Below are 57,101 nucleotides of genomic sequence, written 5' to 3' on the forward strand. Positions count from 1 at the left end.
GACAGGCGCACACGGCGTTGACTTGTACCAATTGATTGAGATGCAAGGTTTGCCAATGGCCAAAATGGTCGAGCAAGGCAAACTGCCGCATCCTGCTGATACCCAAATGAAAGCGACCATGTTTGAAATGGGCGTGAATTTCATGGCGAAACACCATCAAAAACGTTTGAGCGTGAACCATTGGGCATCAGACAACCGCGAACGCAGTATCTATAACTCATTGGCTAAAACCACTGCTGAAATCATGCCGTTAGGCGCAGGGGCTGGCGGCAATGTGAACGGGTACCAGATGATGCAAACCCGTGATATGGAGACCTACATCACGGCGATTAACGAGAACCGTTACCCTGTCACTATGATGACCATGGCACCCGCGAACAAAGCGGTTGCTGCTGAAGTGAAATCTGCCTTTGATGCAGGTGTCGTGGCGGAGCACAAGCTTGATAAGGTTGCCGGCAAAGGCACCTTTAGCGCACTGATCCCACTGTTTGAAGCATGGGAACAAAATGGCTTGGTCTACCTTGAAAGAAGCGATGCCGAGTTCGCACATCGTGGCTACGTGAAGCTAACACTGGCGGGACAATTCTGGGCTGTCACGCTTGCACAAAACCTGATTGAAGTGATTCAAGGCAGTGCACCAAAAGCCTCTGACGCGATGGCACCCAAAATCATGGGCGGTATGGCGATGCCAAAAATGGGCATGCCGGGCACGTCCTCGATGCCTAGCGACGCAAAGAAAACAACGTCAGAAGACCAAAAAGAATTAGAAAGTAAAGCGGCTCACGTCGCTGCATAGGAGTAGTAACACAATGCAACAAGCGATTATCGTCACCTCTGAAACCAAACAGCGCGTTGCTGAATACCTTGAGCAAGATGTTCATACCCCTGTTTCGAACATGGTAGACAGTCTGAAATTGACGGAAGGCGAAATCACGCTGGCACTGCCAGAAGAAATGATCGCGCGCGCTGATGGCGCATTGGCACAAAGCATTCTTGAAGTGATGCCAACGTGGGGCAAAGTGACCACCATCGTGCATTCCGGTGGTTCAGTATTTGAATTTAAAGCGGCATTCCCGAAAGGCAAACTGGCTCACGGTTACTACAACCTGATGGGCCGCGAAGGCCAACTGCACGGCCATCTGCGTCTTGAGCTTGTGTCTGACATCGTATTCGTCAGCAAACCATTCCGTGGCACTGAAAGCCATTACATTGGTTTCTTCGACAGCACAGGTCATTGTGTATTCAAGATTTACCTGGGTCGCGACAAAAAACGTCAGCTATTCCCAGAACAAATTGAACTGTTTAATGCCATGAAACAGGAGTTGGCAAAATGATTGATAAGGCAGAACGTCTACAAAACCGTCTAGGTCCAGAAATCCAAGAATTCCGCGATGCACGTAAGACGTTGCAATTGGGTACTGTTGATAAAGATGGCAAACCGCATACCAGTTATGCACCGTTCGCGTTTTCAGAACAGGGTTACTACATCCTTGTGAGTGACCTTGCTACCCATGGTCAAAACCTGAAACACAGCAAAGCCGTATCGATCATGATGATCGAAGACGAAAACGAAGCACGCTCTATCTTTGCGCGCCGCCGTTTGTCGTTCGACACCAATGCAGAGCTTATCGAGCGTGAATCTGCGCTTTGGCAGCAGGGCATCGACGTGATGCAAACACGCCTTGGCGAGATGATCGACAACCTTAGCCAACTAGGTGATTTCCGCCTATACCGCTTAAACCCAGTGATGGGTCGTTATGTGAAAGGCTTCGGTCAAGCCTTCGACGTAACAGGCGAAGACCTGCTTTCTATCGTGCACCTGAATGAAGGTCACGTTCAGAAAATGAAAGAAGGCATGTAACGCTTTCAACTAGGGCTCTGGGTCCTTCAGAGCCTTTCATTATAAAAATAATAATTTTTTCGTGCTGAATTCAGCGTGAGCGGCCTTTTATTGCCTAAAGAAAGAGTGAAGGTTATGACAATTAAGAAAAACAAGCTGGCACTTCTCGTCAGTCTTTTCTGCGCGGGAAGTGCTGCCGCACAGGAAGTGTACACGTTTGATGAAGTGGTTGTTTCAGCAACCCGTAGTGAACAAAACATCAGTGATGTTGCGGCGTCCGTTGATGTTGTTGATAGCAAAAACATCGAAGAAGACCTCGCGCAAGATCTAGAACAAGCCATTGCCAATGAGCCGGGCGTTTCTATGCCGGGTACAGGTCGCTTTGGTAACTCAGGCTTTAATATTCGTGGCTTGAGCGAGAACTACGTAAAAACCATGGTTGATGGCGTCGAACAGCCTACCTCTTTCGACCCAGGCGCAGATGTCATGCGCAAATATAACAACAACGTAGAAACCGACACGCTTCAGCGCATTGAAATCAACAAAGGCCCATCATCAAGCCTTTACGGGAGTGATGCCTTAGCGGGTGCCGTGATTATTCGCACCAAAAACCCTGAAGATCTGCTGACTGACGCAGGCGACGATACCTACGTCGCAGTGAAAACGGGCTACTACAGCGTTGATGAAAGCTACAAAGCAACCGCAACGATTGCTAACCGCACGGGTGATTTGGAAACCTTACTGATTTTCACACACCGTGATGGACATGAAACCGCGACGCATGGAAGTGGCGCAGACATTGAAAACCGCGATCGCGGGCAAGCTGACCCATTCGACATCAATTCTGATAACTTGCTTGCGAAGGCGTTCTACCAACTGAATGAAGATCACCGCATCGGCATTACCGGCGAAATCTTCAATCGCGAAGCAGATGGCTTGATTCTGTCGAATGAAGGCTATGAAATCATGCCGGGCTTTGTGTATACCCGTAACAGTGCCAGCGATGAAGATCGCCGCAAACGTTTGACGTTCGAGCACGATTGGCAAGCCAACCTGATTGCGTTTGATCGCTTGAAATGGCACCTAACAGGGCTAGAAAGCGAAAGCCTGCACAACACATACGACGAAACACCAGCGCACGGCTACCGTAATCGCATGCGTAAGGGTGAAGACAAGAGCGTTCAGCTTGATGCACAGTTCGATAAGGCGTTTGAGCTAGATACCAGCTACCACGAAATCAGCTACGGGTTTAACTACATTACGAATGAGTTCAACCTTGATTACCGTGACATGTACTTGGAAGGACACAAAGCGGGCACGTTTCAAAACAAAGACGGTGATGTGCCCAATGCGGAGTCTGTAAAGTGGGGCATCTTCATTCAAGATCAGGCTTTCTTCTTAGAAGAGCGCTTGGTGCTTAATGCCGGCCTTCGTTACGATAATTTTTCTGCAGAACCAAAAGGTACATCGGATTATGCCAAATCAGACAGTGACGCTGTAACGGCGAAATTAGGTGCGGTATACCATTGGAATCAGAGCCTTAGCTCTTATGCCAACGTCAGCCAAGGCTTTAAAGCGCCAACGCTGCAAGACTTGTACTACTTCTATGAAACAGACGCGGCTTACGGCGCTGTTTACGAAGCTAACCCAGATTTGAAGCCTGAAGAGAGTGTTGGCTACGAAACAGGCCTGCGTATTACACAAGACTATGGCCGCTTTGATTTTGCCGTGTACTACAACGATTACAAAAACTTTATCGAAGGCACTAAGTTGGCCGACGACAATGGTGAAGGTAAAGAGTTGTGGTCTAAGCAGAACATCAGCAAAGCGGAAATCTACGGTGCTGAGTTCAAAGCACAATTGGCGTTGGATGTACTGATGGATGCGCCGACAGGCTTATACTCAGATTTCAGCGTGGCCTACACCCAAGGTAAAGACAAAGAAAACGGCGAAGCGTTAGATACCGTGTCTCCACTTTCTGCTTACTTCGCATTGGGTTATGCCGACGTAGAAGGCACTTATGGCGGTAAAGTGGCGGTAAAAGCGGTCGCCGGTAAGTCAGACGCTGATTGGAGTAACGCAAACGGCAACGATAACGTCACCGCACCTGGTTACGCTGTCACAGACGTAACCGCGTTCTACCGCCCAATGACAAACTTAACGCTTCGTGCAGGCCTGTTTAATGCCTTCGACAAGAAGTATTGGGAATACACCAACCTGATTGGCTCGGAAGCAATAGACCAAGGACTTGATCGTCGCACGCAGCCAGGACGTAATTGGGGTATAGAAGCCGAATACGTCTTCTAACGCGATAAACAGAAAACCTCTGTAACGTGTTAGTGATAAACACCCCGGTTCAGCCGGGGTGTTTTTGGTTTCAGCTAAACGTGTTTCAAGTGGCAGAAAGCCTGCCGTATTTATTAATCCCGCAACAAGGTGCGTTACACTGTCTGAGTAGGCTTCATTCAACAGCGACAATGCCCCTCTATAACGATAAGAAAAATTGGAGACTCAGTGAGTAAAGGTGTTTTAACCGAGCTATCAACAGGATGGCTTATTCAACAGGCGAAAAAGCAAAAGAAACGCCTGATTATCGCTAACATCATTGCCGTATTCGCCACCTTAATCAGTGTGCCAATTCCTTTGCTTATGCCGCTGATGGTTGATGAAGTGTTATTGAATCAACCAGACAAAGGCATCGAATTATTTAACCATCTTTTGCCAGAATCTCTCCAACAGCCAGCCAGTTACATTGTGTTGGTGCTACTGATGGTGATCGTCATGCGTGTGGCGAGCCAGGCATTAAACATTTGGCAGAGCCGACAGTTCACGCTGGTATCCAAAAACATCACCTGTTTCATCCGTCAGCAGCTTCTCGATAAGCTCGGACGCGTGAGCATGAAAGAGTTCGAGCAGCGCGGCAGCGGCGGTGTGAGCTCGCACCTTGTGACAGACATTGAAACCCTCGACAACTTCATTGGTAACAGTCTGAGCCGGTTTGTGGTGGGTGTGCTGACCGTCTTTGGTACCGCGATCATTCTTTTGTGGCTGGATTGGATGCTCGGTTTGTTCATCTTGTTGGTGAACCCATTGGTGATTTTCCTTTCCCGTAAAATGGGTCAGCGTGTTAAGCACCTCAAGAAAGCAGAGAACCAATCCTTTGAGCGCTTCCAACAGCGTTTGGTGGAAACCCTTGATGGTATTTATCAACTGCGTGCAGCAAACCGCGAGAAAGCCTACCTCGATGTATTGAAGCAAGATGCTGATGCTATCCGTCATGATGCAGACAAATACGCGTGGCAATCAGAAGCAGCAGGGCGCATTTCCTTCCTCATGTTCCTCATTGGCTTTGAGCTGTTCCGTGGTGCAGCCATGTTGATGGTGTTGTTCAGTGATTTAAGTATCGGTCAGATCTTTGCTGTGTTTGGTTACTTGTGGTTCATGCTGAGCCCGATCCAAGAGCTGCTTGGCATTCAGTATGCGTGGTTCAGTGCATCTGCTGCCATGAAACGCTTGAATGGCCTGCTTGCGCTAGAAGAAGAACACGTTATCGACACCAAAAGCGAAGACCCTCTGGCGAAGTGCGATACCTTTGGCGTTGAAGTAAAAGATGTCACGTTCGCTTACGACGACGAGAGAACCGTACTTAATGGCTTGTCACTGTCATTGCCAGCAGGGAAGCGCGTTGCCTTGGTGGGTGCATCAGGTGGCGGTAAATCGACGCTAATCCAACTTCTACTTGGCCTTTACCGTAAATCTGATGGCGACATTCTGATTGATGGTGAATCCGTTGATACGCTGGGTTATGAGACCCTTCGCCAGCATACTGCCGTGGTGTTGCAGCAACCGGTTATTTTTAACGACACGCTTCGTGCAAACCTCACGCTCGGCCGAACCGACTTTACCGATGAGCAATTATGGCAATCGCTTGAAATTGCACAATTGGGCGAAGTGGTAGAGAAGCTTGAAAGCGGATTGGAATCGCAGCTGGGTCGTCAAGGCTTGAAGCTGTCGGGTGGTCAGCGTCAACGTCTTGCCATTGCTCGCATGATCCTCACCAATCCTAAACTGGTGATTCTGGATGAAGCCACATCAGCACTGGACACAGCAACAGAAGCGGCACTGCACGAAGCGCTAAATAACTTCCTGCAAGGGCGCACCACATTGATCGTGGCGCACCGTTTGTCTGCGGTAAAACAAGCCGACCTGATTTACGTGCTAGAAGATGGCAAAGTGGCGCAATGCGGAAGTCACCAAGACCTGGTGAATGCAGATGGCCTTTACCAAACCTTGTACGGCAACCTTCAAGCGGGTTAACGCCTCGTTTGAACCATTGATTGAACGCCTCGCAAATGCGAGGCTTTTTTGTATTGGTTGTCCCGTCCTAAATAAGGTTGGCATGATAGATACGCAATTTGTTCCATGTACATAAGTGAGAACAAGGAATAAAAACGCATCAAAACGTAAGGGTAAATTGTCAGGTCGTGATGTAAAGCCGAGGTTCTTAAATCCAAATTGGAAAGTGCGTGAAGTCTGTTCCACCATTAACAGACTCTAATGAGTCACCAGTAATTTACTTTTCTAGATGCAGTGAGAGCCAATGAAAGTCATTTTGAAGTCGGACGTAACGTGTCCCAATTGCGGACACACGAAAACAGAGCTCATGCCCATCGGGGAGTCGCAGCAGCATTACGAATGCGAAAACTGCCATGAGGTATTGTTAGTTACCGAAGGCGGGTGCTGTGTCTTTTGTTCTTATGGCAGTGTGTGCTGTCCACCTGTTCAAGTGAATGGCACCTGTACGAAAAAACTGCACTAAACGCGTCTATCAAACAGTGTTACTGACTCACTGCTATCTCTTTGCTGACACCATTCATTCTTTATCGCGATAAAACACCGCTAACCAGACGGTTTCTTGGTCTGGATCTGTCCAGCTAACACGGTGTTTTGTATGGGCAGGTAGCGTTACCTGATCGCCTTTGCGCATTGTTAGCCGCGAACCATCCTCGAAGGCCAACTCCGCGTGTCCTTCCAAAACCATCACCCACTCGTGCTCATCTTGGTCATACCAATCTGTATCAGGGGTTGTTTGTCCCCGCGACACTATTCTCTCAATTCGGACAAACGGGTGTTTAACTATTTCATCAAAAACCTCGGCATTTCGGGCGTTTGGAAGGTTTTCTAATAGGTTGTTTTGTTTAAACATGCTTTCACACTCACTGCTACGCAACTCATTGATTAAAAGTAATAAACATCTTAGCTGTATGTCGTCAAAGGTTAGAAAGAAGAGGGGGCATAAGGGAAATTTATGCTCATAACACACGGCATAATTACAAAAACACAACAATTTCGCTTTCGTCTCATAAATGCATCACAAATCGAAAGTGATATGAAATTACACTCAGCGCGTTAGAGGTCAATTTATACCAAGGAGATAACGATGAGTGTACATATGTGGTATTGCGATAGCTGTAAAGCTGAAACTGGTCACGAAGTGCGTGAGCAAGGCCATCACGATCCCGCCGTTCGTGCGAAGGCAACTCCGCCTGCAGGCACACATTCAGATTCAACAGAGTGTACTTGTACGGCATGTGCCAATGTCCAATGGGTAGATCCTGTCGATATCTTCCACCTCGACGTGCATGACTTTGGTGATTAACACCACTTACAGTATCTTCCACGAATAGAAGTTCACAGAAAGTGCGCCAACTTGGTCGGCAGAGGATGCTGTAGACATGAATGAGAGCAGAGTTTTTCTGCTCTTTTTGTTTTATCGCTTTCCATACATCACCTTACGTACTCCTATACTATTTCAGGTAGTAGATAATGCACACTGTAACGCACTATAACTTATTATATGTGACTTATATAACAATGCATCGTAACCGGTTTAAATTATTTATCGCTCACCTATCTAACTGATAATAAGTAAATAATCTAAAGATGTGCCTATCAGGAATTGGGAGGGATTCGCTGTGGGGGCTACGCAGTAACACAAAGAGTGATGGGTTAATTAAACGAAAAACGCCCTCCAATCTCGGAGGGCGTTTCTTGTTTTTCTGTCTCGGTTTCGGAGAAATCGACGCTTAAAGCTCTCTCACTTTTACGTTTTTACCACATGAGCGTTCCATCTCTGTACAGGCTTCAGCGATGCCTTCTTTAGAGAAACAGATACGGATTTCATCGAGCGTGTTTTTTGGGCCAGAACCTTCATCACATGCCAATTCGATCATGTTTGCTTTCAGACGAGGGTTCTTGTCGATAACCGCTTGTCGAATCTCGCCTTGAGAGAACGTTCCTGAAGACAGATCGGGAAGAGAAAGAGAATTCCACAGTTGGCCTGTAAAGTCATAGTACTCCGAGCGAGAAAGGCCGGAGCAGGTACCGTGTTTCTTCCATTCGTGGCTAATCAGGTAATCTGATGGCATAAACGCGAAGATCTCCTTCTTGTTAATCTTGTCCACCATGTTTGCTGGCACGTCGCAGTTACCTGGGTAGCCTTTGTTGTATTGCGGCCACAAGCCGTGAACAATCCATTCGCGCGAGCACTGTGGCTGGTTCTTGCCTTTCACAAGACAGAATTCCGGCGAATAGCTCAGTGCTAACTTGTAGTAATCAAATTGTCCTGCCACATGCTTGTTATCACTGCGCGAGTATTTCTTTGATTTCGTTTTAGCACCGTCGCCATTCGCTTTGACAGTGCCGTTTTCTTTCACCGTGCCACAATCCGTTTTCGTCCATTTGTCGCCGCTGCCATCGATACGAATACGCACAAAGTCTTTGGCTGCGTTGTTGTAAGTCAACGTTTGATACGTTGTACCGACATCTAACGTAGGTAAGCCTTTGGCTGATAACTGTTTAATACGCTGCGCATAAGGACATTCTTGCGTGGCAGTAAAGGTGTCGGCGAGAGAATGCGAAGAAAAAAGCACCGCCGCGAAGATAAAAGAGACGTTAAGGCGTTTCATGTCTAAACCTGAATAGGGAAAGGAGAGATAAGCATACTGATAACCACTGCCCATCTTGTCTAATTAGCGATACTTATGCCGCTGTTAGCACCGCATTTCAAGTGCCTGCTGGTGGATTTATCAATAAAAAACAAAAAAAACATGAAAAAGAGATTGTTTCTTATCACAACCATGTGATTGAATAAAACGCTGTACAATAAATTATGGCACATTGACTTTCGCCTGACATTTCAAGCTTTTCGAGCTCGTAATATCCGTCGAAACAAGCTTATTATCAGTCAGAATGCGCAAACATGCTCGGGATAGAGCATGCACAATAACAGTGGAGATCTCTCACTATGCGTAAATCGATCCCAGTCATCACATTGGTGGCAGCGTCAATTATTTTAGGTGGATGTGCGACAAACACAGGCAGCGGTGCTGCAATTGGTGCAGCGACAGGTGCCATCTTGGGTAAAGCGACGGGCAACCACAAAGACAAACGTATTTTCATCGGCGCAGCGATTGGTGCATTGGCTGGCGCAGCTGTGGGTCAGTACATGGACCAACAAGAAGCCGCATTCCGAGAAGAGCTTGCAGGTTCAGGCATTGAAGTGGTACGTGAAGGAGACAACATTCGCCTTGTCATGCCTTCAAACATTACGTTTTCGAGCAACCAAAGTAATATTTCACCAAGCTTTGATCAGTCGTTGGATGCTGTCGCCAACGTCATGAATAAGTACGACAAAACGTTCTTGAGCATCGAAGGGCACACAGACAGTACAGGCGATGCGGCTTACAACATGACACTGTCAGAAAAGCGCGCGGAAAGCGTGAAACGCTACCTGAAAATGCAGGCCGTGAATGCAGACCGTTTGTATGTGACGGGATACGGTGAAACGCAGCCATTGGTGTCGAATGATTCCGCGGCAAATCGCGCTAAGAACCGTCGCGTAGAAGTTCAGATTGTGCCTAACACCGCGTGATGATATGAAATAACATACTGTAAAGATTGAGAAAGGAGCTTAACGGCTCCTTTTTCTTACTCCAGATTCAGACAAGAGTATGAAAACGGTATGAAATTAACGCGAGTATCTCACTTGGGGCAGAAAAAAACGGAATTAGGCTAGAGCACTTCGCAAGTAAGTAATACCATACGTGGAAATTACAAACCTAATCGTGAAAGGAATTTATTGATGGCATTAGTCGCTTGCCCAACCTGTGAAAAACAAGTTTCTAAACGTGCGCTTGCATGTCCTGGTTGCGGAGAACCTGATCCAGCGCGCTATCATTCTCGCAATACTTGGCTTGGCCGTCTTTTTTGGCTAGCTGTTTGGGCTGCAATTGGTGCGCTAGTTTGGATTAAAGTGGTTCCGCTTGTCATGGATGTATTCAAACAGTAATTCATTCCAACAAACACTGTACGGAGGAGAAGAAACGGAGTCATTTTGCGCTTTCGCTTCTCCGTTTTCTCTTCTTCTTCATTTTTCTTCGTTAATCAGAATGCCATCTTCAACGCCAAAGACATGACTCCCTGTTACTGCAGGTTATCGTATCGTCTTGGTTGTTGATAAACGTCGTTATCTTGCCAATCTGTAATGCTAAGGTGAGTGAGCAACACACCAGGCGAACAATCTCCAACCGCAATTTTATAGAAAATCAGTGCCGTTTCTTGATCACCGCCGAAACATTTTTGAATAGAACAGATCGCATTGTCTTTTTCTGTCCCTTCGTTCACTAGCTGGCGAACCCAGTCATACTCCATAGCGCCTTCGTTGATGATGGTTTTTCTTCCCAATGTGAATGCAGTCATCTTTCAGCTTCCTTATGAATATTAAAGAGTTGTCACAAAAACATTGATACGTTGATTAAAACGTAAAAGACCATGTATTAACTCGATTCACGTCGCAAAAGTATGCATATATTAGAGTATGGTATTCGCTAAAAAGTCATGAAAACGACGGTAAGTGCAGCGAAAAATGCATCGCATTGAACAAACACTGCAAATTGAGTCAAATTTTATAACTCATAACACAATTTTTTTAGTCCATTGGAGGATCAGCAATAAATCGGTGTTAGCCTGACCCGGTTCATTAGCCACATATCTCAAACACTATGAAATGGATTTTGTCGAACTGGCTTCGAAAGAAGAAATACGAAAAGTTCTTTGGTCGTGTGGAAGAGGATTTCTTCAAAAACGACAAGTACAGACCTTATATCGAAGAGAAGATCCTCGAATCACTGCGAGATAGTCAAAACACCAAGCCCAAAAGGGCAGTGAAAATTGTGCTTGCGTGTATTCGTCAGTCGTTACTTGATAAGTATCTAAGCGAAAACCGCTACATCCGCTTCTTAGAAGACAACAAGCAAGAATTCTTTGCAGCCAGCGAAGAAGGCACAGACGTTGCTCAAGGCTACGAGAAACTCATTCAAAACTTCATCCACAACAAGCAGATAGAATCTTCAGATTACATCGCTTCCCACCTCCCTAAATTCTACAGAAAGCTCGCCAAAGAGTTAGATGTCGATATCAATTACCCGATGGGCGAGAAAGGCGAACAAGACATGCTGGACGACATCATCATGATCCTTAACAACAAATAGTCACCAGCAGGGCACGGCTCGTGCCCAACTTCACAGTCTCTTTCAAGAGTTTATATCTCAATATTCTGTATAACGTTATGTTGTTAAACAATAAAGTGAAGATATCGCGTGACCTAGCAGAACAATGATGAGTCTTAGGGTGACTGTTTTAGCAATGGCTAAAATGCACCCTTGCCGAATTTTCAAATTGGATTAATATATACTGTATATATAAACAGTATTAACGTGTATGCCAGCAATTAGATACCAGCACAATTACAAATCAGTGGTGCTTTCTGATAAGAATTTGCACCTCAAACATCCATTGCTACCGGCTTTCCTGAAAGACGGCAGCCTTGTTTACTATCCGTTTGGTGGGTTTGTGCGCCGTGAAGTGTTGACGTATGAACAGTACGTAAAGCTCATGTTCATTAGCGCTTTCTCCCACACGGAAGAAGGCAGTGCATGGGAAGACATCGCCAGCCACAAGGTGCTCGGTGTGTTCATCAAGGGGGAATACTTTGTCGTGCTTTCTGAAGGAAAGCCCATCATGGTGCAGTAAACACTCGGCTTAAAAACAAACAGGCTGCATCAGGCAAACCGACTCATTACTCGCTACTCGTTAGGGTAACGCGCCAGTCGTTCTCGTCTACGGTGGTTTTCTGCTTCTAGAATTGTTGTTGCATCTAACGCTTGGAGCGAATCATCATTTCTGAGTAATGCGCCGTCTGCAATCAACGACAAATAGCGGCTACAGCACACCCGCAGAAATGACGTGAAGTTGCTGATATCGTGATTTGATTCCAACGATTCAAAATACAGGCTGGTGATCATTTTGTTTAGTGGAAGTGCATCCCTATGTGCGATTTCAGCAAGGGTATTCCAATAGAATAACTCGAGCCGAACAGAGGTAACTACGCCATCAATTCTTATTGAGCGCGTTTGGCTTTCCCACAACGATTCATCCGCACCGATAAACAACTGACACATAGTTACCTCCTTGTTTCTATAGCAAACGCGTAAACTGCGAGAGCATAGCAGGATGGGCTGGCCAAGCGGGTGCTGTTACCAATTGCCCATCTGTGATTGCTTGATCAAGCGGCACATCCACATAGATTCCGCCAGCCATTTCAACTTCAGGCTTACACGCAGGGTAGGCCGTGAGTTTTCGTCCTTCAACAACGTGAGATGCCGTTAAAAGTTGAATACCGTGACAAATAGAAGCGACAGGCTTGTTGGCAGCAAAAAAATCACGGATGAGTGCTGTAACACGTTGATCTAGTCGCAAATACTCAGGAGAGCGTCCCCCCGGAAGGTATAGGCCGTCAAACTGGTCTGCGTTAACTGTGTTGAAGTCTGCGTTTAACTGAAAGTTATGCCCACGCTTTTCGGTATAGGTTTGATCCCCTTCAAAATCATGAATCGATGTTGAGATGAAATCCCCCGCGTTTTTCCCTGGGCAGACTGCATGCACTTCATGGCCCATAGCAATAAGTGCTTGAAAGGGCACCATGTTCTCGTAGTCTTCAACAAAGTCACCAGTAATCATCAGAATGTTAGCCATGGTTAATACCTTATCCGTTTAATAAATGTCGTCACGTTGAGAAGCCATTAAACGGCCTTACGTTAACAAGGTGGTAACATGTGGTTATTACATCTGGCACAGTGGGATCAAAAGGGCGAAATTGGCGGGAGATGTACGGAGGAAGTGTTACATCTACGAACAGGATAGGATTGAGCCACATGTTTTTAAACAGGTTGGTCGGGCGTTTTTGTGTGTCAGTCACGCACGACGCGAATGTTTAACATTTCCGCGTCAGAAGGCACGTCAAAATACGCGGAGACATGGTAAAACATCTCTTCTGTATCAAAGGCTTGGCGTTCTGGTTGCGCCTGCCTACGTTGCGCAATTTGCTGTAGGCATCGCGCATCATTCCTATCCAAAAAGATAAGTTCATGAGAGGCAGAGATAGCATTCGCCAATTCTAAGAACCCTTTTCGTTGACTTTTCGTGTTCGCAGGAAAATCCATCACCACACTTGTCCCCGTTTTCAGGATGCGCTGAACATGGTCATGAACGAGGGGTTTCATGCGGCGAGAGAAGATCAAATAGTCGTCAAAACTATTAATCTGATTCGGGTACAGCGCTGACAGCCAATCGTCTTCAGAGAGTAAAACAGCATTCTTTTCTTGGGCTAACGTGAGGGAATACGTTGATTTCCCTGCGCCCATTTTGCCGCAGAAAAAGTAGAGGGTGCCAACAGACTGCATGTAACGCTCCGAATCATATGAACGAGATAGGTTTACCCATCAGCCTTGCACAAATTCCTGCAACGCCGCCAATGCAGGTTCTGCTTTTTCGGCCTGAACGAAAATATGATCGTGATAATACGCAGCAATGACATTGGCACTGATGCCATTATCCGCCAGCTTGTTCGCCACAGCCGCCGTCAAGCCAACCGCATCAAGGCTCGAATGCACGGTTAGCGTGATTTGCTTATATACGCCTTCATAGTTAAGCCCCGCTTGATCTGCCGCGGATTTGCTCACGAGCAAGGTCATGCCTTCTTCCTCTTGGAACGTCGCACGAGGGTTAAGCGCAATATACTCACTCAAGGCGCCCGATACTGTACAAAACACCCAGTCGCCGTCAATGAGCGCAGGGTGCATTGACGCTAACAACTGATCGAGTTCTTTAATGCCTGCCATGATGATGTCCTTATGGTGAGTACCGATGTGTACCGACGACATTGATTCCGCTTTCCATGTTTCGCCATCATCTTCGATTCAGCATGGGCAACACAATGCCAAACGCCATGAAAACAACCTGATCGAAGAATAAATGCCAACACCGTCAAACTCCCGAAAGTGCCACTTTTACGTAGGACTGTTTAAATATACAGTAGTGATGATATTTGCATCATAAAACCACGAAATAAGGAGCAAAGCGCAATGCATCCCATGCTTCGCGAGAAAATGTTGAAGGTGTGCCAACAGAAAATAGAGAAAAAAGGCGAGGGCGTGAATGTGTCCTTCTATGCTTTTTTTGCCAACAAGAATGACAACCCTGAACGCCTCATGGAAGCTGCGACATGGTGGATACAAACGCACAAGCTCGACCACTTTGAAAAAGCCACCAAGATCTTGACCTTAGTAAGCGAAGACGTTTTCGTCCCCCTTTGCATAGATACGTGAAGCACGTCGCCCAGCAACGTGCTTCAGCAATCATGATTGCACAGGCATCACTATTGAACCGGCATCATGGGATATTGCGGGTCGACCACTTTCACAAAGCCGACCTTTTCCGCCACGTGACAAGCATTACACACCGCTTTTGTGGTTTCGAATGTTTCCCAAATCTTCGCATCGTCTTTTGAATCAATGGCAGCCTGCATCACCTTCCACTGAGAATCGATAAACATGGCATCGGCATTCGCTTTGCGCGCAGGGCGACGCTCAGTGCCATTCACAATGGTTTTTTTGATCTTCTTCCATTGGTAGGTCGCCATGTCATAGTTCTGGTTTTTAAGCGCAAAGTAAAACGTGTTAAAGCGAGCGCCGGTTTCGAACATGGTCATGTCAAAGCCACGCATTTGTTTCTGCAGCACTTTAAAGCGTTCATCATTGGTTTCTTTATTCATCACCCAGTCATTTTGACCTTTGAATTGGGTCACGGTCGCAATGGCAGTAGCAGATGAGAGCAGAGCAGGGGTTAGCACTAAACTGACGCACAGGGCGCGTTTTAATATTGGCGACATTGTTCACCGTCCTTTTTATTGTGGTTGATTGAGCGCTGACAGGCTAACGCAACCAAGAAGACGAGGGATACAGTGAAAACAGGGGATTAGAACGGGAAAGCACGAATAGAACATCATTCAATGTATCAATACCTACTGCGTCATAATGAGAAAGCGACATGACAGCGACAAATTATTGATACATAAGCCTTTAATTTTCACAACTTTTGACAAGTGCGCATTAAATAAGGGTGTTATGGTAAATATGTAGGGAGCAAAAAGCAGTAATGTGTACCACAAAGAAAAGGGCGCACTGACACGGCTTAAAGCACGTGCTGCGCACCCAAATCGTTAAAGATTACTTCTCGATGTCAGAAAGCAGATCTTTGTTAACCACAAGGTTTCTTACGCCGTGCGCGTGGTCTTCATCAAAATCATTGCCTTCACACCACTCACCAACGGTCGCGATGTTAACTTTGGCAATTTTAGGACGCACACTCCATGTCACCTGGAACGGCGAACCTTCTTCGTTGTAACCCGGGCCCGTTGTTGAACCTGCATACTGAATAGGCTTACCTGTGTTGTTAGGAATGTTGATCGCCTGATGCACACCGTCTTTTTTCTCGTGCTCATTCAGTTCTTCAAAATCCAGCGCATCGGCATCATTCACTACCACGTAAACTTGGGTTTCTACGCGCAGTTGTGGGTTTTTGTTCGCATCGTTAAAGCATGAACCCAAAGTCGCGCCTGGTTCAACCTGTGCAGTGGTATGTACGTAGTGCACTTCAATGGTGTCACCCGGCTTTACGTCGCCATGTTTACTTGGGCACATTTCGCCTTTCACCGGTGCCAGTTCAGCCGCCGTCAGTTGGCCTGAATACTTGAAGCCGCTTTGGTAACCATGACCATCGCCATTGCCCGCATACTTGGTGAATTCACCGCCTTTGTGCTCAGCATTCTTGTGGAAGTGGATATTACACAAGTTCATCTCAGTGTATTTTGGCGCAGCATTAAACGTCAGCGTGTTGTTACCCGCCGCCGAATCAATGTCACGCGGAGATTGAGGACCAAAGCCTTCGCCTTCAGTGTTTTCTGCCAGCTCTTGACGCTGCTCCGCGATGACTTTATCAGATACGGTCTCATGGCCGCTTTTTGCCATCGCACCAAAAGACGCGGAGACGGTGAATGCGATGATGCACAATTTGGTAGTTTTCACTGGTTCATTCCCTTATTCGTTGAAATCAGAGGGTCGGCACATAGAAATACGCAATGCTTTACGCGCCGATCGGCATTCACTAAGACTGCGAATACCCTTGAAGAGTAACGAATATTGGGCATTTTTTTCACCTCACTGTTAACAAAGTGCCACGTTTTCGAGGCCGAATCTCTCAATTGAATCACAACAACTCACACACACATTATGCAACTGTGATGGGGCTTGAAGTTAATGTGGTGTTGATGCAACCCGATGAAGAAAGAGGGTGAGGGTATTGGATAGCTCGGGGCAGATCATCGCAGGAAACATGACGGTTGGTGACAACGAAACACGTTGGCAGTTTACACCTGATGCGGTTCGGCGGCGCAATTGCCACGCTCGGCATGTTAGCGCTAGGTGCCTGGGAAACCATCCGCAACGAGAAAAAAGCCCGCAATAGCGGGCTTTTTAATTACTTCAACTTATCCCGAATCGGTATCCACGGCGCAGGCTGTTGGCGCATGCCGCCACGGTAAACGGTGACAGGTTGAGCGTGAAAATAGGACATTTCTACTTTGCAGGAAACAGGACATTTCAAAATTGGACAGACTCCACAAGTGCGCATTATCTATCTTATGTTAAATAAGATACGCAGGAGAATGAAATCTGCTTCCCTCGTGTTCGTAATCACCTTCTTTTGGTACACTTTTCTCTTGTTCTTCAATCTATTGAACGTAATTATCTATTTACCATAAAGTAGATAATTACCATTCTACTAAGACGCCTGCCATGAAACGTGGTTTCCTGGGGCTTCTTCTTACTCTGGGAATTATTTAAGAGCGCGCGGATTTGAATCCTTTTAGGTAACGACATTGTTTTACGTTTTGTTGTTGCGTTTGATTCTGCACGAAGCACGACAATGCAATGCGGTTTGTCGTTGGTGTTGTTGAGCGCGAATGGCAGACTTCACATGAACCTTTGTCAGGTTATCCGTTAGGTTGTTGAGCGCGAATGGATGATGGCCATACCCGGATGGTGAGAACGAAAACCTTATCGGTTTTCACAGCGATACCATTTACGGTTTGTTGACTAAAACACAATGACAACCTGTGGAATCGTGACCTTTTATCCAGATCCTAAACTTTTCAACTGCTCGCGCTTGTGGCACGTAATCATGGCGCTATATTCCACAATGGTCTAAATAATAACATATAGACATTAAGGGAATAATAACGCGTATGGATATCACTAAACCCTCGTCGCTGCCGCTTGTGCCGTTGTTTGATGCAGATTATCAGTTCACCTTTGATGAGCTTCTGGAGCAATTGGCACAGACGAAAAAGCCATTGTCATTGCCTAGCATTCGGTTTGTGCTTGAAAATCTCGCACTCGGTGACGAGCAGATCAGCACCCTGTCGAGTTTTACATCCGATACTTACTGTCGTAAGCGATTGTTTAAAAACGAATGCTGCGAAATTTTGATTCTGAGTTGGCTTAATGGTCAACGCAGTAAAATTCATGATCACAAACATACGTCATGTGGCGTGCGTGTGCTAAATGGTGAAGCAACCGAAACCACCTTTGATACGGCTGCAAATGGCCATATCTACGCGACACAATCATCGTTATTTGCAGAAGGTAGCGTTACGGCGAGTAAAGATAACGACATTCACCAAATATCCAACCTTCAATGTGACGACAAACCTTTGGTGACGCTGCACATCTATTCACCACCATTGCATCAGTTCAATATCTACAGCCTAGAAGACGGCAAAGTGACACTGCTAGATATGCTCGAAGATTCATGGATTTACGAGATTTAAGCAGCGTGTTTTCACATAACATTGATTTGAAATCTGGTAACTCTCTGCCTGTTTGATATATTGAGCACATACCAATAACGGAAAGCAAGATACCAGCATGTCATCAGATTATTACGGCACCAGTGCCAGTTACGCGCGTCAAGAAAGCGGATACCGTGAAAAAGCGTTGAAGCTCTATCCTTGGGTTTGTGGCCGTTGTGCGCGTGAATTTGTGTATTCGAACCTGCGTGAACTGACGGTTCACCACATCGATCATGATCATACCAACAACCCGCCAGACGGCAGTAATTGGGAATTGTTGTGCCTTTTCTGTCACGATCATGAGCATTCAAAGTACACCGATCACGACCAATATGGCTCTGAAATCAAAGCTGGAGACGATGATCACGTAGCAGCTACGCACAATCCTTTCGCCAATTTGAAAGACTTAATGAAGAAATAGCATCGGTTTTTATTGCCATTAAACGTCAGCGTTTGAGGCCTAATTATCGACGACAGAAGCCAGAATGAGCGCGTTCAGACACGCCATTCTGGCTTTTTTACGTCTGCTTTTCCAATAAATACACCAGATTCTCAAACCTCAATCACCACGCAACCCTTGATTAGCCCTATGGTAAACAAGCAATTGTTAGAAATCAGTGGGTCGACAAATGCAAAGACATGATGTCTGTAAGGTCGGTTCACTCTACGCAGGAGTTGTAAAGTTGAAACCGGCAAGGATTGTCATCGTAGACGACGAAGCGTCTATCAGGGACGTTTTATCTGATGCGCTGTCCCAACAAGGGCATGATGTAGTGTGTGCTGCCAATGGCCAAGAAATGGCGGCAGTGGGTGCCGTTGATTTAGCTGTCATTGATCTCAGGTTAGACAATGAAGATGGACTGCAATTGGCACGAGAAGTGAGGGAAACCAGCAACATTCCCATCATGATGCTCACGGGGAAAGGCGATGAAACCGATAAAATTGTCGGGCTGGAAGTCGCGGCTGATGACTATATGTTGAAGCCATTTAACCTCCGCGAGTTTACGGCACGCATCACCGCCCTACTTCGTCGAAGCTTCGCTCCGCGAGCCTTGTCTGCGGGGACAGAGCCAGTCACCACAGAAGAAACCGTCTACCGTTTTTCATCCTGGACATTGAATGCAACGCGCAGGCAATTGACGCATGAAGACGGCCACCAACCCGTGTTAACCCATGGCGAGTTTACTTTGCTTGAAGCCTTGGTCAGCGCGCCTCATCGCGTGTTATCCCGCGAACAGTTGATCGTACAAACGCATGGATACAACTGCGATTCATTAGACCGAACTATCGATGTGTTAATACTGCGCTTACGGCGGAAAATTGAACCCAACCCTCGCGTACCTTCGCTGATCAAAACCGAACGTGGCATTGGCTATGTCTTTGCGCACGATGTACTGCGTTCCTCTGGTGTGAATCAGGATGCGTTCGCATGATGAAAACAACCAGCATCCGATTTCAGTTGATGTTAGCGTTGTTTGTTTTGCTCGCGCTCACCACCGGCATGGCGGCGGTGTCCATGTCGACGCTGTGGAAAAACCAAACCATTCTGGATACCGTTTCCAGCACCACACTCACAGACACCAACACGGCGCTCAATTTGTCAGAGGGCGTGGCACAAATCGCCGCGATTGCGCCGTATGCCGCCAATTCTGTTCGGCCCATTTTGGTGCAGATCGAACGAAAGCACCTCGAAACACGGATTGACGAACTCAAGCGCCAAGCCTTGAGCCTGCATCAGAAAGAGTTTTCGGATGAGCTGTTGTCGCGGGTTTCGCAAGTCGAAACCTTGATCTATCAACTGCTGGCAAATATCGAGAACGAGCTGTTTATTCGCGAAGATTTGCTGGCGAGCCAGTTTTCACTCGATCCCTATTTATCTTCCCAAACCGAATTGAACTTCATCGACGCCTTGTCTCAAGATCCGTCGTCCATCCCTGATGGGTGGATAACGTTCATCGAAGACGAACTCACTCAAACCTACCGTGCGGATTCTGTTGTGTTGCAACAACTGCTGCCAGTGCTTTCGTCACTGCGCCGCAGCAAGGTACAAATCCAAGCCCTTAAAGCAGAAAATGCCTTTTTACTGTCGTCCATTCGCGCCCAATCAGACCGAATGGCAGCGTATGTACTTAACCTGGTGAAAACGCATCAGGCTGACGTTAAGCAGCAGCAAAAAGAGAGCCGTGAAGCCATTAACAGTGCCTCAGGAATAATGGTATTTATCTTGGTGATCTTTCTTGGCGGGGTGTATTACCTTTACCGATTCAACAGCAAGATGACCAAAGATTTATCTGCCGTCACCGATGAAATGTTAAGCCTTGCCATGGGTGAAACTAACATGACTGCGGCGCATATTCCTCGGCAAGATGAGATTGGGCAATTAGCGAAAGCCTTTCGTGCATTTCATCGCAATGCGTTGGATAAACAGCGCGTCACGGCGGATCTCAATAGACAAAACATCATGCTCGAAACCATTTTCAACCAGATGCAAGATGGCCTGAGCGCGTTTGATGGGAACAATCGCTTGCTGGTGTGGAATCAACGATACCCAATTTTGATGAAGCTCAACCCCGCCTTGTTAACCCCAGGCATGCACCTGAACGACATTAAAGCACTGATAGCAAACACAGGACATGAAAACCGGTTGCCCGACCGATCTGTTGCGGAATACGACGACATGGCGGCAAATCGACACATCAAGCCCGTGGTGTTTGAACGTCATTTTGAAAACGGCACCATCATTGAGTTCAGCAGCCGCCCTATTCCGTCCGGCGGCTTTGTCACGCTTTATCGAGACTTAACAGAACGCCGCAAGATAGAACAGCAACTCGTCCAATCGCAGAAAATGGAAACGTTAGGTCAATTAACGGGCGGGATTGCCCACGATTTTAATAATCTACTCGCCGCACAAAAAGGCAATTTAGAGCTCATGGACATGACGGCCAGCCTTGATGATACCAATCGGCGTTATTTGAATCGCGCACTGACGGTGACGGAAAAAGGCATTCAAATGGTGGAACGCTTGCTGGCCTTTAGCAGCAAACAAGCTTTGAACCCAAGTGCGGTCGTGATTGATGAATTGATTGAAGAGATCCTCGATTTATTGGATTACACCGTGTCATCAGGTGAAGAGCTTCGTATCGAGCTTTCTACTGCGCCGTCGGCGGTGTACATAGACATAGGCGGCCTTGAAAATGCGCTATTGAATCTGGCACTTAACGCCAATGCGGCCATGGAAGGAAAAGGCACGTTAACCTTGAGTACAGGGCATTGCTGCTTGGTCGCGTCAAAACAAATGGCCGTTGCCATTGAGGTGCGAGACACAGGTAAAGGCATGGATAACGAGGTGTTGAATCGCGCCGTTGAGCCTTTCTTTACGACCAAAGAAAAAGGACAAGGCAGCGGCTTGGGTTTGAGCATGGTGTTTGGGTTTGTGCAGCAATCCGGCGGGGAATTATGCCTTTCATCCAGCCCTGAACAGGGTTCCTCAGTGGCTATTCTGTTGCCTCTTCATGAACGAGAGCACCCTTTGAGTCATGAAGAAACACATGGCGATGATGAGCGGAATAAAGCACACGACAAAGACGCGGTATTGTTGGCCAATGATCAGGCAGCCTTCATCGGAAAACGGGTGTTATTGGTGGAAGATGATGCGGATGTCGCTTCGCCACTCATTGAAATCCTCACACATTATGATCTGGATGTGTGCCCTGTTCGCAGTGCGGAAGAGGCACTCAATGTAATGCAAGATACACGCGATGAAAACAGTATCGATCTGGTTCTGAGCGACATTAACCTCGGTAGCACCCGCACTGGTGTTTGGTTGTATGAAGAGGTTTCAACACAATATCCACACGTGCCAGTGGTGCTCATGTCGGGGCTGCCCGCGCATGAACTCGAAATGCACTATATGCTCAAGCCACATTGGCCACTGCTTGCGAAACCTGTTTCCCGCCAACAATTGCTTCGCGCCCTCAGTATGCAAATAAAAAAGCACGTTGAATCGAATTAACGTGCGCCTTTCTTAATGTAAACCCTATAAATATCATAACTTTATTCGCTTTATTTCAATTGTTAATGGTAATTCTTCAACACTGAAACCGTTCATTCGTATTGCACTGTCATTCTCTCTATTACGGCATGGAGGATGCGACTTTCCTTCGAATTTAGCGTGTTACCGTAATTGGAGAATAGACATGAAGTCTTTGTTTAAAACTACCCTTCTCGCAGCCATGATGGCGTCAGTCCCTTTCGCAAATGCACAAGCAGAAGACGTGCTTATCGGTCTTATCACGAAAACCAACACCAATCCCTTCTTCGTCAAAATGAAAGAAGGGGCGAATGCCAAAGCTGAAGCACTGGGGGCGAAAGTCAGTTCCTTTGCAGGACGCTACGACGGCGACACGGATTCACAAGTGCAAGCGATTGAAAACCTGATCGCGGCGGGCGCAAGCGGCATCCTGATTACGCCAAGCGACCCTGATGCACTTGCCCCCGCAGTTAAACGTGCGCGAGATGCAGGCGTACTGGTCATCGCTTTGGATACCCCTTTTACGCCAGCAAGCATGGCAGACGCGACATTTGCCACAGATAACTTCCTAGCAGGCAAGCTGATCGGCGAATGGGCAAAAGCCAAAATGGGCGACAAAGCGGCAGACGCGAAAATCGCGCTCTTGGATTTGAGCACATCAAACATTTCTGTCGATGTGGAGCGTAACCAGGGCTTTTTGACGGGGTTCGGCATCGATGTGAAAAAGCCGAACATCATGCGTGATGAAAACGACCCGCGTATTGTCGGCAATGACGTGACGCAAGGCTCGGAAGAAGGCGGACGCCGCGCCATGGAAAACCTGCTGCAAAAAGACCCAAGCATCAACCTTGTTTACACCATCAATGAGCCTGCCGCTGCGGGTGCGTATGAAGCGTTGAAAGCCGTTGGTAAAGAGAAAGAGGTGCTGATCGTGTCTGTAGATGGCGGTTGCCCTGGCGTTGCCAATGTGGGCGACGGCGTGATTGGTGCGACCTCTATGCAGTTCCCGCTTCAAATGGCAGCATTGGGCGTAGAAGCCGTGGTCGAGTTTTCTAAATCTGGCGTGAAACCTGGCGCGACACCCGGTAAAGCCTTCTTCGACACCGGTGTAGAACTCATTACTGATCAACCTGCTGATGGTGTTCCTTCTTCGACATCAAACGAAGGCAAGTTGAAGTGCTGGGGCTAAGGTAACCCGCCAGCCCCCAAGCGCAGTTCTTGCACTCTGATGCCTTGGGGGCAATGCCTCCTTTTTACATCTTTGTTTTTGGCCACTCTCTACAGGATTATTCATGGGAACTTCACAAGGAAATGAAGACCAAGGTCAGCACCGTACCGCCGGTGAATCGCTAGGCGATCAATCTTTACCGCTCGGGCTTCGCATCCAACGTTATCTGCATAACCACCCTACTGCCGCCCCCATTTTGGTGCTATTGCTCGCCGTGACCGTGTTTTCTGCGTTGATCGGCGATCGCTTTTTCCACCCCTTTAACCTCTCTTTGGTTGTGCAGCAAGTCACCATCATTGGCATTATCGGCATCGCTCAAACCTTGATCATCCTAACAGCAGGTATCGACTTGTCTGTCGGTGCCATCATGGTGCTGTCATCTGTGGTCATGGGACGCATGGCCATTGATTTTGGCCTGCCGCCTTCGGTGTCATTGTTGATTGGTATTGCAGTTGGTGCTGCCGCGGGTGCAGTGAACGGCTTTTTGGTGTCTCGGATCAAGCTGCCGCCTTTCATTGCCACACTGGGTACGTGGAATATCTTCTTTGCCCTCAACCTGTGGTATTCGAACAGCCAAACCATTCGCTCTCAAATCATCGCCAGCCAAGCACCGCTGTTGCAGTGGCTCGGCACCACCATCGACGTGTTCGGCGCACGGGTGACGTACAGTTCCCTTTTAATGTTGGCGCTCTTTGGCTTCGTTTGGTATTTGCTCAACTGGACAGCATGGGGCCGCCATGTGTATGCCGTGGGTGATGATGCGGATGCTGCCCGTTTAGCGGGTATTCGCGTGCGTCGCATCCAGCTCTCTGTTTACGTGCTCGCCGGTGTGATTTGTGCGATTGCTGCGTGGGCACTCATTGGGCGTATCGGCTCTATTAGCCCGCAATCCGGTTATACCGCCAACCTTGATTCCATTACGGCGGTGGTGATTGGTGGCACCAGTTTATTTGGCGGCCGCGGCTCGGTGCTGGGTACCTTAATCGGAGCATTGGTTGTAGGTGTGTTCAGAAATGGCTTGGCGCTGTTAAGCGTTGATGTGCTGTGGCAAGAATTCACTGTGGGGTTATTGATCATCATTGCGGTCAGCATTGACCAGTGGCTAAGGAAGGCGTCGTCATGACTGTAAATCAAGAGACAAATGTGACCCCCGTACTGCAAGCTCGAGGGTTAGTTAAGCGTTATGGCAGAGTAACGGCGCTAAATGGGTCTGATTTTGACCTGATGCCGGGTGAGATCTTGGCGGTTATCGGCGACAACGGCGCAGGAAAATCCAGCTTGATAAAAGCGCTCTCCGGCGCAATCACACCGGACTCAGGCGAGATCATGCTTGAGGGTAAACCGCTACGCTTCAGCAATCCGATGGAAGCGCGAGAGATCGGCATTGAAACCGTTTACCAAAACCTCGCTGTCGCACCCTCACTGAACATTGCGGATAACCTGTTTTTGGGGCGCGAACTCTTGTGCTCGGGCTTTCGCGGCAAATGGCTGCGCATGCTTGATAAGAAAGCCATGCGTGAAAAGGCCAAGAAACAGCTGACAGAGTTGGGCCTTTTGACGATTCAAGATATTACTCAGGCGGTGGAATCCTTGTCTGGCGGTCAGCGACAAGGCGTAGCAGTGGCGCGTTCGGCGTTGTTTGGCAGCAAAGTGGTGATCATGGACGAACCTACCGCTGCCCTTGGTGTGAATGAATCTCGCCGGGTTCTGAACCTGATCCAAGAAGTGCGTGCGAGAGGTTTGCCCGTGATCCTTATCAGCCATAACATGCCCCATGTGTTTGAAGTCGCGGATAGGATCCACGTTCATCGCTTGGGCAAGCGCATCGACATTATTTCACCGCAAACGCATACTATGTCTGATGCCGTTGCCATCATGACAGGCGCAATGGCACCCAGCAGCGTGACGGCGTAACTTAATGGGCGAATGGATGTCGCCCTTGTCACTCGCTGGAAAAGACATGACTCGCGCATAAATATCAAAGAGATAAGGAAGCCAACATGAAGCACTTTTTAAACCGATTTGGCGTTTTCATTGCTTTCCTGTTGGCTTTCATGTCCCCTGCCCAAGCAACGTCGGAATCCATCACTACAGGGTTTTCTTTCAAAGAAAAAGTGACGGTCGGCATCAGCGTGTTTGACCTGAGTAACCCTTTTTTCGTCACCATGGTGCGAAGTATTCGCGATGAATTAACGGTGATTTATGGTGAGCCACCGCATTTGTTGGTGCGTTCAAGCGGCCATATGTTTGAGCGCCAAGAACGCCAATTGGCGGAGTTCATTGCGGAAGGTGCTGACATGATTTTCTTGGTGGCATCCGATGAGCACCGACTGAAACCGACCATTCAACGCGCGATCAGCCAGAACATTCCCGTGATTGCCGTTGATGCACATGCCATGGGCTCGTCAGCCAGCATCACAACAGACAATGTACAAGCGGGGGAAATTGCTTGCCAACGCTTAGCGGAACATCTTGATAATCAGGGCGACATCGTCATCTTGAATGGCCCTGCGGTTTCTTCCGTGATTGAACGTGTTGAAGGCTGCAAACGCGCACTGTCAGGCACGGAAGTAAACATTCTTTCAGACGAATTAAACGCGACAGGCAGTTACGAAGGTGGGCTTGAAACCATGGCTTATGCGCTTCAAGCCTTTGAACGCATCGACGGTGTGTTCGCGATCAATGACCCTTCTGCACTGGGCGCGGAACAAGCGTTAAAACAAGCCGGGGCAGACGCGGTGTTGGTGTCCGTTGATGGCAGTCCAAAGGTGCGCGAAGCCCTTCAACAAAAACGCCAATGGTGGCTAGCAACCGCCACGCAATTTCCCGATAGAATGAGCCGTGAAGCGGTAAGAATTGGGCATCAAATTCGTAAGAATGGGGTGTTATCCAACACACATAAACTGATCCCCACCGAACTCATCGACAATCAAAACGTTCATCAATTTGTGAGGTGGTAAAGGGTGAAGAATTGCTTGGGATGAAAAGACGCTGCCCAAGTGTGGGGGAATGGAATAGAGCAGAAAAATTGGAATACAGCGCGTGTACTTCCCCTAACGCATCATGCGTTTTAAGCGACTATCGTAATAGAAATCACGCTCATCGATGATTTTAATGGCGCGGCTTTCTGGGTGCATAGGGTTAATCAGGAAGTTGTATTCGCTAGCAATAATGGCGGAAGGAAGCTGGATCACGGGCGTGCTCATGCTTTGTAGCCAGTCTGTACCATAACGTCGCGATACATCCGCATCCGGCACGGCATCCCACCCTTCAGGCAGTTCTTTTTCGCTCACGCGAATCATGGCAATGTCATCAGGAATATAGATGGTCATCATCACCAACTGCGGCATTTGCACTGGGCTTTCATGCACGAAACGTTCGAGCGCTGACAATGAACGCGAGCCTGCAGTATACAGAATCGGCTGGCCTTTCTGGTGCCAACGCCCTGAACCAAACATGCCGCCTGTTCCCGTTAAATCGGCGTAGCGTTTTACGGAAAGGCGGAATACTTCCATTATGCGGTCATGCCATGCATGAGGCGGTTCAGGATGGTTTCGACATATTGAATGCCGGTGTTGGTATCCAAGTAATCCACGGCGGCTTTCCCACCGAACGCCACTTGCGGCGTTTTCAACCAATCCAACGCAACAGGACGGCTCCCGTAGTAATCGACTGCTAAATCAACGACTCGGCGGATTGCTAAGGTTTTTTCGGATTGAGAAGGCGTGAGTAAGTCAGTATCACTTTTACGCTGTAAACTGCGCGGGCTTAAACCAATCAGGCCTACCCATTCGCCGCTGCTCATGGCCATGTCTTTCATGACTTTGCGTGCGTGCTTCACTGACAAACCGTGTCGGATGATATCTAACTCGGTGTCTTGGTTGATCACTTGCCCTTTTTTTACTAGGCCAAGCGAAACTAGCTGTTCTGCATACATACACACCTCCACATACCAATGGTTAAATTATGGGCGCCATTTGTCGCATTGTAAAGCGTCATTTGTCGTACACCTACTTTCAAGGGCCTACCGTATTTCAAGAACACGCCTTACTCCAAGAGCACAACCTATCTCAGTTGCGCTGCCTTTTCGTACCCGACGTTTTCTTCAGAACAACAACGATGCCATAGCGATGCGGGTGACAGAACTTACAATGGAAGACGAGAACGTTTCTTTACTTGCCCAAACGCGAAGCTGGATTCAATGGCTGCGATGTTTGACAGCGGCGTGAGCTCTCGTCGTATAAAGCGTTCATAGGTTTTGAGTGACTCACTCACCACATGCAGCAAGTAATCATGCGTGCCTGTCATGAGGTAACACTCGAGCACTTCATCCATGTGATTGATCAGGGATTCAAACTTGCGCATGTTCCCTTCTGTCGGCTTTTCGAGCTTTACTGACACAAACACGTTGATAGCCAAACCACACATGTCTTGGTCTACGTGCGCGTGATACCCAGTGATGATGCCTTTCTTTTCTAATGCGCGAACGCGCCGCAAGCAGGGTGACGGCGAGAGTGAGATGCGATCAGAGAGTTCTTGATTGGTTAAGCGCCCTTCGATCTGAAGCTCATCAAGGATTTTCTTGTCGATACCGTCTAACCCATTAAGAGGATGCGTCATATATTCATTCTCCCTTGTCTTAACCTGTCCCTTTCAATGCCTCAATCGCCTGATGCATTAAGGGGGATACACCTAACGGTAGTAGATATAGCGCAATGTGTTTAGAAATTGGCAGAAAGTGCCAACTGGTCAGGAAAATCAAGCAGAATTAGCAATGATTCACCCTCCACCCTTAACTAACTTGAAGGTATGCCTGTCGATTTTTCAACGTTAAGGGATCTAGCCATGAATAAAGCCACGCAATTAAGCCCACTACGCAAAAGTACACGTCACGAAGATGCGAGCGCGCTCGCGACCGAGCAAGCTGAACATTTTGGGATTGATACGCAGTCCGAGTTTGGCCAAACGTTGATTGAGCTTGCAACCACACTCTACACCGCGAACCATCACACCCATGATTTATGGGCCATCACCCTAGATGGATTGTCAGAATTAGACAAAAACGACCGCATTGCCTGGTTCAATGCAAAACGGTTCTTGTCTTTTCAGTTAGCGAAGATCCTCGACAACCTCCAAAACCCGATGCGTGCGACCTATAAAACGATCGCCACAAAGAACGGGCACTTTGCTTCAAAAGGGGCTTACCCTATTTTCGATAATGTCGCGGCCATTTTCTCTGCCAGCCCCGTGATAACGAGAACCGCAACTTACCTCTTCGCGTGTACGGAGTGGGTGGAAGATGCATTCAATGGTCGTGAACCTTTACACGACATATACTCACGCCTGCTCAACCCCACCTCAATCAGCCTCGCGAACCACATTGTGGACATTGAAGCGGGTGACATGGCTGATCAGTATTTAGCATGGAACTTTAATTCGGGAATGGCGGCCATTGACGGCCTACTTAGCCATTTACTGGGTCGTGAAGATATCGTGCTTGCCTCACGCAATATCTATGGTGGGTCGTATCAACTGTTACAGGATTGGTATCGTAAATCGTCAAACCTCGATGTCGCTGTTGAATGGGTTGATGGTTATGACGAGGCAGCTTTTGCAAACGCAATGGATGCAGCAGCGGCGAAATATGCAGATCGTATCAAGGCAGGAAGAAAGATCTATGTGTACCTAGAAAGCCCATGTAACCCGCACGGCTTTGTGCTCGACGTTGCGGGGATCAGTCGCGTCACTCACGAGCGTGGGTGGCGAATCATGGCTGACACCACTGTGGGCACGCCATTTTTACACCCTGTTTTAAAACGCACTGATCCGATGGAACGCCCAGACTTTGTGATCCACTCTTACACCAAAGAGTTAGCGGGTTCAGGCACTACCACCGCAGGCGTGGTGATTGGGCGAAATGAAGACATGTTCATTCCAAAGGGTGACACTGTCACGACAAAAACACCCAATGGCGAGCCCAGGGACGTCAGTTGGGACGACACCTTGTTCTGGAATGTCTACTACATCAAAGGGGCATTTCTGGATGCAGATAAAGCATTTGAAGTGTTGAATGGCATGAAAACCTACGAGCTCAGGGTGATGCAAAAAACCATTAATACCTTAACGCTTGCAAGAGTATTCAGTCAGCACCCCGACATTAATGTGTCTTGTCCTGCCCTTCCTGACAGCCCAAACTATGTCTTGATGCAAGAAAATATGCGGCTTGGGCTTCCTGCTGCTCTCTTTACCATTGATATGGAAGGAGCACCTGATGTGGAAAGTGCATCTGATGTGAAAGGTGCATCTGGGCGACCGCCCATCCATCCCGATGCCTTCAAACAGTTCTTTGACATGCTAGAGCCTGCCGTTGGCATGCAGGTCAGCTTAGGGCAAACCAATACGGTTGCGCTTTGTCCCGCCATGACAACACATTCAGAGCTCTCTGCCGATGCATTAGATCGTGCGGGCATTAAGCCAACCACCTTACGTATTGCTGTTGGGTTGGAAGATCCGCGCCAGTTCATTGCCCATATTCAACGCGCAGCTGAAATGTCGATAGACAATAAGCACCCTGAGTTTTCTTCCTCATTTCCTTCGCCAGACCGCATTGATGCGCTGTATAAACAAACGTATATGGATGTGCAAAAGCGCTTTTTAGAAGACCTACCAAGCTATGACACTTTGCTGAAATAGGTGTGACTAAACGGCGCTTTATGAAATGGCTATTGATCAAATGACTTGTAGTGAAATAGCTTGGGGTGAAATAGCTAGGGGTGAAAACGGGCACTTTGCTCAATGTAGCGAGGAATTGTCAAAATAAGGGCTGTAGCGAGAAAGCCAAAGTAGAAATGCGTTGGTGTGAGTGCTGTGGTTTACTGCCTACTGTTTCTGGAACACAGGCAGTGATGACGCGCTCACGCGAATGTGTTGATCAAGCATATCGACATAGCACAGCGTTACTTGGTATTGACTCGTCATGTCTGAATGATGCCTCAATTCTGTATGCATCAGTTGAATCCTATCTATCAACTGATGGTGAGGCTCACAACCATTATCGCCAAATCGATAAAGTTCGCTATGGGGCTGGTGATTTATGTTTTCCCTCACAATCTCGATTTTCATCGCCAGTTGTTCGCGTTCAAACAACGACGATTGCTTCTTTAGATCCCTCGCTAAACTTTCCTCTAAGCTTAAGAACTGAGTTGGAGTTAAAACCTGTGAACCACTATCTATCAGAGAACTTTGTACTTTTACCATCTCTAAAGCGATGGGTGTCAGCATGTGAAGATAGTCGATGAGGATTCGCTCTTCTGTGCATTGGCGATTCTTGAGCCAGATAAAGCCTACGGAGATAGTCAGGACAAGGCAGGAAGCGACAAATAGATATCGCAGAGTGAATCCTTTTAGTGAGGTTTTTTTTATATTCGCCATAACTGAAAATCACATTATGAATACCTATTCTAATGTCTCGAATTTCTATTCAAGTCACTGCGAAATGTATACAAAATCCATCATATAAATAAAAGATATATCTTATACCTCGTAGTTTAAATATGGGTCATGTTGCATGATTCATTTATGAGAAATACGTTATTTATACGCCACTAATACTTTTCTAGTTATAGTGCTAATTTCTTATTAATTCACATCTGACTCATATTTAAGACAGGACTCAGCTAAGAGAAAAATCATTAAACCCCGAAATAATAGGGTTTTTATTAGTGCAACAATGAAAAATTTTACACTCCCCACCAACCCCCCTAAAGCATTATGAATAAAGGCTCTCAGGCACTATGAGCAAGTGCCATTATTTCGTTGCACTATTTATTGTGCAATGCATGCACACATATAAAGCCATACCCAACATTTACTGACATATATATTAATGGCGTATCAGTCGAGAAAAGTGTGAGCCTTATATCTACTTATAAAAAATGAAGAATTAGCGCATCGAAAAATATTGCAAATATGTTTATAAATGGAATAATCCGCAACGTAACAATTGTTAACATTCCTGTTACATGGTTACGGTTCGGTAGGAAATACATATAAAGCAATAAAAACTGAAAAGGACTCGGTAAATGAAGCGTTTAATGACGATGCTTGGCCTTTCGTTATTTGCGAGCTCTGCAACAGCAGGGATCGATGAGCAAATTAATGAAATTGTTGCCCCAATAGTAAACCCATTCGTGGGTATGATTTTCTCAACCATTCCCCTCCCCTTCACAGACACGCAAGCACCATGGATTGTGCTTTGGCTTGTAGTCGCAGCTGTTATCTTCACCCTCTACCTCGGCTTCATCAACGTTCGTGGTTTCACTCACGCTATCAGCCTTGTTAAAGGCGACTACACAGATCCTAAAGAGCCTGGCGAAGTATCACACTTCCAAGCACTGACTACGGCACTGTCTGGTACGGTTGGTCTTGGTAACATCGCAGGTGTTGCAGTCGCAATCTCTATCGGTGGCGCTGGTGCAACGTTCTGGATGATCCTTGCAGGTCTTCTTGGTATGTCTACGAAATTCGTAGAGTGTGCCCTTGGTGTTAAATACCGTAACACGAACCCAGACGGTTCAGTGTCAGGTGGTCCAATGTACTACCTGAGCAAAGGTCTGGCTAACCGTGGTAACCCAGCACTCGGCCGTACTCTAGCCGTTTTGTTCTCAGTTTGTGCAGTTGGTGGTGCACTGGGTGGCGGTAACATGTTCCAAGCAAACCAAGCATTCAAACAAGTGGTTGGTGTAACTGGCGGCGACATGTCTTTCTTCGCAGATAAAGGCTGGTTGTTCGGTCTTATCATGGCTGTCATCGTAGGTGTAGTAATCATCGGCGGTATCAAGTCAATCGCGAAAGTAACCGAGAAAGTTGTACCACTAATGGCTGTTGTCTACGTTGGTGCTGCTTTGATCATCATCCTTCTGAACCTAGGTTCTGTTGGTGATGCGTTTGCAGCTATCTTCAATGGTGCATTTACTGGCGAAGGTGTTGCCGGTGGTATCATTGGTGCGATGATTCAAGGTTTCAAACGTGCAGCGTTCTCGAACGAAGCGGGTGTTGGTTCGGCGGCAATTGCTCACGCAGCAGTAAAAACCAAAGAACACATGTCAGAAGGTTTCGTATCTCTGCTTGAACCGTTCATCGATACCGTTGTTATCTGTACGATGACTGCACTGGTAATCATCATCACTGGCCAACTTCACGATGGTCAAACACTGACAGGTGTTGAACTGACGTCTGCTGCTTTCGGTAGCACGATTTCTTGGTTCCCACTGATTCTTGCAATCGCTGTTGTTCTGTTTGCTTTCTCAACCATGATTTCTTGGTCTTACTACGGCCTAAAAGCATGGACTTACCTATTCGGTGAGAGCAAGCGCGCTGAGATGATTTTCAAAATCATGTTCTGCTGCTTCGTAGTGATCGGTGCATCTATGAACCTTGGTCCAGTTATCGACTTCTCTGATGCAATGATCTTCGCAATGGCATTGGTGAACATCATCGGTCTATACCGTCTTGTTCCTGAAATCAAAGTCGACATGCATGACTACCTTGCACGTTTAGACAGCGGTGCAATCGCACGCTTCAAAGGTTAATTGCAACCCCTCTTGCAATGCATAACCTAAAACAAAAAGAGATGCCAAATGGCATCTCTTTTTTTATGTCTGTTTGTATGCGTTAAACGCGTAAGCAGCAAACAGAAATCGGCAGTCTGAGCGTTTAACCGCCAGCAAGCTTTACGGTATGGCCTTTCTTCTCTAGGTACGCTTTGATTTGATCGCGCTTGTCACCTTGAATCTCGATAACACCGTCTTTCACTGCGCCACCACAGCCACACACTTTCTTCAATTCAGCCGCGACCAACTTAAGTTGCGTGTCGTCCACGTCTAGCCCTGTTACCAAACACACACCTTTACCTTTACGGCCTTTCGTTTGGCGTTGAATGCGAACAATGCCATCGCCTGCATCACGTTGAGGTGCTTGCTTCTCTTCCTTAATGCGCCCGGTTTCCGTAGAAAAGACCAAGCGGCTGTTATCGTCGTTCATAATCCACTCTATGACGTGTCAATTTAGCAATATGGTATCAAATGTTTCCTGCCTGTATATACAGAAAACAAAAGGCATTCGCCTTTCGGGAATGCCTTTAAATACAGTAATGTTATCTCCAAGCGCTCTAAAGGCTCGTGTTTAGCGAGATAGTGAGTTTTGGTCGATAAACTGCTTTAGCTTCGACAGTGACCCTTTTAGCAGTTGACCACGGACAAGCATGTACCAAAGCCCAGGTTGCTTCTCGTCGACCATGATTTGAAAACCTTTATAGCTTTCAGAAGAACGCGATTGCGACGTTTTGAAACCTTGACGTTCGAATTCAGCAGGACGACGGAAAATACGCGTGTCGCACCACCAATCAATGCATTGTTTAACGCCTAGCAGACTGCCAGATACATTTTTTCCACCCACATTTGATGAATAAACCTCATCACGGCTTTCGATGGTATGCCCACGATGCGTGTACCGCTTCTTCATGCTGACCTTTGTTAGATGTGTAATATTTTACTTATGGTGGGATTTTAATGAATTGCAGATGTATTGACGATATTTATTGATGCATATGACGCAAATATTCTGTCTATCTGCTTCACAATTAAACAAATATTTGCGAGCGGTTAAGTCTTTGTAACGACATTTTTATCAATAAATTGCTTTAGTGCAGGAAGTGAACCTTTAAGAAGGTTGCCTTTGATGATCATGTACCATGCTTTGTCATTGTCTTCGGCGTCATTCATGATCTGAACGCCTTTATACTCTTCTTGTTTCTTGGTTTTCGCATCGTCGAAATCTTGCTTATCAAAATTATTCGGCTCACGAAGGATATTGGTGTCACACCACCAATCTATGGACTGCTTTACGCCAAGCAGCGAGCCTAAGACGCGCTTTCCCCCAATGCGGGCACTGTATTCTTCCGTTTTTTCATCAGCAAGTTCTACATTGTAACCGCGATGGTAGAGACGTTTTTTCAAAAGACTCCCCCTAACTCGTTATTAATGATAAACATACGACATTCATACTGCGTTAATCACAAATTAGACCAGTTTTTATTGCAACGCCAAATTTCATCATTAATTGACGATTCTATGGTATTTAGTCCATCCACGGCTCAATAACCATGAATACTGTTTAAATCCACATAATTTATGCTAATGTTGTAGATGACATTTAAGTTATAGTGCGCTATATCATGAAAAAGATACAAGCTCTTACTGACCCTGAAGAAATCAAAGCAAGCGTGACGACGTTTCGTAAAGGTGATGTATCACTTGAGACGTGGAAATCGCTGACACATGGCGCGTACAGTCACAATTCTCTATTGAGCTTTCAAAATGACTGGGAAACGTTTTTGGGCTTTTGCCGTGAGCACAAGGTGTCACCTCTTCCTGCAGCCGTGACCGCCGTCAGACGTTTCGTCGAACAAACCGCGAAGACACGCAAAGCAGCGAGCATAAAGCGCTATATCATTACCATTTCAATGATTCACCGCGTTCATGCTCACCCGGATCCCACCAAACACCGTGAAGTACGGTTTACGTTGAATAAACTCTATCGTGAAAAAGCAGATGACGCAGGCCAAGCGACGGCGTTTCATCTTGAACACCTGAATGCCCTTCATGAAAAACTGAGCGACAGTGATCGTTTGAAAGACATCCGTGACTTGTTAATTTGGACGCTGTGTTTCGAAGGTATGCTTAAACGCAGTGAGCTTTCCGCGTTGTCTTATGATGCACCACAGAAAACAGACAACGGTTTCGAACTGCATGTCGGCGAACACGTCATTTCACTCAGCGAGCAGGCTGGCGATTTAATTGAGCGCTGGTTGTTGGTTTCAGGGGTTTCTGATGGCCCACTCTTGCGCGGTATCAATAAGCACGAACAACTCGGTGATACGCCCATGGATCACTCTTCTATTTATCGTGTGTTTCGAAGAGCTGCCAGTGAATTGGGTGAAGAAAATGCATTTACGTTTTCAGGCCAATCACCGCGCGTTGGGGCGAGCCAAGATCTGTCACAAGCTGGGTTGTCGATAAAGGAAATTCAGCAACAAGGAAGATGGAAAAGCCCCGCGATGCCTGCTCAGTACGTGGGTAATAAGCAAGCAAGGGACGAGGCTATGGATAAGCTAAAACGCAAAATCGAACTGGATTAGTTCGCAGCAATTCCGCTTTTAATGCAGCTTTCTAAATAGTCGGCAAAGACGTGGCCGTTATGTTCTACCAGTTTGGGGAACATAGAAATCGGCGTCATTCCAGGGAAGGTATTGATTTCATTCAATAGCACTTCACCTTCGTCCGTTAGGAAGAAGTCGATACGCGACAAATCTTTTAGCTTCAAATGCACAAAGGCTTTTTCCGCATACTCACGCATTTTCGCGATGTTTTCTTCCGTTAAGTTATCAGGCGTTACCGTCGTCAAACTGTGGCTTGTTGTGCTGTATTTCTCTTCGTAGGTGTAGAACGTATCTTCAGGCGCACAGATCTCACCTGGGTTAGTCACAATCACCTCGCCATTAAAGTGGTAGGCCGCAATTTCAAGCTCGCGCGGGCGTACTGCTTTTTCAACAAGCACTTGATGAGAAAAAGTAAACGCGTCTTCAATGGCCTGCTTCACTGCCGCTTTGTCTGTGACTTTGTAACAACCAACAGATGAACCCTGACACGCTGCTTTCACGAAAATAGCGCCCCAAAGGTCAAACGCTTCTTCTGCCTGTGCAATGCTTTCGGCGTTATTGTCTGTTAAGAAAACATACGGCGTGTTTGGAATACCAATCGCATCAAACCAAAGCTTTGATGTGATTTTATTGAAGCAGACGATACTCGCTGACGCATCACAGCCCATAAACGGCAAACCCGATAACGCTAACAGTGATTGAATGTCACCGGTTTCGCCCGGAAAGCCGTGAATACAGGGAACAACATAATCAATGGCGACTGTTGTACTGCCTACATTGAGGGTTTTATCGAGGTTTAGACGGCAAGGTTGTCCATTTGCATCTTTCCAGCCTTCGTCTTTCGTGATTTCAACGCGAATGACAGAGACGGGAGACATTTTCGAAAGCTCTGATTCGAGATAATTCGCGGATACCATGGAAACTTCATGCTCTGCGCTGCCACCGCCGCACAGGAGTAAAACTTGAGTTGGGTTCATGACCTTACATACTCCGCCCTAAAACAGTTTAGGGATAACAAAAATTCTGCTGCACAATCCGGTGCATAACATGGAAGGTGAGCCGCCTATAGTAGACAAACCCCTGCCACCTTTCATCCAATCGAGATCAATTAACTCGCAAAATTTGTCCAATCGCTCAAAAACGCGCCGTATTACAAGGTTCCAGTCGTTACACGACTGAATAAATATAGAAAAAGAGAGCAAGTGCTCTCTTTTTCAGCGTTCTTTTTGCCCCAGACTCACCCAGGTATTAGCGAGTTAGACGCGTTAATTCAGTCGTGTCATGTCTGGCGTTGACGAGCCTTTAATCGAAGAGAAGGAACGAATAAAAGGACCGTACTCTTTGATGGTTTTCGGCAGCGCATTCAATGCAGATTTCGCGGCTTCTTTTGATGGGAATTCGCCATACAGCAACGTATACCAAGGCAAACCTTCAACCATTTTCTTGTTTGACCACACAGGCTTGTCGGACGGCAACTTGTCCATGTATTCGGTGAAACCTTTATTGTGGCTGAGTGCAATAACCTGAATGGTGTATTTTTTCGATGATGTGGTTACTGGCATTTTCATCATCGGTTTTTCAGCTTTCGTGCTTGCTACCATGGGTTTTTCTTTCATGGGCACAGGCATTGGCTTAGGTGTTGCCGTCGCTGCAGCCTTGGGCGCAGGTTTTGGCATTGGCTCAACGTTTGCCGGCATCTTAGGTGCCGGTTTTACAGTATCAGGAGTAACATTCGACGGCTCAGTAGAAGACAAAGGCATAACCTCAGCCCCAGAGCTTTGCGTCAGTAGCAATTGCGTTGTATTCGATCCACCAGCACAGCCGGCAAGCGCTAATGTCAGCGCGACAGAAAAGATTTTCTTCATGAATATTCTACTTTTAGGACTCACTTTCTTTATTCTGACCCCAGCATAGGATTCATTCAACCTTAACGACAGCAACTCTCCCAAGTATCTGCCACGTATCACACATCCCTACAATTCGCGTGCGACAGATGATCCACTTTCTTGGTCAACCCTCCCTTATTTCGCTGTGGCTCACAGGCAAGTCAATGGAGACATGCAGCATTGAATAAACACGGTAATATATACCTAAATAACTTGAAGATTCTTCAGGAGAGGGAAATGACCAACCTCGATGCGCTATTCAAACCAAAATCGATTGCTGTAATCGGCGCGTCTAACACACCAGGACGCGCAGGGAATATCATCATTAGAAATCTGCAGTCTGGTGGCTTTCAAGGCCCCATCATGCCTGTGACGCCCAAATATCAGGCCGTGGCTGGGATTCTCGCGTATTCCACGATTGAAGAACTCCCCCTTGTCCCTGACATGGCAGTACTTTGTACCCATGCGAGCAGAAACAGTGAACTGATTCGCCAGCTTGGCGAAAAAGGCGTTAAAGTCGCGATCATCCTTGCGGCAGGCATGAAGAATACACTGAACGAAGACGGTCAAGCTGAATTTGATGTGATGCGCAACATCGCCTCACAATACGCCATGCGGGTGATTGGTCCTAACAGCTTGGGGATGATCCAGCCTTGGATTAACCTCAATGCGTCGTTCTCACCGATTCCCGCTAACCGCGGCAACATTGCCTTTGTTTCTCAATCCGCCGCGGTGTGTACCACGATCCTCGATTGGGCGAAAAACCGCCGGGTTGGATTTTCAACCTTCATTTCTCTTGGCGAAGCCAGCGACATCGATTTCCCTGAGTTGCTCGATTACCTTAGCCGAGAAAGCAAAACCGATGCGATTCTGCTTTATATCGATAACATCCAAGATGCGAGGCGTTTTATTTCCGCAGCCCGTGCCGCATCACGTAACCGTCGTGTGTTGGTGTTGAAAAGCGGACGCACACCAGAAGGTGCAGGCGCACTTCCCCACCTTTCTGAGCTCTCTCATGGCCTTGATGGTGCCTATGATGCAGCTATCCGCCGTTCAGGGATGCTGCGCGTACGCACGACGCATGAACTGTTTGCAGCAGTAGAAACCCTCTCCCATTCTGTGCCCCTGCGAGGCGAACGCTTGGCCATCATTTCAAACGGGGGTGGCCCTGCTGTTATGGCGGTGGATACCTTGGTGGAAATGGGTGGAAAGCTTGCCGTACTCAGTGAAGAAACCATTGCGAAGCTCAACGAGGTACTGCCTGTGAGTTGGTCGCATGGTAATCCCATCGACATCGTCGGCGATGCAGACACCACGCGTTACCAAAAGGCCACCGAGATTCTATTGGAAAGCGATGAAGCGGATGCGTTGTTGATACTGCATTCCCCTTCAGTGACGGCGCCTGGGTTAAGCACGGCGAAAGCCTTGATTCAAACTTTAAAGAACAACCCAAGGGCGAAGCGCTTTAACATTTTGACCAACTGGCAAGGTGAAAGTGACGATGCCACCGTAGCGAGGCTTGCCTTTGCCCATGGCGGTTTTCCTGCCTACCGTACACCGGAAAGTGCGGTTACCGCATTCATGCACTTGGTCGAATACCGCCGAAATCAAAAACAACTGATGGAAACACCGGCGTCAATGGGTCAAATTGATTACGACGTCGAAGGCGGAAATGCGCTGATTCAGCAAGCATTGGAAAACCACCAAACCACATTAACAACCCATGAAGCTCGCCCTTTCTTGGAGAAATACGGCATCAATGTGATGGCGACATGGCTAGCCGCAGACCCATCAGAAGCCGCGCAAATTACCGAGCAAGTGGGCTATCCCGTTGCCGTAAAATTGCGCTCACCCGACATTCCACACAAATCAGACGTCAACGGCGTCATGCTAGATTTGAACAACGCAACAGAAGTGGCTAATGCAGCGCAACTGATGTTAAACCGTGTGTCCTTGGCGTATCCAACCGCACGTATTCAAGGCTTACAGATTCAGAGCATGGCAAGCCGCGCTGGCGCGCAAGAATTACGGGTTTGCGTTCGCCATGATCCTGTTTTCGGGCCCATTATTTTGGTGGGTGAAGGCGGTTCAGAATGGGATGTAAACCGAGACGCCGCGGTTGCAATCCCTCCATTAAACATGACACTCGCTCGCTACTTGGTCATCGGCGCGGTTAAATCAGGCAAGTTAAGGCAGCGTAGCCATCCTTATCGCCTTAACGTGAATGCACTTTGCCACTTCTTAGTGACGCTGTCACAAATAATCATCGATTACCCTCAAATTGCAGGACTCGACATTCATCCGCTGCTCGCTTCGGGCGATGAGCTGCGCGTATTGGATGCCTCTATCAAGCTATCTCCCTACGATGACGACATACATTCTCGCCTTGCCATTCGCCCATACCCGAAAGAGTTAGAACAACGCGTTATGCTGAGAGATGGCAGACCCGTGTTGCTTCGCCCCATTCTCCCTGAAGATGAACCTAACCATAAAACCTTCATCGAACATGTGTCCGTTGAAGATCTATACAAACGCTTTTTCTCCGATGTGGGCGAGCTAAATCATGAGGCGTTAGCGAACCTAACCCAAATTGACTACGACCGCGAAATGGCGTTCGTCGCCGTTTACAGCAACGATGAAACGCAGGAAGACGACATCCTTGGCGTAGTCCGTGCGTTATCAAACCCTGAACACACTGATGCCGAATTTGCCGTGCTGGTTCGCTCTGATTTAAAAGGTGTTGGCCTAGGACGCATTTTGATGGAGAAAGTGATCGACTATGGCCGCGTAAGCGGATTAAAGCGTTTTAATGGCATGACGATGCCATCAAACTCCGGCATGATCGCCCTCGCACAGAAAGTCGGATTTAGTATCGATGTGCAGTTGCAAGATGGCATCGTTGAAATGGAAATGATGTTATAGCGCGGCAGTTAAAGCGGCAGTTCAAAATAGATAAAAAAGGCTGCATAGCAGCCTTTTTCGATCGCACACCGACCAAGTTAAGTTACGGCGTAACTTTACTTAATCCTATGATTTTAAAGCGTATAATCAACCACGATCAAATCTTCGATGTGAGGACCAAACACCACTTTGAGTGCGTCGTGTTCTGGGTCAACAAGGTAACGCTGACGCGCATCTTCATCATTAAACGTCATGAAAATAATATGGGTATACCCTTTGTTTTTACCTTCAGGGCTGTCGTTTTCACCCCACTCTACGGACACAACCCCTTCCACACGCTCTGTCATTGATTCAAACTCTTCACGAATCTCTCCAAGATCAGCCTCGTTCGTGGTTGGTTTGAAGGTTACCAGTAATATGTGTCGGATCATCTTGTTGCTCCATAAAGGTTTTAACGAAACAACCAAACACAATGCTTAGCACGTGTTCGGCTGATTTATGATGGTGTTTCCAGACTACTCATTCTTTCGGTAGAGGTTGAATCACTTTTAGTACTTTCGGCAATTCACGGATCATCCAGCTTTTCGCGTTCCCCATACGGTTCCGCTTCCACGCCATCACCCACTCCAATTGGTACACCTCGCTCCCTTTGATGATTTTCAGGTCACCGTTATCCAGTTCCTTTTGTATCCACCAATCCGGCATGGTACCTATGCCCAGCCCCTTCTTAATGGCGTGGTATTTTTCCGCCATAGAAGACACGGTGAGTCGTGGCTGTTCATCCAGAATATTAAAGGTATACGTTTTGGCATTGCGCGCGGTATCTGCGACCGAAATACTTCGGTACTTACGCCGTGTATCCGCATCATAAGGATTGGCTTCATTATGAATGGGATGATCAGCATGTGCCACCCAATACCCTTCGGAGAAACCCAAAGGTTGCACTTTCAAGCTCTGAGGGTAACTTGGTGCTGTTGGGCAAATCAGTATATCTGCGCGATCTTCTTCCAACGCTTCCCATGACCCCGCAAGAATCTCTTCCTGCAAGCGAACGCGGGTTGTCGCCTCATTGCTTAACTTATCAATAAGTGGAAAAAATTGGCGAGCTGATAGCAAGCCATCATAGGCGATAGTGATATCTAATTCCCACCCATGCGCTAACGATTTCGCATCCGCAACGAGCTCGTCCGCCGCATTGCTAAGAATGCGCCCTCTATCTAGTAGCAATCTTCCTGCATCAGTAAACGAAGCCTTATGGCCAGAACGGTCAAAAATAACCAAATCTAAATCTTGTTCGAGCTTTTGCACCTGATAACTCAGGGATGAAGGCGCACGGCTTAAGGAATCTGCGGCAGCGGCAAAACTTCCCTTTCGATCAATCGCGTCCAATACTTGCAGCGCTTCGAAAGATATCATTGTTGTGTCTCCCTTTTCGTGTACTCGCTTTTACTCAAAACCTTCTGAAACAGTGTGGCTTCTTGATGAGCCTATCCCCCCTCAATGTTGCATTGTTCAGGGTTGTGTCAAAACTGTTCGGTTTTTTATCATATGTACCATGACGAGTTGACCTGTCTTTCAACTATTTCTATTCATAGCAATGCATAATTGTAAAAAAACCTCATTTTAATCTGTCACAATTCACTGAATAAAAACAACTTTCAGGCACCCAATCGCTAATTTCGTGATGTACACATCGCCATAAGCCCCTTAACTGTCTTACTCTTACTTAAGAGGTGCCTATGAAGTTAGATCGCATTGAAATAGCAGGGTTTCGCGGCATTCGTCGACTATCGCTAAGTCTCGATGAACTCACCGTGCTTATAGGAGAGAATGCTTGGGGCAAAAGTTCACTCTTAGACGCACTGACACTCTGCCTACCTTCCACTGGGGAGGCATACCCTTTCCAACGTTCCGATTTTCATATCGACCATACCCTTGGAAATGCCCAAACCAACCAAATCCTCATCGTCTTTCGATGGCTAGAGAGCTTTTCAGGTGAGCACCGAGCAAGGCGATATCGGAAATTCTCCCAAGTGTGGAACGGAAATACTGAGGGGGTACGCCGAATCGATTTTCGTATCAATGCAGAATTTGATGATGGAAAGATCACTGTAAGTCGTGATTTTCTGACGGAGCAAGGCGATGTTATTGAGATCGACAACAATGAAGAACTCGCTCATCAGCTCGTCGCACTTCACCCTATCATACGTATGCAAGATGCACGGCGCTTGCGGGACGCAGAGCTTCTGCAAAATGGCAACAAAACACGCTTAGAGAAGCGGCTAGAAAACACCGTACGTCGCTTACAGCAAAAACCCGGACATGTGAATAAGGGAGAGGTACGAAGCGGCCTGAAAGCCATGCGTACTTTGCTCGACCATTATTTTGCGTTCGATTCCCATAATCGCTCCCCCAGCGATGTTGAGCCTGCACGCCACCTCAACATGAGAGCTAACTACATTCACCCGCTAGAACACGTAGCAAAAAACACATCAAACCAAAGTCGATTGCTGTTGATGGGGTTGCTCAGCGCCTTTGTGCGAGCCCGGGGCCCCAAACAATTAAAGGCCAATGCGCGTCCTATCGTTATATTTGAAGATCCCGAAAGCCGCTTACATCCGACGTTACTGAATCAAGCATGGCGCTTGATTCGACTGATGCCGATGCAAAAGATCTTAACCACCAACAGCGGCGATCTTCTCTCTGCTGCGCCTTTGGCAAGCATACGACGATTAGAGCGCGGTTCAACACACACAGTGTCGCATCAGGTGTCACCCGATGCGCTGTCGAAAGATCAAGAAAGGCGCGTGTCATTCCACGTTCGTATTCATCGCCCGAGCGCACTCTTTGCGCGATGCTGGCTACTGGTGGAAGGCGAAACGGAAGTCTGGTTGTTCAACGAATTAGCGCGATTACAAGGCTATGACCTTGCCGCGGAAGGCGTGCAACTGATCGAGTTTGCACAAAGTGGCCTTAAACCGCTGATTAAGCTGGCCATCGAACTCGGTATTGAATGGCATTTGATTGCTGATGGCGACATGGCGGGACAGAAATACGCATACTCAGCACGCAATATGCTCAATGGCGATCAAGAAAATCATCGATTGACGCTCTTACCCGATCGAGATATTGAGCATTACCTTTTTCACAATGGCTACGAGCCACTGTTCCGACAAATGGCCCATATGGAAGGACAAACTAAACTGTCGACGAAGAAGATCATTGATAAAGCGCTGAAGAAATATGCCAAGCCAGACGCGGCGTTAGCCATTATCGAATACACAGAGCAACATCAAGATGAAAACATTCCTCTCTTGCTTCGCTGGACGCTTCAGCGCGTTATTGGCATGGCAAGAGGCGCAGGGTGATTGTCGGGCTTCAGCCCGCTACTGCTTTTCAAAGAAAATGGTGATGCGGCCTACTTCAATGCCAAACTTTTTCATGGAGGTAAGGTTGAACACGCGCTTATCGTCTTGTCGGTACAGCCAATCATCCAGCGTCAGCACGTAGTTGCTTTCTCCGACATCAACGCTCAAGTCATACGCCCAGTTTAGAGCATTACCTTCTTCACGCCCCGTCGCAATACCCACAACATCACCCGCTGTGCCTTGATATGAACCGTCCGCATTTTGAGTGATCGTCCACACTCGATTCTGATTTTCACCGTCCGCGAAATCGAAGTCTTCATCCAAGATGAGTTGATTGCCCTCAACAGTGCCTTTAATCATCACCTCAAAGCGACGTGTTTCCATTCCTGTATAGTCTTGAACCATTCCCCAAGCTTTCACATCGCCATCGAAATACTCAAACAAATTGAACGCAGGTGTCATGGCTTTGTAGTCATCGATAGAACTAGAGCATCCCACCAATCCAAAAAAGATGGCGCTGAAAAGGGCGAATATTTTCATATTTATTTCCTGTTTGAAGCCTCTCCGCCAATCAGCGCGAGCCTAAGTGTTGGGTAAGCGGTATCTGGGGAAAGCCAAATGTTGGCAAAAGCATCAGCAAGTACCGCTTCGTTCAACGAACCTGTCGGTTTTGCCGTGTCGTTCAATGCTTGGTAATAGAATTGACCTGTTTGATTTGAAAGCACATAAATCAAACGGTCGCCCTCTTTCACGTTTGGCCAAACGCCCTCCATGTTCGGTAACCAAGCGTCAATCTGGCTTTTGGTGTATCCGAGGTGTTCCCATTGTTCAACGGTCGCATCCAGTAAATCTTCAGCATCAATATCTCGGCTATAGGTAATCACCAATGCCAAAGGCTCGTTGCTTTCAGCGACGTATGTGCCGTTTTGAGTGCGCAGCTCACTGTCATAGATTTTCCAAAAGCCCCAAGTAAGCGACGCATTGCCGACAGGTTTCCACCACATCCATTGATCGCTATTGACGTTTGCATTTAGAGCGTGTTGAGCGTCCACCACAGAACCGGATGTCGTTTCTGTCGCCATCGCATCTGCAAACGACGTCGATGACGCTGTTAACACCGCCATGAACAAGCACAGAACCCAAGGCGTTGTCTGTCGCGAACAGACTTGGCTTGATGTTGAGCGCTGGTTTTTCGCAATTGCAGAAAATGGCTTCATCGGTATGCAGTCCTTATGTATTTCCAGACACTGTTTCTTTGCAGGTTCTATTTTTTAACAGGCATTGCAGAATGACTGTCGGGACCAGAATTTGCTTTTCTGGTTAACACGTTCAGCATGGACAGGAACACCACGCTATACATCAGCCACATGCCAAACAAAATCAGCGCTGTTTTACCAATGGGCTCTCCAAACGTAACAGCGCCCAAGCGTTCACCACCAAGGTAACTAAGCATTCCCCCTACACTGCCTGCGATGAGCAATATCCACGTCTTTTGAGACATCATCCAATCGCGTAACAACCAAAGGTACGATGCAAACCCCGTCCACATCAGGCACAACCAAAGTGGCAGATGCGGATGGGGAAATTGAAGAATACCCAAATGGGAGAGAACACTGTCACCGACGATGCCAACAACAGCAAACAAAGGCATCGCCCAATACAAGGAACGATCAATCAACAACGCCCCAATGAGCAGCACCACCAGCATTGGGATCCAATCACTACGACCAACAACAGCGGCGAACCAAAACACATTGAACGTTAATGAAAGTAAAATGACGCGCATACGTTCCCCTTTATCGACCTTGCCGTTGTTAACAAACTAATACTCCGCAAAAAATGTTGAATAACCTGTCGTTACTCTCTCCAACCTGGACGGCTCATGACCAATTGCACCGTGCTGATGGTGCGCTCGCGGAAGCCGCCTTCGCAGTAGCAAAAGTAATAACGCCACAAGCGGATAAAGCGCTCGTCATATCCCAGCGCCATCAGCTCTGATTGGCGTTCGTTAAAGCGTTCATGCCAGTCTTCGAGGGTTTTCGCATAATCTAACCCGATGTCTTTCAAGTCGCGCACCACTAAGTCGCTGTGGCGCGTGAAGTGAGAAAGCAACACGTTAACAGATGGCAGGAAGCCCCCAGGGAAGATGTGCTTCTGAATGAAGTCCACGTTATTGCTGTAGTAGTCATAACGTTGGTCAGCGATGGTAATGGCTTGGATTGCCATCAGGCCGTCATGCTTAAGCAGTGATTGGCATTTCTTGATATAGGTTGTGAGGTATTGTTTGCCCACTGCCTCGATCATTTCAATGGATACAAGCTTGTCGTACTCACCGGTCAAATCGCGATAGTCCTCTTTGAGCAGGGTAATCTTGTCTTCCAACCCTTCTTGCTCGACTCTGCTTTTTGCCCATTCAAATTGCTCGCTGGAAATCGTGGTGGTGGTCACGCGGCATCCGTAGTGCTTTGCCGCGTGTATCGCCATCGCGCCCCAACCTGTACCAATTTCGATCAGGTGGTCTGTGGGTTTCAATTCAAGCTGGCGGCACAAACGATCCATCTTTTGAAATTGGGCTTGTTCTAGCGAATCAGACTCTATCTCGTAGATACCGCTCGAATACAGCATCTCTTGGTCAAGGAATTGTTCATACAGCGCATTGCCCAAATCGTAATGCGCAGAGATGTTGTTTCTGGAGTTCTCTTTCGTATTGCGGTTTTTCCAATGCGCAATTTTAGTCACGATGTCTGCAAGCCAGCCCACTTTGCTTTCTAAGCGGTCAAGCGCGGGCATGTTTCGACAACACACGCGAATAACATTGGTTAAGTCTGGGGAATCCCACCAGCCATCAACGTAGGCTTCTGCTGCACCAATACTGCCGCCTGTCAGCAGCCTTTGATAAAAGCCAGGGTGTTTAATAATAATTTCCGCATGCAGTTCGGCAGACGTATCGCCGAGCTGATGCGTTTGTCCATCATGATCAACAAGCGTAAGACCTGCATCTTCGATGTATCCGAACGTTTTCAACAGCACATTTCTTGCGAAAGTGTCTTTCTTGGTCACCGCGCAGGATGTGGTTTCGATTTGGCTTGAATACATAGTTACTCCTTAACCTGAGCCGGATGAGAATAAAACGGTGCGCCTTTAATCCAGAGCTTCAATGCTTGCCAATAAATGGAAGCCACCACTTTTACTGTCATCACCGGTGTCTTAACGATGAGTTTGCTGAGTTCTTTTGATGTGAAAGGCGTCTTTGTTAGCGCAAGCGTTGCATCAAATTCCTTCTCGCCGCGGTGTGTTTCTAAGTGTACAAACGCGGTTTTGTCCAAGGGACGAAGCTTCCACACATATTTTTGATCGACCGGGTTAAACGGAGAAACGTGAAACGCTTTGTCGTTCTCCCAACGTTTACCCGCTGGAATCGCATAGTAATGACGCTGATTCCAAGGTGTATTACTCACTTCGGCAAGAATGTATTGCCATTGGTCGTTCTCGTCATACAGGTAGTAAAAATTCACTGGGCTAAAATAGAGCCCGAAATACCGCAAGTGACAAAGCGCGAGTACTTTCCCCTCAACACGCTTGCCGGTTAACGCATGGATCTTGTCTTTTACTGCTTGTTTGGTGTCTAAACGCCCTTCCATGTAATCAGGACGGTGAAAGGTTGCCACCCCCCACTTTCTTAACGAAAAGCCACGCACGTTCTGTTCCAATGCCTCTAACTCGTCAAGATCAATCAACGGCATGAACATTGGATAGGTGAATCCGTGCTCCACCGGCGTAAAGCGCCGATGGCGAACACTGCCGACAAACAGACCGCTATTAGCGTCTGAGTTCATGACGCGCTCCTTAATGGAACGGATAATTCATTAATGCCACTCACCACGTCTAGCGCGCTTCTTACACCGTCTTCATGGAATCCGTTGTACCAATACGCACCACAGAACCAAGTGCGATCAATTCCGTTTACCAAATGACGTTCTTTTTGTGCGTCGATGCACTTTTGGTCGAAAACAGGGTGCGCATAAACAAACTCACGAAGCACTTTTTCGGGCGCGATGTGGTCAGTTTGGTTGAGCGTGACACAGAAAGTCTCTGGCGCTTCAATCCCTTGCAGGATGTTCATGTCATACGTCAGTGCCGTGGGTCTTTCTTCGCGTCCATCACTCGCGCCCAAGTGATAGTTCCAGCTTGCCCATGCCGCTTTTCGGCGTGGAAGCAGTGATTCGTCGGTATGGAGAACCACGTCGTTATTCTGATAATCAATGGCGCCAAGAATGGTTGATTCATCGTTGGATGGGTCTGCCATCATTTTGAGTGCTTGATCGCTGTGACAAGCGAAAATCACGTGATCAAACCGCTCAACGACTCGAGACGTTTCAATGATCACGTCATGTGATGTACGTTCAACGCGGTGTACTGGCGTGTTAAGGCGGATTGAGGATTCAAACGCTGGCACCATTTTCCTCACGTATTCACGAGACCCACCAGGGATCACGTACCACTGCGGACGGTTGGTCACATCCAGCAAACCGTGGTTTTGGAAGAAACGCAGAAAGAACTTGAGCGGGAAAGCACGCATATCTGACAAGGTAGAAGACCAAATGGCCGCCCCCATTGGCAGAATGTAGTTCTGACAGAAGTACTCGCTGAATTTGCGCTGCTCGAGAAAATCACCCAGTGTTTGTTCAATCAATGGGTCGCCGTGGGTCGCGATGGCGTGTGATTCTCTGGCCTCTTTGTTAAAGCGCAGGATCTCACGAATGAATTGGTAGAATTTCGGATTAAACAAATTACGCTTTTGAGCAAACAAAGAAGAAACGCTGTGGCCGTTATATTCAAGACCGTTATCTTCGTTACGAACGCTAAAGCTCATCTCCGACTCTTGCCCTGTGATGCCAATGTCTGCCATCAATTTCTGAAAGTTTGGATACGTGCGATCGTTAAACACGATAAATCCGGTGTCGATGGCGTATTTGCCGCTATCGACTTCAACGTCGACCGTCGCCGTGTGGCCACCAATGTAATCGTTGGCTTCAAACAACGTGATGTCATGATCTTTATGTAGATAATGCGCACAGGTAAGGCCAGAGATACCTGAGCCGATGATTGCAATTTTCATTGGGCATTCCTTGTTATTTTTTTAACGAGCGCAAACTGACATGCCATTGGCAACGTGGCTAAAAATTTGAGGATATAGCTGAATTTTTTCGGGAAATGCACTTCGGCTTTTTTCTTCTCTAAGCCTTGGCGTATTGCTAACGATGCTTCTTCAGGAGAAACCATCAGGGGCATCGCAAAATCGTTTTTATCCGTGAGAGGTGTTTTGACAAACCCCGGCGAAACAAGTGACACCGTCACCCCTTTAGCGTCTAAGTCCACGGAAAGCGAGCGAGAAAGATAAGACACCGCGGCCTTCGACGCTCCATAAGCTTCTGCGCGAGGCAAACCCAAATAAGCGGCGGTAGACCCCATCAGTGCAAGGTGCGTCCCTGGAGTAAACGTGTCTTGCAAGGCTTCAATGCAATTCAAAATACCAAACACATTGATGTCGAAGACACGTCGAAACAAGGTCACGTCAATGCGTCCGTCTTCGATGTATTCGCACGTGCCAGCATTCAAGATGATTAAGTCGAAACGCACGTCTTGAGATGCCAAAGCACGCTTAGTGTCATCCAAATCCGTGGCATCAAAGCGAAATGAAGTGACATTGTCACGCTCTTGGGCGAGCGCATCGATGTGCTGTGTATTGCGGCCACAGCCCACAACGTTCCAGCCATTATCTGCATAGTCTTTTGCCAATTGAAGGCCGATGCCCGATGATGCGCCAGTGATTAATACACGTTTCATTGGCCCAACCTTTTTTTGATCATTTTGACCGCAGACCCTAACACTGGCAGCGCTTCATACAGCATTTCACCTAAGTCAAAAAAGTCGCGGTGCATCACCACGCGCCCTTCTTTTAATCCCAACTTGGTACACCCTTTAACGGCACGCTCTGCACCGCCTTCAAGCTTGGGGTGCGACAACGTCATGGTCCAACTGATAAAGGCAATGTCGCCGTTGACAGCGTGATCATGAATCTCAAAGCGGCAATCCGTCACGTTGGTGTACATGGTGTCAAAGTACCTCGCGAGATTGTCATACCCTTCAATGCGGTGCGCAGGGTCTTCGAACACGACATCATGGCTGTAAATGGTGTCTAGCGTATCTAGGTTGTCTTTTCGAAGCGCCTGGTAAACGTGAATAAACCGTTCAAGCGTTGCCGCTTCTGATGAAGAAATATGGTCTGACGTTGCGGTGCTTTGCATCATGATTCAACCCTTTGTTTGGACTGTCCCGATTTCGCCGTTTCGAACATTTCTATCGCTTTCAGACGCGCAAGCTTATGGTCAACAATGGGTTTCACATATGACAACTCTATGCCATTTTTTTCAGCCCATTTATGCGGTTCATGTATCGACTTATCAGGAACAGTTTCTAATTCTTTCAACCATCTACGGATGAATCTCGCATTAGGATCAAATTTCTTTCCCTGCGTGGTTGGGTTAAACACTCTGAAATAAGGTTGGGCATCGGTGCCCACTGATGCAGACCACTGCCAGCCGCCATTATTGGCAGCAAAATCGCCATCAATGAGTTTCCAATTGAAGTAACGTTCTCCCCATCGCCAATCGATGTGTAAGTCTTTCACTAGGAAACTTGCAACAATCATTCGCAGGCGGTTGTGCATCCAGCCTGTTTCATTCAACTGGCGCATGGCCGCATCAACGATGGGGTAACCCGTTTTCCCCTGCTTCCAACGTTCAAACAGCAGTTCGTCTTGGTTCCACTCAATGTTATCTGTCCATTCGAGGAAGGCTTTTCCTCGACTGATTGAAGGATACGTTGCCGTGATGTGTTGATAGAATTCACGCCATACGATTTCAGACAACCAAACGTTCGCACCACTCGTGCCCTTTTCTAAGCAATCTTTCGCTTCCAGCATCAAACGCGCGATGCATTGTCTCGGTGACACCGCTCCAATCGCGAGGTAAGGCGACAATTGGCTGGTGGCAGGAATGGCGGGGAAATCGCGTAAGTTTTCATACTGCTCAACACGATAACGGCAAAAATCACGCATACGTTGAATAATGGCACTGTCATCAACAGGCCAACTCACAGAGTCATCTTGGCGATAGTGCAGTTCTATGTCGCCTTGTCCTCTAAGCATGCCTGAGGTAATGGAAGACGCTTGCACAGGTTCAGGTGATGGCAAAGGCGACACGCCATGTAAGGCAAGTTTCGCTAACCACGTTTTCTTAAACGGCGTGAATACGCGATACATTGATCCTGAGCCGTTCATTATTGAGCCTGGCGCAAACACACATTTGTAATCAAATGCATGGAAGCATGTCCCTGTAAGGCTTAACAATCCTGCAATGGCGTTGTCGCGACTAATTTCATCGATCTCATGGTCGCGTGTACAAAATACGTCCGAGACTTGATATTGCTGACAGAGCTGTGCAATCAAAGGATTGATATCGCTATAGTAATCCGCACAACGCACCATCAATGGAATGTTCAATGCCTCAAGCTCCGTGCGTAACACTTGCAGACGGCGACGAATCAAATCAGCCTGAATGGGAGCGCTGCAGTACTTCTCCCACTGCAAAGGCGTTTCGTAGTACACCGCAATAACAGGCTCTCCTGACTTACAAGCTTCCGTAAGTGCAAGATTGTCCTTTACGCGTAGATCTCGCCTAAACCAAACCAATTTCATTGAAATTGCTCCCTCTCGCTTTTCTCTTTCGTGGATGCTGATGAGTCTGACGTGACGTCTTTGCGCACAGCCTTATCGACATGTTGAGTGTTTAGATTAGTGAATAAGTCGGAATGAATGACACGGCATTTCCCCAACAAGGAAACAGACACTGCACCCGTATCAACAATGATGACTATATCCCGTTTCATGGAAGCAGAAAGCGCGTCCTCAGAAAAAATGAACAACTCCGTCACATTGCTAGACTTTATAGTTTTTACTAAGGAAAAAAGATTGGAATCAAGCCCCTCAATAATAGTTACAGCGTAACCTTTTGCTTGATAATTGAGTGCCTGACCGTAGAACAGGTGCAGATCATTAAGAGATGTTGAAACAAGAACGCAACGTCTTTTACTCGATGATTTTTGACCTAATTGAAAACAGCGCAACAGCTCATGACGCAACATGGTCAACCAAGTGCTCAAACAAAGGCCTATCACGTCAGATTTCTGTTCGGAAAAAAAATCCGTCAAAGGCCCGAATAAGTTTTTTTCCAACACCGAAATAGGATAATGCCGTGTCAGCTCAGACAACTGACGATTCACGCTCAGCACGTCAAAATCCATCACGGCTTTCTTAAGCTTGTCTGCTTCCCTCGCGATTTCAGCATTAGGCGACGTTTTCGGCGTGAATGTTTCATCATTCAATAGCGCTTTTACTTGCCCCACCGGAACACCACGATCGAGCCATTTAAGAATGTTCTCAATGACTGCCACATCTTGCCTCGTGTACATGCGATGACCCTTGGGCGTCCTCTGAGGCTTTAGTAAACCATAGCGACGCTGCCAAGCTCTTAGCGTGACGGTATTAACGCCCGTTAGCTCAGAGACTTCTCCGATTGAGAGCAGCGCCTTTTCATCCGAAAGGGTATTCTCTGTTGAATGGTCATTTTTCGCTATCATTACGCTACCCTCAAAGTCCGTAGCGTAGTCGTAAACTGTTTGGATACGGGTTGAGATAGCTTTGCTGCGACAAATACGCGTCTGGGTGCATTTGTAAGTGGTGATTGATCAGCGTGAGTGGCGCGAGTAACGGCATTTCGCCCTTACGATAAGCAAGGATCAGGTTAGAAAGCTCTGCTTTGGCCGTTTTGTCCAAATCACGCTTGAAATAGCCTTGAAGGTGCATCAACACATTGGTGTTGTTCTTTTTACTGGCACAGTGGGCAATGGCTTTCATGAAGCGCGTGCGGTATTCGGTGAAGAACTCATCAATGTCGTAGTCAGCAATGTTGGCAACATACTTGCCGAGGGATTTGTATTCTACTGGGCGATGCGCCATCAACACCAATTTATAGCGTGAGTGAAACTCTACAATCGCGCGGCGTGTAACGCCCTCTGCCATTGAATCGTGTAAATCTTTCAGCGCAAAAACGCGGAACACAAAATTTTCTCGTAGCACGGGGTCATTCAAACGACCATCTTCTTCTACAGGCAACCAAGGCATACGTTCCATCAATTGCTTGGTATACAGCCCTACACCGCTTTTCTCAGACGCTGCATTGCCGCTTTCTTTGTATACCTTTACGCGTTCCATGCCGCATGTCGGCGATTTTGCGCACACGACATAGCCACATAAATCCATACCTGCCAGCTGCTCCGTCTTTTTGCGACTGAACGCTTCCATCTTTTCAGTGTGGTCAGCAGTGCTGTCTTTGGTTTCTACCAAGCGAATGCCAATTTCATCTTTGTCCAACAAACGAATGGTTGGGCGTGGAATTGACATGCCAATAGCAACTTCAGGGCAGACGGGCACGAACTCAACATACGGCAACAATTCTTTCGCCACAAAGTGGCTGCGCTTATGGCCACTATCAAATCGGACGTTCTCTCCGATAACACACGCGCTTACCCCTAACTTAATGCTCATCACACATCTCCTATTGTACATGCTTTTATATTTGTACAACTTCGATAAGAAAAAAGATCACTCTTGTACAAAGTTTTTTATCTGTACAGTTTAGTAATAGCAAAACGCCCCGACATTTTCATGTCGAGGCGTAACAGTTTTCTTACTAATTTTTAATGTGTTACTAGTCAGTAGTGGCGGATTTCTCGGCTTCTATAGCAAGATCAATTTCTTGCTCAAAAGCTTTCAAGCGTTTGTGAATAGACATTAACTCAACAATTGTTTTCCAAGAGTTCACCAAGAATTGGAACGATTCTTCGACTTTGCCAAAGGCGCGAACGATTTGCTGAAGCACACCCAGCGTAATCACACCCGAAATGATGGTCGGGCCGAGTGCAATATAAGGAACGATCACGGTGCCCTGTAGATAGGACCATTTTGCGATGTCGAAGTATAAATAGTGCTTATACAGGTTGAAGTAGTTTTTACGGACATTCGCAAACAGCTCTTTCAGTGTTTCAGGCTGAGCGCGACTTTCATAATCTTCTCCGTAAACCAACTCTTTGCGATAAGCCGCTTCGACTTTTTGATTTTTAAACTCAAGCCCTGGCAATTTAATACCGACAATGGCAAGTAACACGGTCCCGAACAGCGCCGAGATGATCGCAATGTAGACAAGAGAGTGCTCTACCGGTCCAATCCAAGGTAATTCAGTCACATTCTTACTGAGTTCCCAAAGTATTGGTAAGAAGGCCACCAGCGTCATCAATGAGCGCATAAAGGCCACACCCAAGGTTTCGACAATGCCAGCGAAACGCATCGTGTCTTCTTGAACACGCTGAGACGCACCTTCTATGTGACGAATTTTGCTCCAATGAGAGGTGTAGTAATCATTCATCGCGGTACGCCAGCGAAAGACATAGTGACGAATGAAAAAGTCGAGAACGACAGCAACGGTGATATAAATTGTCGCTATTTTCAGAAAGGTCAAACACGACGCGAGGTATTCTTCGAATGTGACTGAGTTTGGCGTCGCAAGCGCCTGTTGAATCAAGTTATAAAAAGAACCAAACCATTCATTAATTTCTACATCCAGTTCTACTTTGTACCAAGTCACGTACAAGATAAGCGCACTACCGAGGATGGACCAAAGAAACCATCGCTTATCCAGAAAGAAAGACTTAAACATTCACACATCCTTAATATTTTGTGTCATTCGCTCTTTGAGTCGTAAAACCACAAAGAGTTTATTCGCGCATTCCTAGTTGAACGATTTTCGACCGAACATATTTCAATTCTAGACGTAATATTCGGGAATAACATCCAGTTAACAAATTGATCTTATTGATAAATGTATCAAATTAGAGGGTCATTGACGACTGTGTTTTCGAGGAAGAGTACGGCATACGCGGAAATCAGAACGTAAATATACCCAAACGACAGCAACGGCGTTTGGGTATAGATCGAGTATTTGCTAAATGGCGATCTCGTTGTTCTCAGAAATATCTTGGCTCAGCACGAATTGCTTGAACGCATCGAACGGGATGGGATCAGCAAAGTAAGAGCCTTGAAGCATTTCAACACCGTTATTTATCAGGTGTACCGCCTGCGCTTTGGTCTCTATCCCTTCCGCAACGACATGCAGATTAGACTCTCTCGCAAACGCTAAGATTGATCCTAGAATGTTATTCTTAAACTCTGTCAGGCCAATGCCCGTGACAAACATGCGGTCGATCTTAATCGTATCAATGTTTAACGTATGGAGATATGAGAACGCCCCATAACCCGTGCCGCAATCATCCAGCTTGATCGAAATACCCTTGGCCGTTAACGCCTCGATGCAAATGGCTGCCTTTTTCAAATCACTGAACTTGGTGCGTTCCGTAATTTCTAGAGACAACACATGAGGATCAAGCCCCGCACATTCGATTTTGTTCAACAGTTTTTCTGCGGTATCCCACTTTTCTAGGTAGCTTGGCGATACATTGACACTGACAAAGAAGTCTTTTGGCAAGGACACCGTCATTATATCTGCCAGCACATTATCAATAAGCTGATCAGTGATTTTATCTATCGCACCGTTTTGCTCTGCAATAGGAATAAACGAATCCGGTGGAATAAACTCACCACTGTCCGCAAGCCAACGCACCAACACCTCTGCGCCAACGACTTTATATTTGGCGCCTTCAGGCATCACTATGGGCTGATAAAAAGGAACAAGCGCGTTTGACTCAATGGCCTCATTCAGCAGACCGCTCAACCCTTTACGATCCGACGTGTTTAATTCCACACCGACAGCGAGAAGTACACCGAACAAAACCACGAGAATAGAAAAAAGATCAACCAAATCCCCCACTAAGAACTCGACACCACGCTGGTTGATGTAAAGCTTCACGCCCATGCCATTATCAAGCGTGCCATTGAAGGCTTCTTTATAGGGCTCTTCAGTGCGCTCATACAGTTGTACGTCGCGCCCACTGACGTCTACCGTCATGAACAAGCAATTATTGCAGTTAGTGAGGAAATTCCTAGGTTGTTGAAATGCAAAACGCAGCATGCCATCTTGGCTGCTGAATCGCATTTCTTCAAATTGATTGCCACTCAGAATGAGCGAGACATTACCGAATTTGAGTTGATCGTGATCTGCGAACACCATTAACGGTCTGCCAGCATGGTCATTGTTATAAATTGAGCATGACTTTCCGTTTTTAAGGTGCAAATCGACATATTCAACGAAGATATTGCGCGCTTTTGCCTGACTCATAAGCTCGATGTCGCCATCATCACAGACAAACGACAATTGCTCTGACAGGCCCCTCATTTGTTCAAACCCTTGTCGATATAAGCCGGTATATAATTGAGAAAGGACAGCGACGTCTTCTCTAATTTTTTTCTTTACCAACCAATCAGACACAGGTACTTGAGAAAAATAAGCAACTACTACAGCAACAACAAGAATAATTAGTGCTTTAAGGTGTTTCTTGAGCCAATCCACTTAGGCTCCCACAGTTTTCCCAACAGATAGCTATAAGGATAGGACAAGTGCAAGCCTAAGCTTTGAAAAAAAACGAGACTTAAGTGAATTTTTTTTCAATCTGATGATTACCAACCTATCTATATATCAATAACATGCCTCGTAGGTGATACAATCACCCATTCGGTATGCCAATTTCCATGCATTTACTCACGTTCCCTAAAAATCTCGCCTCTCTCTTTAACCCAGAAAATGACGTGCTTGAGCACTATGCAACTGATTTTCCACGTGGACATATCAATCGCTCTACGCATTATCGATGTATATAAATTCATTTTCATTGCCTTACGGTCATTTTACTGTCAAAAGAGATTAAAGAAAGAAATCCAACATTTACACGGGAATTTCGACCCACAGATCCTCAATGCGTTCTCCTCCCAATCGTCCCACTTTTAAGACTTTTTTGGTTACACCTCACATTGCGCTTTACCATATTTGTCATAGACTTGTTGTAGAGACAAGTGACTCACAATCAAGGCTATCCTCTTTGTTAAGCACACCAAAAGAAGACACACCCGACTTTCAGAATCCTAACGGTCCTCGGTTTACCTCGATGGTCGCAATTTCTGTCATTTGTATGCTCATCCTGATCTCAACCTTCACGTTGTATAAAAGCGCGCAATCTCGTCAGGTAGATTTACAGGG

The 57,101-nt window shown here is 47.0% G+C and carries 59 protein-coding genes (2 of these 59 cut by a window edge); 26 read left to right on the top strand and 33 right to left on the bottom strand.

What is annotated here, in order from left to right; translation table 11 throughout:
• The 6 genes from hutW to BM082_RS25430 all read left to right on the top strand — a co-directional run.
• Nucleotides 1-796, top strand: partial view of a heme anaerobic degradation radical SAM methyltransferase ChuW/HutW gene (gene hutW / locus BM082_RS10720; RefSeq protein ID WP_074926916.1) — the 3' portion only. It extends 722 nt beyond the left edge of the window; only the last 796 of its 1,518 coding nucleotides appear in the window; the start codon falls outside the window, past its left edge; its stop codon occupies nt 794-796.
• 13 nt (nt 797-809) lie between these two features.
• On the top strand, nt 810-1,334 hold the full coding sequence (gene hutX / locus BM082_RS10725; protein ID WP_017016471.1) for a heme utilization cystosolic carrier protein HutX: 525 nt from the start codon (nt 810-812) through the stop codon (nt 1,332-1,334).
• Nucleotides 1,331-1,861 carry a heme utilization protein HutZ gene (hutZ, locus tag BM082_RS10730; RefSeq protein WP_017015582.1) on the top strand — a complete coding sequence of 177 codons (531 nt, stop codon included), beginning with the start codon at nt 1,331-1,333 and terminating at the stop codon, nt 1,859-1,861. Before hutX ends, hutZ begins: the two co-directional genes overlap by 4 nt.
• A 114-nt stretch (nt 1,862-1,975) precedes the next feature.
• The gene (locus tag BM082_RS10735) at nt 1,976-4,147 is read left to right on the top strand and encodes a TonB-dependent hemoglobin/transferrin/lactoferrin family receptor (protein WP_074926918.1); all 2,172 of its coding nucleotides are present in this window, start codon (nt 1,976-1,978) and stop codon (nt 4,145-4,147) included.
• A gap of 207 nt (nt 4,148-4,354) precedes the next feature.
• Nucleotides 4,355-6,157, top strand: coding sequence for an ABC transporter ATP-binding protein (locus BM082_RS10740; protein WP_074926920.1), 1,803 nt, complete (start codon nt 4,355-4,357; stop codon nt 6,155-6,157).
• A gap of 283 nt (nt 6,158-6,440) precedes the next feature.
• Complete coding sequence (locus BM082_RS25430; protein ID WP_074926922.1) at nt 6,441-6,659, top strand: GDCCVxC domain-containing (seleno)protein; 219 nt, start codon at nt 6,441-6,443, stop codon at nt 6,657-6,659.
• Between the two features lie 54 nt (nt 6,660-6,713).
• On the opposite strand, the gene BM082_RS10750 is transcribed toward BM082_RS25430, so the two are convergent.
• Entirely contained in the window at nt 6,714-7,046 is a 333-nt protein-coding gene (locus BM082_RS10750) for a cupin domain-containing protein (RefSeq protein ID WP_017008941.1), read from the bottom strand.
• A gap of 234 nt (nt 7,047-7,280) precedes the next feature.
• Here BM082_RS10750 and BM082_RS10755 point away from each other — a divergent pair, with 234 nt between their 5' ends.
• Nucleotides 7,281-7,499, top strand: a complete 219-nt coding sequence (locus BM082_RS10755; RefSeq protein ID WP_017008940.1) for a hypothetical protein — start codon at nt 7,281-7,283, stop codon at nt 7,497-7,499.
• Between the two features lie 427 nt (nt 7,500-7,926).
• Here the strand turns inward: BM082_RS10755 and BM082_RS10760 are convergent, their stop codons facing one another.
• Nucleotides 7,927-8,808, bottom strand: coding sequence for a ribonuclease T2 family protein (locus BM082_RS10760; protein ID WP_017016475.1), 882 nt, complete (start codon nt 8,806-8,808; stop codon nt 7,927-7,929).
• Nucleotides 8,809-9,146: 338 nt separating this feature from the next.
• Here BM082_RS10760 and BM082_RS10765 point away from each other — a divergent pair, with 338 nt between their 5' ends.
• Together BM082_RS10765 and BM082_RS10770 are read left to right on the top strand one after the other, a co-directional pair.
• Nucleotides 9,147-9,773, top strand: a complete 627-nt coding sequence (locus BM082_RS10765) for a YiaD family glycine zipper/OmpA-like lipoprotein (RefSeq protein WP_017015576.1) — start codon at nt 9,147-9,149, stop codon at nt 9,771-9,773.
• A 210-nt stretch (nt 9,774-9,983) separates the two neighbouring features.
• Nucleotides 9,984-10,190: a hypothetical protein gene (locus tag BM082_RS10770; RefSeq protein ID WP_017008937.1), complete on the top strand. Its 207-nt coding sequence runs from the start codon at nt 9,984-9,986 to the stop codon at nt 10,188-10,190.
• A 134-nt stretch (nt 10,191-10,324) separates the two neighbouring features.
• On the opposite strand, the gene BM082_RS10775 is transcribed toward BM082_RS10770, so the two are convergent.
• Nucleotides 10,325-10,600 carry a hypothetical protein gene (locus BM082_RS10775; protein WP_017008936.1) on the bottom strand — a complete coding sequence of 92 codons (276 nt, stop codon included), beginning with the start codon at nt 10,598-10,600 and terminating at the stop codon, nt 10,325-10,327.
• 314 nt (nt 10,601-10,914) lie between these two features.
• On the opposite strand from BM082_RS10775, the gene BM082_RS10780 reads away from it, so the two are divergent.
• Both BM082_RS10780 and BM082_RS10785 read left to right on the top strand, forming a co-directional pair.
• On the top strand, nt 10,915-11,391 hold the full coding sequence (locus tag BM082_RS10780; protein ID WP_017016476.1) for a hypothetical protein: 477 nt from the start codon (nt 10,915-10,917) through the stop codon (nt 11,389-11,391).
• A 229-nt stretch (nt 11,392-11,620) separates the two neighbouring features.
• Complete coding sequence (locus BM082_RS10785) at nt 11,621-11,932, top strand: hypothetical protein (protein ID WP_017008934.1); 312 nt, start codon at nt 11,621-11,623, stop codon at nt 11,930-11,932.
• Nucleotides 11,933-11,985: 53 nt separating this feature from the next.
• Here BM082_RS10785 and BM082_RS10790 read toward each other — a convergent pair whose 3' ends face one another.
• The 4 genes from BM082_RS10790 to BM082_RS10805 form a co-directional block, all read right to left on the bottom strand.
• Nucleotides 11,986-12,360 carry a ribbon-helix-helix domain-containing protein gene (locus tag BM082_RS10790; protein WP_017008933.1) on the bottom strand — a complete coding sequence of 125 codons (375 nt, stop codon included), beginning with the start codon at nt 12,358-12,360 and terminating at the stop codon, nt 11,986-11,988.
• A 16-nt stretch (nt 12,361-12,376) separates the two neighbouring features.
• The gene (locus tag BM082_RS10795) at nt 12,377-12,934 is read right to left on the bottom strand and encodes a DJ-1/PfpI family protein (RefSeq protein ID WP_017008932.1); all 558 of its coding nucleotides are present in this window, start codon (nt 12,932-12,934) and stop codon (nt 12,377-12,379) included.
• A 215-nt stretch (nt 12,935-13,149) separates the two neighbouring features.
• The gene (locus BM082_RS10800) at nt 13,150-13,641 is read right to left on the bottom strand and encodes a P-loop nucleotide/nucleoside kinase family protein (protein ID WP_017016477.1); all 492 of its coding nucleotides are present in this window, start codon (nt 13,639-13,641) and stop codon (nt 13,150-13,152) included.
• A 39-nt stretch (nt 13,642-13,680) separates the two neighbouring features.
• Entirely contained in the window at nt 13,681-14,079 is a 399-nt protein-coding gene (locus tag BM082_RS10805) for an ACT domain-containing protein (protein ID WP_017016478.1), read from the bottom strand.
• 243 nt (nt 14,080-14,322) lie between these two features.
• On the opposite strand from BM082_RS10805, the gene BM082_RS10810 reads away from it, so the two are divergent.
• Entirely contained in the window at nt 14,323-14,565 is a 243-nt protein-coding gene (locus BM082_RS10810; protein ID WP_017016480.1) for a DUF6500 family protein, read from the top strand.
• Between the two features lie 50 nt (nt 14,566-14,615).
• On the opposite strand, the gene BM082_RS10815 is transcribed toward BM082_RS10810, so the two are convergent.
• Both BM082_RS10815 and BM082_RS10820 read right to left on the bottom strand, forming a co-directional pair.
• Nucleotides 14,616-15,128: a hypothetical protein gene (locus BM082_RS10815; RefSeq protein WP_017008927.1), complete on the bottom strand. Its 513-nt coding sequence runs from the start codon at nt 15,126-15,128 to the stop codon at nt 14,616-14,618.
• Nucleotides 15,129-15,465: 337 nt separating this feature from the next.
• Complete coding sequence (locus BM082_RS10820) at nt 15,466-16,266, bottom strand: delta-class carbonic anhydrase (RefSeq protein WP_422111081.1); 801 nt, start codon at nt 16,264-16,266, stop codon at nt 15,466-15,468.
• Between the two features lie 1,274 nt (nt 16,267-17,540).
• Here BM082_RS10820 and BM082_RS10830 point away from each other — a divergent pair.
• The 8 genes from BM082_RS10830 (at nt 17,541) to BM082_RS10865 (ending at nt 26,364) form a co-directional block, all read left to right on the top strand.
• Nucleotides 17,541-18,125 (top strand): cysteine dioxygenase, encoded by a 585-nt coding sequence (locus tag BM082_RS10830; protein ID WP_017015566.1) that lies wholly within the window; start codon nt 17,541-17,543, stop codon nt 18,123-18,125.
• Between the two features lie 97 nt (nt 18,126-18,222).
• Complete coding sequence (locus tag BM082_RS10835) at nt 18,223-18,567, top strand: YajD family HNH nuclease (protein WP_017011059.1); 345 nt, start codon at nt 18,223-18,225, stop codon at nt 18,565-18,567.
• Nucleotides 18,568-18,829: 262 nt separating this feature from the next.
• Nucleotides 18,830-19,579 (top strand): winged helix-turn-helix domain-containing protein, encoded by a 750-nt coding sequence (locus BM082_RS10840; RefSeq protein WP_074926926.1) that lies wholly within the window; start codon nt 18,830-18,832, stop codon nt 19,577-19,579.
• Entirely contained in the window at nt 19,576-22,158 is a 2,583-nt protein-coding gene (locus tag BM082_RS10845; protein WP_074926928.1) for a PAS-domain containing protein, read from the top strand. Before BM082_RS10840 ends, BM082_RS10845 begins: the two co-directional genes overlap by 4 nt.
• Before the next feature lie 184 nt (nt 22,159-22,342).
• Nucleotides 22,343-23,365, top strand: coding sequence for a sugar ABC transporter substrate-binding protein (locus tag BM082_RS10850; RefSeq protein WP_074926930.1), 1,023 nt, complete (start codon nt 22,343-22,345; stop codon nt 23,363-23,365).
• Between the two features lie 103 nt (nt 23,366-23,468).
• Complete coding sequence (locus tag BM082_RS10855) at nt 23,469-24,527, top strand: ABC transporter permease (RefSeq protein ID WP_017011063.1); 1,059 nt, start codon at nt 23,469-23,471, stop codon at nt 24,525-24,527.
• Nucleotides 24,524-25,318: an ATP-binding cassette domain-containing protein gene (locus BM082_RS10860; RefSeq protein ID WP_017015561.1), complete on the top strand. Its 795-nt coding sequence runs from the start codon at nt 24,524-24,526 to the stop codon at nt 25,316-25,318. The genes BM082_RS10855 and BM082_RS10860 overlap by 4 nt, the downstream gene beginning before the upstream one ends.
• Before the next feature lie 86 nt (nt 25,319-25,404).
• On the top strand, nt 25,405-26,364 hold the full coding sequence (locus BM082_RS10865; protein WP_017011065.1) for a substrate-binding domain-containing protein: 960 nt from the start codon (nt 25,405-25,407) through the stop codon (nt 26,362-26,364).
• Between the two features lie 93 nt (nt 26,365-26,457).
• Here BM082_RS10865 and BM082_RS10870 read toward each other — a convergent pair whose 3' ends face one another.
• The 3 genes from BM082_RS10870 to BM082_RS10880 form a co-directional block, all read right to left on the bottom strand.
• Complete coding sequence (locus BM082_RS10870) at nt 26,458-26,919, bottom strand: RES family NAD+ phosphorylase (protein ID WP_017011066.1); 462 nt, start codon at nt 26,917-26,919, stop codon at nt 26,458-26,460.
• Nucleotides 26,919-27,341, bottom strand: a complete 423-nt coding sequence (gene parS / locus BM082_RS10875) for a type II RES/Xre toxin-antitoxin system antitoxin (RefSeq protein ID WP_017011067.1) — start codon at nt 27,339-27,341, stop codon at nt 26,919-26,921. Before parS ends, BM082_RS10870 begins: the two co-directional genes overlap by 1 nt.
• A gap of 209 nt (nt 27,342-27,550) precedes the next feature.
• On the bottom strand, nt 27,551-28,024 hold the full coding sequence (locus tag BM082_RS10880) for an Lrp/AsnC family transcriptional regulator (protein WP_017011068.1): 474 nt from the start codon (nt 28,022-28,024) through the stop codon (nt 27,551-27,553).
• A 225-nt stretch (nt 28,025-28,249) separates the two neighbouring features.
• Between BM082_RS10880 and BM082_RS10885 the strand changes: the two genes are divergently transcribed.
• Nucleotides 28,250-30,097 carry a PLP-dependent transferase gene (locus BM082_RS10885; RefSeq protein WP_017016188.1) on the top strand — a complete coding sequence of 616 codons (1,848 nt, stop codon included), beginning with the start codon at nt 28,250-28,252 and terminating at the stop codon, nt 30,095-30,097.
• A gap of 186 nt (nt 30,098-30,283) precedes the next feature.
• Here the strand turns inward: BM082_RS10885 and BM082_RS10890 are convergent, their stop codons facing one another.
• On the bottom strand, nt 30,284-30,835 hold the full coding sequence (locus tag BM082_RS10890; protein WP_017016189.1) for a hypothetical protein: 552 nt from the start codon (nt 30,833-30,835) through the stop codon (nt 30,284-30,286).
• A 650-nt stretch (nt 30,836-31,485) separates the two neighbouring features.
• Here BM082_RS10890 and BM082_RS10895 point away from each other — a divergent pair.
• On the top strand, nt 31,486-32,994 hold the full coding sequence (locus BM082_RS10895) for an alanine/glycine:cation symporter family protein (protein ID WP_017016190.1): 1,509 nt from the start codon (nt 31,486-31,488) through the stop codon (nt 32,992-32,994).
• A 124-nt stretch (nt 32,995-33,118) separates the two neighbouring features.
• On the opposite strand, the gene yciH is transcribed toward BM082_RS10895, so the two are convergent.
• From yciH to BM082_RS10910, 3 genes are all read right to left on the bottom strand, one after another.
• Nucleotides 33,119-33,445, bottom strand: coding sequence for a stress response translation initiation inhibitor YciH (gene yciH / locus BM082_RS10900; RefSeq protein WP_017011073.1), 327 nt, complete (start codon nt 33,443-33,445; stop codon nt 33,119-33,121).
• A 141-nt stretch (nt 33,446-33,586) separates the two neighbouring features.
• Entirely contained in the window at nt 33,587-33,925 is a 339-nt protein-coding gene (locus BM082_RS10905) for a DUF3319 domain-containing protein (protein WP_017016191.1), read from the bottom strand.
• A gap of 140 nt (nt 33,926-34,065) precedes the next feature.
• Nucleotides 34,066-34,419, bottom strand: a complete 354-nt coding sequence (locus tag BM082_RS10910; protein WP_017011075.1) for a DUF3319 domain-containing protein — start codon at nt 34,417-34,419, stop codon at nt 34,066-34,068.
• A 218-nt stretch (nt 34,420-34,637) separates the two neighbouring features.
• On the opposite strand from BM082_RS10910, the gene BM082_RS10915 reads away from it, so the two are divergent.
• Complete coding sequence (locus tag BM082_RS10915) at nt 34,638-35,600, top strand: tyrosine-type recombinase/integrase (protein ID WP_017011076.1); 963 nt, start codon at nt 34,638-34,640, stop codon at nt 35,598-35,600.
• Here the strand turns inward: BM082_RS10915 and BM082_RS10920 are convergent.
• Both BM082_RS10920 and BM082_RS25320 read right to left on the bottom strand, forming a co-directional pair.
• Nucleotides 35,597-36,598, bottom strand: coding sequence for a D-alanine--D-alanine ligase (locus BM082_RS10920; RefSeq protein WP_017016192.1), 1,002 nt, complete (start codon nt 36,596-36,598; stop codon nt 35,597-35,599). The two genes, BM082_RS10915 and BM082_RS10920, sit on opposite strands and share 4 nt — an antisense overlap.
• A gap of 288 nt (nt 36,599-36,886) precedes the next feature.
• Nucleotides 36,887-37,486 (bottom strand): SPOR domain-containing protein, encoded by a 600-nt coding sequence (locus BM082_RS25320; RefSeq protein WP_026025084.1) that lies wholly within the window; start codon nt 37,484-37,486, stop codon nt 36,887-36,889.
• Between the two features lie 258 nt (nt 37,487-37,744).
• Between BM082_RS25320 and BM082_RS10930 the strand changes: the two genes are divergently transcribed.
• Nucleotides 37,745-40,429 (top strand): bifunctional acetate--CoA ligase family protein/GNAT family N-acetyltransferase, encoded by a 2,685-nt coding sequence (locus BM082_RS10930; RefSeq protein ID WP_017011080.1) that lies wholly within the window; start codon nt 37,745-37,747, stop codon nt 40,427-40,429.
• Nucleotides 40,430-40,542: 113 nt separating this feature from the next.
• Here BM082_RS10930 and BM082_RS10935 read toward each other — a convergent pair whose 3' ends face one another.
• The gene (locus tag BM082_RS10935; protein ID WP_017011081.1) at nt 40,543-40,839 is read right to left on the bottom strand and encodes a Dabb family protein; all 297 of its coding nucleotides are present in this window, start codon (nt 40,837-40,839) and stop codon (nt 40,543-40,545) included.
• 88 nt (nt 40,840-40,927) lie between these two features.
• A complete protein-coding gene (locus BM082_RS10940; protein WP_017011083.1) occupies nt 40,928-41,824 on the bottom strand; it encodes a LysR family transcriptional regulator in 897 nt (298 codons plus the stop codon).
• Between the two features lie 323 nt (nt 41,825-42,147).
• Between BM082_RS10940 and BM082_RS10945 the strand changes: the two genes are divergently transcribed.
• Nucleotides 42,148-43,776: a DUF2813 domain-containing protein gene (locus tag BM082_RS10945; protein ID WP_017016194.1), complete on the top strand. Its 1,629-nt coding sequence runs from the start codon at nt 42,148-42,150 to the stop codon at nt 43,774-43,776.
• A gap of 18 nt (nt 43,777-43,794) precedes the next feature.
• Here BM082_RS10945 and BM082_RS10950 read toward each other — a convergent pair whose 3' ends face one another.
• The 13 genes from BM082_RS10950 to BM082_RS11010 form a co-directional block, all read right to left on the bottom strand.
• Nucleotides 43,795-44,316 carry a DUF3833 domain-containing protein gene (locus BM082_RS10950; RefSeq protein ID WP_017016195.1) on the bottom strand — a complete coding sequence of 174 codons (522 nt, stop codon included), beginning with the start codon at nt 44,314-44,316 and terminating at the stop codon, nt 43,795-43,797.
• 2 nt (nt 44,317-44,318) lie between these two features.
• Complete coding sequence (locus BM082_RS10955) at nt 44,319-44,993, bottom strand: chalcone isomerase family protein (RefSeq protein WP_017011086.1); 675 nt, start codon at nt 44,991-44,993, stop codon at nt 44,319-44,321.
• A gap of 47 nt (nt 44,994-45,040) precedes the next feature.
• The gene (locus BM082_RS10960; protein WP_017016196.1) at nt 45,041-45,562 is read right to left on the bottom strand and encodes a DUF2878 domain-containing protein; all 522 of its coding nucleotides are present in this window, start codon (nt 45,560-45,562) and stop codon (nt 45,041-45,043) included.
• A gap of 71 nt (nt 45,563-45,633) precedes the next feature.
• A complete protein-coding gene (locus BM082_RS10965; RefSeq protein ID WP_017011088.1) occupies nt 45,634-46,872 on the bottom strand; it encodes an SAM-dependent methyltransferase in 1,239 nt (412 codons plus the stop codon).
• Between the two features lie 2 nt (nt 46,873-46,874).
• Nucleotides 46,875-47,612 (bottom strand): DUF1365 domain-containing protein, encoded by a 738-nt coding sequence (locus tag BM082_RS10970; RefSeq protein ID WP_017011089.1) that lies wholly within the window; start codon nt 47,610-47,612, stop codon nt 46,875-46,877.
• Nucleotides 47,609-48,895: an NAD(P)/FAD-dependent oxidoreductase gene (locus BM082_RS10975; protein WP_017016197.1), complete on the bottom strand. Its 1,287-nt coding sequence runs from the start codon at nt 48,893-48,895 to the stop codon at nt 47,609-47,611. The genes BM082_RS10970 and BM082_RS10975 overlap by 4 nt, the downstream gene beginning before the upstream one ends.
• The gene (locus BM082_RS10980) at nt 48,892-49,623 is read right to left on the bottom strand and encodes an SDR family NAD(P)-dependent oxidoreductase (protein ID WP_074926933.1); all 732 of its coding nucleotides are present in this window, start codon (nt 49,621-49,623) and stop codon (nt 48,892-48,894) included. Before BM082_RS10980 ends, BM082_RS10975 begins: the two co-directional genes overlap by 4 nt.
• Nucleotides 49,620-50,087: a nuclear transport factor 2 family protein gene (locus tag BM082_RS10985; protein ID WP_017011092.1), complete on the bottom strand. Its 468-nt coding sequence runs from the start codon at nt 50,085-50,087 to the stop codon at nt 49,620-49,622. Before BM082_RS10985 ends, BM082_RS10980 begins: the two co-directional genes overlap by 4 nt.
• Entirely contained in the window at nt 50,084-51,535 is a 1,452-nt protein-coding gene (gene phrB / locus BM082_RS10990) for a deoxyribodipyrimidine photo-lyase (RefSeq protein WP_017015550.1), read from the bottom strand. The genes BM082_RS10985 and phrB overlap by 4 nt, the downstream gene beginning before the upstream one ends.
• Entirely contained in the window at nt 51,532-52,476 is a 945-nt protein-coding gene (locus tag BM082_RS10995) for a MerR family transcriptional regulator (RefSeq protein ID WP_074926935.1), read from the bottom strand. Before BM082_RS10995 ends, phrB begins: the two co-directional genes overlap by 4 nt.
• A 10-nt stretch (nt 52,477-52,486) precedes the next feature.
• A complete protein-coding gene (locus tag BM082_RS11000; protein WP_017011095.1) occupies nt 52,487-53,443 on the bottom strand; it encodes a YbgA family protein in 957 nt (318 codons plus the stop codon).
• Nucleotides 53,444-53,606: 163 nt separating this feature from the next.
• Nucleotides 53,607-54,611, bottom strand: a complete 1,005-nt coding sequence (gene sbmA / locus BM082_RS11005; RefSeq protein WP_017016200.1) for a peptide antibiotic transporter SbmA — start codon at nt 54,609-54,611, stop codon at nt 53,607-53,609.
• Between the two features lie 285 nt (nt 54,612-54,896).
• Complete coding sequence (locus BM082_RS11010; RefSeq protein WP_017015547.1) at nt 54,897-56,417, bottom strand: EAL domain-containing protein; 1,521 nt, start codon at nt 56,415-56,417, stop codon at nt 54,897-54,899.
• A 592-nt stretch (nt 56,418-57,009) separates the two neighbouring features.
• On the opposite strand from BM082_RS11010, the gene BM082_RS11015 reads away from it, so the two are divergent.
• A protein-coding gene (locus BM082_RS11015; protein WP_074926937.1) for an EAL domain-containing protein crosses the window boundary here: on the top strand, nt 57,010-57,101 show its 5' end (the start). 2,089 nt of this gene lie beyond the right edge of the window; 92 of the gene's 2,181 nt are visible here — the first part of the coding sequence; its start codon is at nt 57,010-57,012; its stop codon lies off the right edge, out of view.

The sequence above is a fragment of the Enterovibrio norvegicus DSM 15893 genome (assembly GCF_900115495.1).
GTDB classification, from domain to species: Bacteria; Pseudomonadota; Gammaproteobacteria; order Enterobacterales; family Vibrionaceae; genus Enterovibrio; species Enterovibrio norvegicus.

Coding starts and splice junctions, on each gene's coding strand:
- BM082_RS10965 (WP_017011088.1), bottom strand. CDS start 46,872: ATGTATTCAAGCCAAATCGAAACCACATCCTGCGCGGTGACCAAGAAA.
- BM082_RS10905 (WP_017016191.1), bottom strand. CDS start 33,925: ATGAAGAAGCGGTACACGCATCGTGGGCATACCATCGAAAGCCGTGAT.
- BM082_RS10890 (WP_017016189.1), bottom strand. CDS start 30,835: ATGGCGAATATAAAAAAAACCTCACTAAAAGGATTCACTCTGCGATAT.
- BM082_RS10800 (WP_017016477.1), bottom strand. CDS start 13,641: ATGCAGTCTGTTGGCACCCTCTACTTTTTCTGCGGCAAAATGGGCGCA.
- BM082_RS10970 (WP_017011089.1), bottom strand. CDS start 47,612: ATGAACTCAGACGCTAATAGCGGTCTGTTTGTCGGCAGTGTTCGCCAT.
- BM082_RS10820 (WP_422111081.1), bottom strand. CDS start 16,266: ATGGCAAAAAGCGGCCATGAGACCGTATCTGATAAAGTCATCGCGGAG.
- BM082_RS10755 (WP_017008940.1), top strand. CDS start 7,281: ATGAGTGTACATATGTGGTATTGCGATAGCTGTAAAGCTGAAACTGGT.
- hutZ (WP_017015582.1), top strand. CDS start 1,331: ATGATTGATAAGGCAGAACGTCTACAAAACCGTCTAGGTCCAGAAATC.
- BM082_RS10750 (WP_017008941.1), bottom strand. CDS start 7,046: ATGTTTAAACAAAACAACCTATTAGAAAACCTTCCAAACGCCCGAAAT.
- BM082_RS10960 (WP_017016196.1), bottom strand. CDS start 45,562: ATGCGCGTCATTTTACTTTCATTAACGTTCAATGTGTTTTGGTTCGCC.
- BM082_RS10845 (WP_074926928.1), top strand. CDS start 19,576: ATGATGAAAACAACCAGCATCCGATTTCAGTTGATGTTAGCGTTGTTT.
- sbmA (WP_017016200.1), bottom strand. CDS start 54,611: ATGTTTAAGTCTTTCTTTCTGGATAAGCGATGGTTTCTTTGGTCCATC.
- BM082_RS10915 (WP_017011076.1), top strand. CDS start 34,638: ATGAAAAAGATACAAGCTCTTACTGACCCTGAAGAAATCAAAGCAAGC.
- hutX (WP_017016471.1), top strand. CDS start 810: ATGCAACAAGCGATTATCGTCACCTCTGAAACCAAACAGCGCGTTGCT.
- BM082_RS10950 (WP_017016195.1), bottom strand. CDS start 44,316: ATGAAAATATTCGCCCTTTTCAGCGCCATCTTTTTTGGATTGGTGGGA.
- BM082_RS10980 (WP_074926933.1), bottom strand. CDS start 49,623: ATGAAACGTGTATTAATCACTGGCGCATCATCGGGCATCGGCCTTCAA.
- BM082_RS10940 (WP_017011083.1), bottom strand. CDS start 41,824: ATGATATCTTTCGAAGCGCTGCAAGTATTGGACGCGATTGATCGAAAG.
- BM082_RS10860 (WP_017015561.1), top strand. CDS start 24,524: ATGACTGTAAATCAAGAGACAAATGTGACCCCCGTACTGCAAGCTCGA.
- BM082_RS10945 (WP_017016194.1), top strand. CDS start 42,148: ATGAAGTTAGATCGCATTGAAATAGCAGGGTTTCGCGGCATTCGTCGA.
- BM082_RS10975 (WP_017016197.1), bottom strand. CDS start 48,895: ATGAAAATTGCAATCATCGGCTCAGGTATCTCTGGCCTTACCTGTGCG.
- parS (WP_017011067.1), bottom strand. CDS start 27,341: ATGTATGCAGAACAGCTAGTTTCGCTTGGCCTAGTAAAAAAAGGGCAA.
- BM082_RS10870 (WP_017011066.1), bottom strand. CDS start 26,919: ATGGAAGTATTCCGCCTTTCCGTAAAACGCTACGCCGATTTAACGGGA.
- BM082_RS10920 (WP_017016192.1), bottom strand. CDS start 36,598: ATGAACCCAACTCAAGTTTTACTCCTGTGCGGCGGTGGCAGCGCAGAG.
- BM082_RS10805 (WP_017016478.1), bottom strand. CDS start 14,079: ATGGCAGGCATTAAAGAACTCGATCAGTTGTTAGCGTCAATGCACCCT.
- BM082_RS10880 (WP_017011068.1), bottom strand. CDS start 28,024: ATGACGCATCCTCTTAATGGGTTAGACGGTATCGACAAGAAAATCCTT.
- BM082_RS10995 (WP_074926935.1), bottom strand. CDS start 52,476: ATGATAGCGAAAAATGACCATTCAACAGAGAATACCCTTTCGGATGAA.
- BM082_RS10815 (WP_017008927.1), bottom strand. CDS start 15,128: ATGTCGCCAATATTAAAACGCGCCCTGTGCGTCAGTTTAGTGCTAACC.
- BM082_RS11000 (WP_017011095.1), bottom strand. CDS start 53,443: ATGAGCATTAAGTTAGGGGTAAGCGCGTGTGTTATCGGAGAGAACGTC.
- BM082_RS10865 (WP_017011065.1), top strand. CDS start 25,405: ATGAAGCACTTTTTAAACCGATTTGGCGTTTTCATTGCTTTCCTGTTG.
- BM082_RS10985 (WP_017011092.1), bottom strand. CDS start 50,087: ATGATGCAAAGCACCGCAACGTCAGACCATATTTCTTCATCAGAAGCG.
- BM082_RS10775 (WP_017008936.1), bottom strand. CDS start 10,600: ATGACTGCATTCACATTGGGAAGAAAAACCATCATCAACGAAGGCGCT.
- BM082_RS25320 (WP_026025084.1), bottom strand. CDS start 37,486: ATGAAGAAAATCTTTTCTGTCGCGCTGACATTAGCGCTTGCCGGCTGT.
- BM082_RS10830 (WP_017015566.1), top strand. CDS start 17,541: ATGGATATCACTAAACCCTCGTCGCTGCCGCTTGTGCCGTTGTTTGAT.
- BM082_RS10955 (WP_017011086.1), bottom strand. CDS start 44,993: ATGAAGCCATTTTCTGCAATTGCGAAAAACCAGCGCTCAACATCAAGC.
- BM082_RS10770 (WP_017008937.1), top strand. CDS start 9,984: ATGGCATTAGTCGCTTGCCCAACCTGTGAAAAACAAGTTTCTAAACGT.
- BM082_RS10810 (WP_017016480.1), top strand. CDS start 14,323: ATGCATCCCATGCTTCGCGAGAAAATGTTGAAGGTGTGCCAACAGAAA.
- BM082_RS10795 (WP_017008932.1), bottom strand. CDS start 12,934: ATGGCTAACATTCTGATGATTACTGGTGACTTTGTTGAAGACTACGAG.
- phrB (WP_017015550.1), bottom strand. CDS start 51,535: ATGAAATTGGTTTGGTTTAGGCGAGATCTACGCGTAAAGGACAATCTT.
- BM082_RS10835 (WP_017011059.1), top strand. CDS start 18,223: ATGTCATCAGATTATTACGGCACCAGTGCCAGTTACGCGCGTCAAGAA.
- BM082_RS10885 (WP_017016188.1), top strand. CDS start 28,250: ATGAATAAAGCCACGCAATTAAGCCCACTACGCAAAAGTACACGTCAC.
- BM082_RS10760 (WP_017016475.1), bottom strand. CDS start 8,808: ATGAAACGCCTTAACGTCTCTTTTATCTTCGCGGCGGTGCTTTTTTCT.
- BM082_RS10855 (WP_017011063.1), top strand. CDS start 23,469: ATGGGAACTTCACAAGGAAATGAAGACCAAGGTCAGCACCGTACCGCC.
- BM082_RS10895 (WP_017016190.1), top strand. CDS start 31,486: ATGAAGCGTTTAATGACGATGCTTGGCCTTTCGTTATTTGCGAGCTCT.
- BM082_RS10935 (WP_017011081.1), bottom strand. CDS start 40,839: ATGATCCGACACATATTACTGGTAACCTTCAAACCAACCACGAACGAG.
- BM082_RS10765 (WP_017015576.1), top strand. CDS start 9,147: ATGCGTAAATCGATCCCAGTCATCACATTGGTGGCAGCGTCAATTATT.
- BM082_RS10790 (WP_017008933.1), bottom strand. CDS start 12,360: ATGTGTCAGTTGTTTATCGGTGCGGATGAATCGTTGTGGGAAAGCCAA.
- BM082_RS25430 (WP_074926922.1), top strand. CDS start 6,441: ATGAAAGTCATTTTGAAGTCGGACGTAACGTGTCCCAATTGCGGACAC.
- yciH (WP_017011073.1), bottom strand. CDS start 33,445: ATGAACGACGATAACAGCCGCTTGGTCTTTTCTACGGAAACCGGGCGC.
- BM082_RS10735 (WP_074926918.1), top strand. CDS start 1,976: ATGACAATTAAGAAAAACAAGCTGGCACTTCTCGTCAGTCTTTTCTGC.
- BM082_RS10930 (WP_017011080.1), top strand. CDS start 37,745: ATGACCAACCTCGATGCGCTATTCAAACCAAAATCGATTGCTGTAATC.
- BM082_RS10785 (WP_017008934.1), top strand. CDS start 11,621: ATGCCAGCAATTAGATACCAGCACAATTACAAATCAGTGGTGCTTTCT.
- BM082_RS10850 (WP_074926930.1), top strand. CDS start 22,343: ATGAAGTCTTTGTTTAAAACTACCCTTCTCGCAGCCATGATGGCGTCA.